Origin of the sequence: Desulfoluna spongiiphila, from assembly GCF_900101345.1 — a bacterium.
Classification (GTDB): domain Bacteria; phylum Desulfobacterota; class Desulfobacteria; order Desulfobacterales; family Desulfolunaceae; genus Desulfoluna; species Desulfoluna spongiiphila.
Genome location: NZ_FMUX01000001.1, coordinates 607,417 through 664,146, shown reverse-complemented (window position 1 = coordinate 664,146; position 56,730 = coordinate 607,417). Strand labels below are relative to the sequence as shown.

51 protein-coding genes (2 of these 51 cut by a window edge) are annotated in these 56,730 nt (G+C 59.5%); 16 read left to right on the top strand and 35 right to left on the bottom strand.

Going from position 1 to position 56,730, the window contains the following annotated elements; translation table 11 throughout:
- Positions 1-866: the 5' portion of an ACR3 family arsenite efflux transporter gene (gene arsB, locus BLQ12_RS02840; protein WP_092207993.1), read on the bottom strand. 319 nt of this gene lie to the left of the window's left edge; 866 of the gene's 1,185 nt are visible here — the first part of the coding sequence; the start codon lies at positions 864-866; its stop codon lies off the left edge, out of view.
- A 340-nt stretch (positions 867-1,206) separates the two neighbouring features.
- Positions 1,207-1,641 (bottom strand): arsenate reductase ArsC, encoded by a 435-nt coding sequence (locus BLQ12_RS02835; RefSeq protein ID WP_092207991.1) that lies wholly within the window; start codon positions 1,639-1,641, stop codon positions 1,207-1,209.
- A 470-nt stretch (positions 1,642-2,111) separates the two neighbouring features.
- On the opposite strand from BLQ12_RS02835, the gene BLQ12_RS02830 reads away from it, so the two are divergent.
- The 5 genes from BLQ12_RS02830 (at position 2,112) to BLQ12_RS02810 (ending at position 10,166) form a co-directional block, all read left to right on the top strand.
- Positions 2,112-4,118 carry a methyl-accepting chemotaxis protein gene (locus BLQ12_RS02830; protein ID WP_092207989.1) on the top strand — a complete coding sequence of 669 codons (2,007 nt, stop codon included), beginning with the start codon at positions 2,112-2,114 and terminating at the stop codon, positions 4,116-4,118.
- A gap of 237 nt (positions 4,119-4,355) precedes the next feature.
- Positions 4,356-5,201, top strand: coding sequence for a DMT family transporter (locus BLQ12_RS02825; protein WP_092207987.1), 846 nt, complete (start codon positions 4,356-4,358; stop codon positions 5,199-5,201).
- 338 nt (positions 5,202-5,539) lie between these two features.
- The gene (locus BLQ12_RS02820) at positions 5,540-7,600 is read left to right on the top strand and encodes a HAMP domain-containing methyl-accepting chemotaxis protein (RefSeq protein ID WP_092207985.1); all 2,061 of its coding nucleotides are present in this window, start codon (positions 5,540-5,542) and stop codon (positions 7,598-7,600) included.
- Positions 7,601-8,147: 547 nt separating this feature from the next.
- Positions 8,148-8,588, top strand: a complete 441-nt coding sequence (locus BLQ12_RS02815; RefSeq protein ID WP_092207983.1) for a hypothetical protein — start codon at positions 8,148-8,150, stop codon at positions 8,586-8,588.
- Positions 8,589-8,813: 225 nt separating this feature from the next.
- A complete protein-coding gene (locus tag BLQ12_RS02810) occupies positions 8,814-10,166 on the top strand; it encodes a M23 family metallopeptidase (RefSeq protein WP_092207981.1) in 1,353 nt (450 codons plus the stop codon).
- 136 nt (positions 10,167-10,302) lie between these two features.
- Here the strand turns inward: BLQ12_RS02810 and BLQ12_RS02805 are convergent, their stop codons facing one another.
- Both BLQ12_RS02805 and BLQ12_RS02800 read right to left on the bottom strand, forming a co-directional pair.
- Positions 10,303-10,935: a histidine phosphatase family protein gene (locus tag BLQ12_RS02805; RefSeq protein ID WP_175469456.1), complete on the bottom strand. Its 633-nt coding sequence runs from the start codon at positions 10,933-10,935 to the stop codon at positions 10,303-10,305.
- A 723-nt stretch (positions 10,936-11,658) separates the two neighbouring features.
- Positions 11,659-12,291, bottom strand: a complete 633-nt coding sequence (locus BLQ12_RS02800; protein WP_092207977.1) for a corrinoid protein — start codon at positions 12,289-12,291, stop codon at positions 11,659-11,661.
- Positions 12,292-12,808: 517 nt separating this feature from the next.
- Between BLQ12_RS02800 and BLQ12_RS02795 the strand changes: the two genes are divergently transcribed.
- Complete coding sequence (locus tag BLQ12_RS02795) at positions 12,809-13,516, top strand: IclR family transcriptional regulator (RefSeq protein WP_175469455.1); 708 nt, start codon at positions 12,809-12,811, stop codon at positions 13,514-13,516.
- Positions 13,517-13,661: 145 nt separating this feature from the next.
- Here BLQ12_RS02795 and BLQ12_RS02790 read toward each other — a convergent pair whose 3' ends face one another.
- The 8 genes from BLQ12_RS02790 to BLQ12_RS02755 form a co-directional block, all read right to left on the bottom strand.
- Positions 13,662-14,816 carry a uroporphyrinogen decarboxylase family protein gene (locus tag BLQ12_RS02790; RefSeq protein ID WP_175469454.1) on the bottom strand — a complete coding sequence of 385 codons (1,155 nt, stop codon included), beginning with the start codon at positions 14,814-14,816 and terminating at the stop codon, positions 13,662-13,664.
- Between the two features lie 282 nt (positions 14,817-15,098).
- A complete protein-coding gene (locus BLQ12_RS02785; RefSeq protein WP_092207971.1) occupies positions 15,099-16,097 on the bottom strand; it encodes a TRAP transporter substrate-binding protein in 999 nt (332 codons plus the stop codon).
- An 850-nt stretch (positions 16,098-16,947) separates the two neighbouring features.
- Positions 16,948-20,160 (bottom strand): efflux RND transporter permease subunit, encoded by a 3,213-nt coding sequence (locus tag BLQ12_RS02780; protein ID WP_092207969.1) that lies wholly within the window; start codon positions 20,158-20,160, stop codon positions 16,948-16,950.
- A gap of 194 nt (positions 20,161-20,354) precedes the next feature.
- Positions 20,355-21,464 (bottom strand): efflux RND transporter periplasmic adaptor subunit, encoded by a 1,110-nt coding sequence (locus BLQ12_RS02775; RefSeq protein WP_092207967.1) that lies wholly within the window; start codon positions 21,462-21,464, stop codon positions 20,355-20,357.
- Between the two features lie 6 nt (positions 21,465-21,470).
- Positions 21,471-22,865: a TolC family protein gene (locus BLQ12_RS02770; RefSeq protein WP_092207965.1), complete on the bottom strand. Its 1,395-nt coding sequence runs from the start codon at positions 22,863-22,865 to the stop codon at positions 21,471-21,473.
- A 238-nt stretch (positions 22,866-23,103) separates the two neighbouring features.
- A complete protein-coding gene (locus BLQ12_RS02765) occupies positions 23,104-23,301 on the bottom strand; it encodes a YgaP family membrane protein (RefSeq protein ID WP_092207963.1) in 198 nt (65 codons plus the stop codon).
- A gap of 11 nt (positions 23,302-23,312) precedes the next feature.
- Positions 23,313-23,522 (bottom strand): hypothetical protein, encoded by a 210-nt coding sequence (locus BLQ12_RS02760; RefSeq protein ID WP_226860024.1) that lies wholly within the window; start codon positions 23,520-23,522, stop codon positions 23,313-23,315.
- A 357-nt stretch (positions 23,523-23,879) separates the two neighbouring features.
- On the bottom strand, positions 23,880-25,598 hold the full coding sequence (locus tag BLQ12_RS02755; protein WP_092207959.1) for a Na+/H+ antiporter NhaC family protein: 1,719 nt from the start codon (positions 25,596-25,598) through the stop codon (positions 23,880-23,882).
- 525 nt (positions 25,599-26,123) lie between these two features.
- Here BLQ12_RS02755 and BLQ12_RS02750 point away from each other — a divergent pair.
- Together BLQ12_RS02750 and BLQ12_RS02745 are read left to right on the top strand one after the other, a co-directional pair.
- Positions 26,124-26,513 carry a hypothetical protein gene (locus BLQ12_RS02750; protein ID WP_092207957.1) on the top strand — a complete coding sequence of 130 codons (390 nt, stop codon included), beginning with the start codon at positions 26,124-26,126 and terminating at the stop codon, positions 26,511-26,513.
- Positions 26,514-26,730: 217 nt separating this feature from the next.
- Positions 26,731-28,344 carry a PilT/PilU family type 4a pilus ATPase gene (locus BLQ12_RS02745; RefSeq protein WP_092207955.1) on the top strand — a complete coding sequence of 538 codons (1,614 nt, stop codon included), beginning with the start codon at positions 26,731-26,733 and terminating at the stop codon, positions 28,342-28,344.
- 131 nt (positions 28,345-28,475) lie between these two features.
- On the opposite strand, the gene BLQ12_RS02740 is transcribed toward BLQ12_RS02745, so the two are convergent.
- Positions 28,476-29,615 carry an MFS transporter gene (locus BLQ12_RS02740; protein WP_254781955.1) on the bottom strand — a complete coding sequence of 380 codons (1,140 nt, stop codon included), beginning with the start codon at positions 29,613-29,615 and terminating at the stop codon, positions 28,476-28,478.
- A 156-nt stretch (positions 29,616-29,771) separates the two neighbouring features.
- On the opposite strand from BLQ12_RS02740, the gene BLQ12_RS02735 reads away from it, so the two are divergent.
- Positions 29,772-30,101 carry a hypothetical protein gene (locus BLQ12_RS02735; RefSeq protein WP_092207951.1) on the top strand — a complete coding sequence of 110 codons (330 nt, stop codon included), beginning with the start codon at positions 29,772-29,774 and terminating at the stop codon, positions 30,099-30,101.
- A gap of 52 nt (positions 30,102-30,153) precedes the next feature.
- Positions 30,154-30,429 (top strand): hypothetical protein, encoded by a 276-nt coding sequence (locus BLQ12_RS02730; RefSeq protein WP_092207949.1) that lies wholly within the window; start codon positions 30,154-30,156, stop codon positions 30,427-30,429.
- Positions 30,430-30,492: 63 nt separating this feature from the next.
- On the opposite strand, the gene BLQ12_RS02725 is transcribed toward BLQ12_RS02730, so the two are convergent.
- Both BLQ12_RS02725 and BLQ12_RS02720 read right to left on the bottom strand, forming a co-directional pair.
- Positions 30,493-33,552, bottom strand: coding sequence for a cache domain-containing protein (locus BLQ12_RS02725; RefSeq protein ID WP_092207947.1), 3,060 nt, complete (start codon positions 33,550-33,552; stop codon positions 30,493-30,495).
- 7 nt (positions 33,553-33,559) lie between these two features.
- Complete coding sequence (locus BLQ12_RS02720) at positions 33,560-34,672, bottom strand: sensor histidine kinase (RefSeq protein WP_092207945.1); 1,113 nt, start codon at positions 34,670-34,672, stop codon at positions 33,560-33,562.
- Between the two features lie 458 nt (positions 34,673-35,130).
- Between BLQ12_RS02720 and rlmN the strand changes: the two genes are divergently transcribed.
- A complete protein-coding gene (rlmN, locus tag BLQ12_RS02715; RefSeq protein ID WP_092207943.1) occupies positions 35,131-36,180 on the top strand; it encodes a 23S rRNA (adenine(2503)-C(2))-methyltransferase RlmN in 1,050 nt (349 codons plus the stop codon).
- Here the strand turns inward: rlmN and BLQ12_RS02710 are convergent.
- The 3 genes from BLQ12_RS02710 to rplM all read right to left on the bottom strand — a co-directional run bounded on the left by BLQ12_RS02710 (position 36,165) and on the right by rplM (position 38,441).
- Positions 36,165-37,409 (bottom strand): GGDEF domain-containing protein, encoded by a 1,245-nt coding sequence (locus BLQ12_RS02710; protein WP_092207941.1) that lies wholly within the window; start codon positions 37,407-37,409, stop codon positions 36,165-36,167. The genes rlmN and BLQ12_RS02710 overlap by 16 nt on opposite strands.
- Positions 37,410-37,571: 162 nt before the next feature.
- A complete protein-coding gene (gene rpsI, locus BLQ12_RS02705) occupies positions 37,572-37,967 on the bottom strand; it encodes a 30S ribosomal protein S9 (RefSeq protein ID WP_092207939.1) in 396 nt (131 codons plus the stop codon).
- 39 nt (positions 37,968-38,006) lie between these two features.
- Positions 38,007-38,441 carry a 50S ribosomal protein L13 gene (gene rplM / locus BLQ12_RS27640; protein ID WP_217640220.1) on the bottom strand — a complete coding sequence of 145 codons (435 nt, stop codon included), beginning with the start codon at positions 38,439-38,441 and terminating at the stop codon, positions 38,007-38,009.
- Positions 38,442-38,607: 166 nt separating this feature from the next.
- Between rplM and cyaB the strand changes: the two genes are divergently transcribed.
- Positions 38,608-39,219, top strand: a complete 612-nt coding sequence (cyaB, locus tag BLQ12_RS02695; RefSeq protein WP_139163805.1) for a class IV adenylate cyclase — start codon at positions 38,608-38,610, stop codon at positions 39,217-39,219.
- 22 nt (positions 39,220-39,241) lie between these two features.
- On the opposite strand, the gene BLQ12_RS02690 is transcribed toward cyaB, so the two are convergent.
- From BLQ12_RS02690 to BLQ12_RS02620, 15 genes are all read right to left on the bottom strand, one after another.
- Entirely contained in the window at positions 39,242-39,628 is a 387-nt protein-coding gene (locus tag BLQ12_RS02690) for a bactofilin family protein (protein ID WP_175469453.1), read from the bottom strand.
- A 40-nt stretch (positions 39,629-39,668) separates the two neighbouring features.
- Positions 39,669-40,457, bottom strand: coding sequence for a hypothetical protein (locus tag BLQ12_RS02685; RefSeq protein WP_092207933.1), 789 nt, complete (start codon positions 40,455-40,457; stop codon positions 39,669-39,671).
- 66 nt (positions 40,458-40,523) lie between these two features.
- Positions 40,524-41,579 (bottom strand): Holliday junction branch migration DNA helicase RuvB, encoded by a 1,056-nt coding sequence (gene ruvB, locus BLQ12_RS02680; protein ID WP_092207931.1) that lies wholly within the window; start codon positions 41,577-41,579, stop codon positions 40,524-40,526.
- Positions 41,580-41,760: 181 nt separating this feature from the next.
- Positions 41,761-42,378: a Holliday junction branch migration protein RuvA gene (ruvA, locus tag BLQ12_RS02675; protein WP_092207929.1), complete on the bottom strand. Its 618-nt coding sequence runs from the start codon at positions 42,376-42,378 to the stop codon at positions 41,761-41,763.
- Positions 42,379-42,395: 17 nt separating this feature from the next.
- A complete protein-coding gene (locus tag BLQ12_RS02670) occupies positions 42,396-42,884 on the bottom strand; it encodes a crossover junction endodeoxyribonuclease RuvC (RefSeq protein ID WP_092207927.1) in 489 nt (162 codons plus the stop codon).
- Between the two features lie 70 nt (positions 42,885-42,954).
- A complete protein-coding gene (gene ybgF / locus BLQ12_RS02665; protein WP_175469452.1) occupies positions 42,955-43,725 on the bottom strand; it encodes a tol-pal system protein YbgF in 771 nt (256 codons plus the stop codon).
- A 128-nt stretch (positions 43,726-43,853) separates the two neighbouring features.
- Positions 43,854-44,420: a peptidoglycan-associated lipoprotein Pal gene (gene pal, locus BLQ12_RS02660; RefSeq protein WP_092207923.1), complete on the bottom strand. Its 567-nt coding sequence runs from the start codon at positions 44,418-44,420 to the stop codon at positions 43,854-43,856.
- A 22-nt stretch (positions 44,421-44,442) separates the two neighbouring features.
- Complete coding sequence (gene tolB / locus BLQ12_RS02655) at positions 44,443-45,798, bottom strand: Tol-Pal system beta propeller repeat protein TolB (RefSeq protein ID WP_092207921.1); 1,356 nt, start codon at positions 45,796-45,798, stop codon at positions 44,443-44,445.
- Between the two features lie 6 nt (positions 45,799-45,804).
- Positions 45,805-46,644 carry a cell envelope integrity protein TolA gene (gene tolA, locus BLQ12_RS02650; protein WP_092207920.1) on the bottom strand — a complete coding sequence of 280 codons (840 nt, stop codon included), beginning with the start codon at positions 46,642-46,644 and terminating at the stop codon, positions 45,805-45,807.
- 34 nt (positions 46,645-46,678) lie between these two features.
- Complete coding sequence (gene tolR, locus BLQ12_RS02645) at positions 46,679-47,092, bottom strand: protein TolR (protein WP_092207918.1); 414 nt, start codon at positions 47,090-47,092, stop codon at positions 46,679-46,681.
- Entirely contained in the window at positions 47,089-47,799 is a 711-nt protein-coding gene (tolQ, locus tag BLQ12_RS02640; protein ID WP_092207916.1) for a protein TolQ, read from the bottom strand. The genes tolR and tolQ overlap by 4 nt, the downstream gene beginning before the upstream one ends.
- Before the next feature lie 250 nt (positions 47,800-48,049).
- Positions 48,050-49,702, bottom strand: coding sequence for a chaperonin GroEL (gene groL / locus BLQ12_RS02635; protein ID WP_092207914.1), 1,653 nt, complete (start codon positions 49,700-49,702; stop codon positions 48,050-48,052).
- An 89-nt stretch (positions 49,703-49,791) separates the two neighbouring features.
- The gene (gene groES, locus BLQ12_RS02630; protein WP_092207912.1) at positions 49,792-50,085 is read right to left on the bottom strand and encodes a co-chaperone GroES; all 294 of its coding nucleotides are present in this window, start codon (positions 50,083-50,085) and stop codon (positions 49,792-49,794) included.
- 267 nt (positions 50,086-50,352) lie between these two features.
- Positions 50,353-50,565 (bottom strand): FmdB family zinc ribbon protein, encoded by a 213-nt coding sequence (locus tag BLQ12_RS02625; protein WP_092207910.1) that lies wholly within the window; start codon positions 50,563-50,565, stop codon positions 50,353-50,355.
- A gap of 146 nt (positions 50,566-50,711) precedes the next feature.
- Positions 50,712-51,236, bottom strand: a complete 525-nt coding sequence (locus BLQ12_RS02620) for a hypothetical protein (protein WP_139163804.1) — start codon at positions 51,234-51,236, stop codon at positions 50,712-50,714.
- 264 nt (positions 51,237-51,500) lie between these two features.
- Between BLQ12_RS02620 and BLQ12_RS02615 the strand changes: the two genes are divergently transcribed.
- The gene (locus tag BLQ12_RS02615) at positions 51,501-51,599 is read left to right on the top strand and encodes a 30S ribosomal protein bS22 (RefSeq protein ID WP_073474648.1); all 99 of its coding nucleotides are present in this window, start codon (positions 51,501-51,503) and stop codon (positions 51,597-51,599) included.
- Positions 51,600-51,781: 182 nt separating this feature from the next.
- Here BLQ12_RS02615 and hflC read toward each other — a convergent pair whose 3' ends face one another.
- Entirely contained in the window at positions 51,782-52,723 is a 942-nt protein-coding gene (gene hflC / locus BLQ12_RS02610) for a protease modulator HflC (RefSeq protein ID WP_092207906.1), read from the bottom strand.
- Complete coding sequence (gene hflK, locus BLQ12_RS02605) at positions 52,720-53,778, bottom strand: FtsH protease activity modulator HflK (RefSeq protein WP_092207904.1); 1,059 nt, start codon at positions 53,776-53,778, stop codon at positions 52,720-52,722. The genes hflC and hflK overlap by 4 nt, the downstream gene beginning before the upstream one ends.
- Positions 53,779-53,959: 181 nt before the next feature.
- On the opposite strand from hflK, the gene BLQ12_RS02600 reads away from it, so the two are divergent.
- The 3 genes from BLQ12_RS02600 to BLQ12_RS02590 all read left to right on the top strand — a co-directional run.
- Positions 53,960-54,292, top strand: a complete 333-nt coding sequence (locus tag BLQ12_RS02600) for a DciA family protein (RefSeq protein WP_175469451.1) — start codon at positions 53,960-53,962, stop codon at positions 54,290-54,292.
- Complete coding sequence (locus BLQ12_RS02595) at positions 54,285-55,013, top strand: tRNA1(Val) (adenine(37)-N6)-methyltransferase (RefSeq protein WP_175469450.1); 729 nt, start codon at positions 54,285-54,287, stop codon at positions 55,011-55,013. The genes BLQ12_RS02600 and BLQ12_RS02595 overlap by 8 nt, the downstream gene beginning before the upstream one ends.
- A gap of 168 nt (positions 55,014-55,181) precedes the next feature.
- On the top strand, positions 55,182-56,730 hold the 5' portion of the coding sequence (locus BLQ12_RS02590; RefSeq protein ID WP_092207898.1) for a hypothetical protein. 2,510 nt of this gene lie beyond the right edge of the window; 1,549 of the gene's 4,059 nt are visible here — the first part of the coding sequence; its start codon is at positions 55,182-55,184; its stop codon lies beyond the right edge, outside the window.

The following is a 56,730-nucleotide window of genomic DNA, read 5'->3' as shown; positions in this document are numbered from 1 at the left end:
CTGAAGAGGAGCACCAGGGTGGTGAGCAACGCGGTGATGGTCACCGGGGTGAGCAGGTGAAGAAAGGTCTCCTCAAACCAGGCGCGCCCCTTTGCCTTGATCAGCCAGCGCCTGGAGAGGTAGCCCGCCACCAGGGGCAGGGCCACGTAGATGGCGATGGAGAGAAGAAGGGCCTGCCAGGGGACGGGCAGACGCCCGACGCCCAGGAGGAACCCTCCTAAGACACCGTAGAGCAGGAGCATGGTCAGGGAGTTGATGGCCACCATGACCAGGGTGAGCCCGTCATTGCCCCGGGCCAGGTATCCCCAGACCAGCACCATGGCCGTGCAGGGGGCGATGCCCAAAAGGATGCAGCCCGCCAGGTAGCTCCGCCACAAGGGAACCTCAAGCATCTTGATCCCGTCCTGGAGCACCACGGTACCGGCGCCGTGGGCGGCCCCTGCGGGCAGGTCGAGGCCAAAGGGCATCTTGACCAGGTCCACGGCCTCGGTGCCGATGAACCCCCGGAAGAGGATCCCCAGAAAGAGAAGGCCGATGCCGTACATGGTAAAGGGTTTGATGGCCCAGTTGAGCACCAGGGTCAGGGTCACCGGTTTTCCGCTTTTTCCAGCCCTGACCACTTCGGCGAAGTCGATCTTGACCATGATGGGGTACATCATGAAAAAGAGGCAGACGGCGATGGGAATGGAGACCACCGGAGCGCCGTTGACCCGGATGCTGATGCCGTCAAGGGTTTGGGCCAGCTCCGGGGCGATTTTTCCCAGAAGGATGCCCCCCGCGATGCAAAGTCCCACCCAGAGCGTCAGGTAGCGTTCAAAGGGGTTTTTCAGCGTGCGATTTTCGTTTGCCTGTGGTGCGTTGCGCATGTCGTCCTCCTGTAAGGGCTCGCGCTAAAAATGAAAGACACCGTTTCACAAACATGCCGCTGGGATTTGGCACGAGGAGCAAGGGGGCAACGCCCAGCGGTAACCCGCTTTCAAGGTAATTCTGGCGGCCCTGCCGGGGGCCAAACTTTTGCCTGATCTTATTGATGACGGGTTTAACAAACAGGTTTTAAAAATTGCTTCAGTTTAACCTGAATCAAAGGCGAATGTGATTTTCCCTGAGGAACGAAGGGGAAAGCGCATTCGCAACCTGCTTTCGAGGTGGCACACCTCGCCGCCGGAGGCCTCTTTTTCAGATTGACTTTTTCACCGGCCCTGCGGATTAGTCTGTGACAGATCCTGGCAGGGTCTCAACAAAGGCGCGGATCTCATCGCGCACCTTTCTGTAGCAGTCGAGTTTCTCCTCCTCGCTCTCCGCGTCAAGGGCCATTCTGGGGGGATCGTCAAAGCCCACATGCACCACCTTGGCCCCTCCGGGAAACAGGGGGCAGGTCTCGTGGGCATGATCGCAGACCGTGACCACCACATCGATGTCTGTCCCCATGAATTCGGAGATGTTCTGGGAACGCTGACCGGAGATGTCCACCCCGGCCTCGGCCATGACGGAGACGGCCCTGGGGTTTAACCCATGGGTCTCGATGCCTGCGGAGCAGACGGTGATGGCATCGCCCTTGAGGTGGCGGGTCCAGCCTTCGGCCATCTGGCTTCGGCAGGAGTTGCCGGTGCAGAGAAAAAGAAGGGTCAGTGTATCGGGCATGGCGTGTGTCTCCTGTGGTGCTGGTGTTTCATGGTAACTGCCGGGGAACGTTTCGACCGGCGGGGTGTACTGTACAGGAACCTCGGTGGCCCCTGGGGGGTGATGGCCCACAGTATGGCTGTTTTGTGAGGATTGTGTGAGGGGGCGTCGCCTTCGGATGAGTGAAAAAAACAAAGGCGCGCCTCAACCACAAATCCGATTGTACCGTATGGCTGTTTTTTACGGCAACTTATTTTCGTCCTCCGGTCCCTTCACCGTGGTGTGTGTGGGGAGGGCTTTCGGGCAATTTCAGTGTTCCGGCAAAAAAAGAGAGTAAAGGAAAAGCAATTCTACGCGAAGACAAGGGGTGTAATGGATGGCAGGGTTCTCTTTTCAAGAGAATGAGTCGGCTGCGATGCCCGGTCTTTGACGTGGCAGCCAGAAACGCAAGGTGCATTCCGGATGCTGCCTCAGTAGAAAGGCAATGAAAGATGACGTTTTCAATCAAGCAGAAACTGATGATCGCTTTTACCTGTGTCGCCGTTGTTCCCATCGCGATTATCATGGCGGTGGTGGCGGTTCAGTTGAAGCAGCTCTCCATCAGCGGCTTTGTGGGGGCCACGACCCGTGAGCTCGCCCAGGTGGACAATGCCATGAACCTGTTCATGGACGGGATCACCAGCCACGTGACCCAGCTGGCCTCAGATCCCCTGCTCAAAGGGGTCGGGGACCAGGTGACCTCCTATGTGGACACAACGGAAAAGACCCTGGTCACGCCCCTTGAGGACGGCGGGGTAAACGCGGAGCTCTTTCGCCTCTTTCGGAGGGTTCACGACTCCAGCCCATCCTATTGCGAGATTTACCTGGGCACCGAAGCCGGCGGCCTGCTCACCTCCCTGCCCGCGGAAAAAAAGGCGGGGTACGACCCTCGCAAGAGGAGCTGGTACCGAAAACCCGCCGATGCAGGGAAGCTGGTGATGACCCCTGCGTATCTCTCCGGCGGCAACGGGCTTACGGTTGTGGGCCTGGTGGCTCCGGTGACCGGACCCGACGGCAGGCGTACCGGTGTGGTGGGAATCGATGTCTCCCTGTCGCGCCTGACCGATATGATCCACGGCATCCGCATCGGTGAAAGCGGGTTTGCCATCCTGGTTCAGGGGGACGGGACCATTCTGGCCAACCCCCATGACCCTGCCACAAACTTCAAAAAGATGACGGAGCTGGACTCACCGGCCTATGCCACCCTGGACTCCATCGCCTCAGGGCATGTGGCGGTGGAGATGGATGGCGTGGACTGCTTTGCCGATGTCTACACCTCCCCCACCCTGGGCTGGAAACTCATCGGCGTCATCGAAAAACAGGAGGTGATGTCGGCAACCCGGCGGCTGACCCTGATGATCCTGGGGTTCGGTGGCGTGCTCTTTCTCCTGGCGGTGGGGGCAGCCCTCTGGCTGGCCCGCATTGTGACGCGCCCCATCATCAATACCTCGGAGATGCTGCGGGACATCGCAGAAGGGGAGGGCGATCTCACGCGGCGGCTTGAGGTCAAAACGGCCGATGAGCTGGGTACCCTTGCCACCTGGTTTAACGCTTTTATCGAGAAAGTCCATGGGGTGATCCAGGCCCTTGCGGAAAATGCCGAAGCGGTCAAAGACTCCGGGGGAGAACTCTCCCGGCTTGCGGTGACCATGTCCGACGGCGCCGCAGAGATGAACAACCGGGCGGGCACCGTGGCTGCTTCCGCCGAAGAGACCAACAGCGTGATGGCCGATGTGGCCGCCTCCACGGAGCAGGCCACGGCCAACGTGAATATGGTGGCCGCGGCCACCGAGGAGATGCGCGCCACCATCGCAGAGATCGCCGGGAACTCCGAAAGGGCCCGGGGCGTCACCACGGAGATGGTGCACCAGGCCCGAGAGGTGAGCGTGATCATGGATGCCCTCGGGGCCGCTGCAGGGGACATCGGCAAGGTCACCGAGGCCATCTCCGAGATCTCCGAGCAGACCAACCTTCTGGCCCTGAACGCCACCATCGAGGCCGCCCGGGCCGGGGAAGCGGGCAAGGGCTTTGCCGTGGTGGCCGGAGAGATCAAAGCCCTTGCCGGGCAGACCGCCGACGCCACCGGAGAGATCCGGCAGCGCATCGACGGTGTCCGGGACTCCTCTACCCGGTCCGTTGAGGGGATCGGCCGGATCTCCTCGGTCATCGATGAGGTCAGCGAACTCGTGGGGGCCATCGCCGCAGCCGTGGAGCAGCAATCCGGCTCCACCGGTGAAATTGCGGAAAACCTTGCCCAGGCTTCCCGCGGCCTTGAGGAGGTCAACAACCAGGTGGTGCAGTGCGCCGGGGGCTCCGGGGAGATCGCCGAAGAGATGGCCGGTGTCAACCGGTCTGCCACCCGCTTTTCCGAGAGCAGCACCACGGTCCACGGCCGGTCCGAAAAGCTTGCGGGCCTTGCCTCGGATTTGAACGAGGTGGTGGGGCAGTTTAAAATCTGACCTGGTAACTATTCAGCTCCAAAAAGCAGCCTCCGGCGGCAAGGTGTGCCACCTTGAAAGCAGGTTGCGAATGCGCTTTCCCCTTCGTTCCTCAGGGGACATCACATTCGCCATTTATTCAGATTGAATCGAAACTGTTTTTGATGTTTGTTTATCAAACTTTTCAGGGGGTTAGTTTTCGATAGGAACGTCGGAGGCCATTTTCCCCTAAACCCTATTTCTCAACAGGAGTTTCCCATGTCCCTTTCCGTGATGGCGGTGGTCCTGCTTGCAGCCCTGCTGCACGCCACCTGGAATTTTCTGGTGAAAAACACCCCGGACAAGCACGTGAGCATGACCGCCGTGGTGCTGGGGCACACGCCCTTTGCCCTTGGCGTGCTGCTGGTGGCGCCCCTGCCCTCCCTTGATTCCTGGCCCTACCTGGTGGCAGGGGCCGCGCTTCATGTGGGCTACCAGCTTTTTCTGCTGGCCTCGTATCGCATCGGGGACCTGAGCCAGGTCTACCCCCTGGCACGGGGGGTGGCCCCCATGATCGTGGCCGGTGTGTCGGTGCTCTTTCTGGGGGTTGAGCTCTCCTTCAGCGAGCTGGCCGCCATCGGGATCATCGGCAGCGGGATCATGAGCCTGACCCTGGTGCGCAAAAGCGACGGGCTCCGCAACGGCCAGGCCGCGCTGTTGTCCATTGTGACGGGGTGCTTTATCGCCTCCTATTCCCTTGTGGACGGCATGGGGGCCCGGGAGGCGGGGACGGCCCTCGGGTTTTACGGATGCCTTTCGGTGTTGAACGCCGCTGGGTTTGCAGTGATCATGCGGGTGGTCCGTCCGGGGATCCTCACCCGGGTGGTCTGCCGGGAGTGGCGGTTTGCCTTGAAAGGGGGCGGGGCCTCGTTTTCAGCCTACGCCATGGTGACCTGGTCCTTTACCCTGGCCCCCATCGCCATGGTGGCGGCGGTGCGTGAGACCAGCATTATCTTTGCCTTGCTCTTAGGGGTGGTGGTGCTCAAAGAACGGCTGGATCTCATGAAAGTGGTCGCTACCCTGATGACCCTGTTGGGTGTCGGGATCCTGAGGGCGAGTCGGTAGCAGATGGGAAAGTGACCACCGGCCATTTTTTCGCGAGCGGGATTCCCTGCACGGCGACATGGGAAACGCCCACGATTTTTTTCAAACCATTGTCTCCTGATTCGTGGGATTTATCTCTGGTGCAGCCGTGTTTCTCCGGTTCACAGAGAATAAATCAGTAAAGCCCGGGCTTTTGTATGCCGAATAAAATGGAGAGCTTGCAGGAATAGAATTGCGTTCCCTTACAGGTTGCGCGCCTCCTGTCATAATAGCTTGTTTATTTGTGAGAGAAAGCGAATGCCTGTTCGGTGCAGGTGGTGGACACGGGCTATCGAACGAAGCAAAGGAGGCGGTTCTGTATGTTGAAAATCAGTGATATTCCCTTGAAGAAAAAACTGGTGGGAAGTTTTCTTCTGGTCTCATTGGCCACGGTGGTGATCGGGCTTTTCGGCCGGTATGCCGCTACCACCATCGGGAGTTATCTCCACACGGCCACAGAAGAGAGCCTTCCGGCCATGGAGCGCATGGCCGAGATGCGTGACCTGGCAAACCGGTTTGTGCAGTCTCAGCAAGGGTTGCTGAGCGCTTACCTTGACCCGGAGACCCTCCAGACGGAGTACGACAGGCTGGAGGTCATTCGGTCGGAGTACGGCAAAAGCATGGCGGCGTTTCAATCCTTTCCCCGGTCACCGGAGGTGGACGCGGCATGGAGCGCCTACACCCAGGCCTTTGGGGAGTGGTCCACATTAAACGAGGCGTTTTTTGCCAAGCTCAAAGAGCTGGAGGCAACGGGCATACTCAACCCCCTGCAGGTGCACGCCGACACCCTGAAGGCCAAGGGCGCCTTTGACGCAGCCGTCAACCGCATGGCCGGGCGCATCTACACCCTGGCTGACAAGGACAACACGGACTGGGCCCTGCTTTCCGAATCCCTGTACAGCTGGGGCAGCACGTACCCCCTTTCCAACGGGGTGATCGAAGAAGAGCTCATGAACGTCGAACTGGAGGCCTCCTCCCTGGAGCGGCATTTCACTCAGATTGACTTGTTCGTTGATCAGGGGCTTCGGTCCCGGGCCGCGGGTATTTACCAGCAGGACATGCTGCCGATTCAGGCCAGTATCGCCGAGGCGTTTTCCAGGGTCGGCGCGGAAGTGGACAAGGCTGTTGCCATCAACATTGAGTTGAACGCCATGGCCAACGGGCCCTGCCAGGAGAAACAGACGGAGAGCCTGGCCCTTCTGGACAAGGCGGTGAAAGCCTTGAGCCAGGATGCGCAGCAGCTTACCATCGATGGTCGGGCCCTGTACAAAAAGATCCAGGCCGCCAACTTCATCATCATGGGGGTGGCCGTGGCCCTCTCCTTCTTCTTCGGGGTGGCCATCAGCGTGGCCATCACCTCGCCCCTTCAGGAGGGCGTGGACCTATCACGGGGCATGGCCGAAGGGGATCTCTCCCGGACCCTGACGGTGAACCGGGCCGATGAGATCGGTTCCCTCACCTCGTCGCTGAACACCGTGGTGGGGAGCCTGCACGCCATGATGGGGAGCATCAACGAGGGGGTGGACCACCTGGCCGGCTCCTCCAAGGAGCTCTCCGCCGTTTCCGCCCAGGTGAAATCCGGGGCAGCAGGGACCTCGCAACGTTCGGATACCGTTGCCGCAGCTGCTGAAGTGATGAACACCGGTATCGCCTTTGTGGCCTCCTCCGTGGAAGAGGCGGCCCAGAATATCTCCTCGGTGGCTTCAGCCGCCGGGCAGATGGCCTCCACCATCGAAGAGATCGGCAAGAACGCCAACACCGCCAAGGAGATCACCGATTCGGCGGTTTCCGGAACGAAGAACGCCACGGTCAAGGTGGGGGCCTTAGGGGACTCCGCCGAAGAGATCGGCACCATCTCCGAGACCATCTCGGGCATCTCCCAGCAGATCAACCTGCTGGCCCTGAATGCCACCATCGAGGCGGCCCGTGCCGGGGAAGCAGGGCGGGGTTTTGCCGTTGTGGCCGGTGAGATCAAGGATCTGGCCGGGGAGACCTCAGGGGCCACGGAAAAAATCCATGAGCAGGTGGCCGCCGTCCAGTCGCAGATCGAGTCCACCGTCTCGGAGATCTCCAAGGTCTCCAAGGTGGTGGGGCAAATGGAAGAGATCGTTGCCATCATCGCCTCGGCCATGGAAGAGCAGGCCATTGCCACCAATGAAATTGCCGGCAACATCGAGCTGGCCTCGGCCAAGGTGGAGGATGTCAACCGCCAGGTGGGGAAAAACTCCGCCACGGTGGCGTCCATTGCCCGGGATATTGCCGATGTGAACGTGTCGGCCCGGGAAATCACCGGCAGCACCGACGTCCTGACCCGTTGCGCCGAGGACATGAACCACCTGGCAGGGGAGCTCAAAGGGATGACGGGGCGTTTTACCCTGTAAAGGAATCTGAAAGTGCCCCCTGAACTCCAGTCGGGGGTGCGCGTTTGAACTGTTTGTGCGGGGTTAGTTGCCGCCACGACCCGTCCACAGCCCGTGAATCCATGGATTCACGGGCTGTTTTTTTTATTGCCCGGCTGGTGTATAGTCGTCTGCCGGAACAGTGGGCGGGCCGGTTTGTCAAACACGACATGGCGGCCGACACAATAACGAAAAAAACCGGTAACTATTCAGCTTATGCCTCCGGCGGCCCTGCCGGGGGCTAAACTTTTAAAAAGTTTAACAAACAGGTCTTAAAAAGGCTTCTTGAATGAATGTTACTTTAAAGGCGGATGTGATTTGCCCCGAGGAACGAGGGGCAAAACGCATTCGCAACCTGCTTTCAAGGTGGCACACCTTGCCGCCGGAGGCAGCTTTTTAGGATCTGAATAGTTGCAAAAACCGTAACGATTCAGCGTAAAAGAGCGAAAAACCCTCCGGCGGTCCTGCCGGGGTATCCCTAACACACCATGCGGTCCCGACGGGGCCTGGAAAGCAGAGAGGCAGCGCCATGCAGGCAAAGATCCATGATGTCCAGAAACAGGCGAAAAAGGTGTTGAAGTCCGATTGGACGAAGATTGCTCCCACCTATACCTTCGGGTGGGGAGGGCCCCTCTCATGGGCCGAGGAGATGTTTCCCCATATCTCGACCGTCATTGACGATGTGCGGGAAACGGTCTCCGATGACCTTCCCATTGTGGTGTACCAGACCCGCGAAAACCCACCGAATAGTACGGTGGCCGCCATTCCCTTTAAAACGGAAGACGGAAACCCCTACAACATCCGCATCGTCCCCAGCGAGACGATTTCGGAAAAGCAGATTACCCTTCTTTCCCACTTTGCCCAGGCCTTCTTGTTCCTCACCGCCAGCGGCGGCCTGCCTGAACCCTGGGAGCCCAAAGCCCTGTCAAAGGCCCTTGTGAAGCTCACCGGTAAAAAGCTTATCGGATAGGGGCTTTTGCGTGCGACACCACGGGCCTTCTCCGTACCGGCACGGGGGAGGCCTTGTGGGGTGTTTGACAGCGAATCATTGATCGTGGTACGTCCTGTTGACAAAGAATTCTTGCAGGACAGTGGCTTCTTCCCCTCCCATTTCTGCTGGCCCGGCGTTTTACCGCCAGGCATCGCCACGTCCGTTGCCCGATACAATGACCTCAATTTTAAGTGAATCTACTTGATGAAATATAAAAATATCCCCTTCCTTGTTGTCTTCCTGGCTGCCCTTTTGTTTACCTCCTGTGACGAGCACGATGGCGGAGCGAGCTCCGCGGTTATCGGTGCGGCCGATGCCCCGGCTTCAGAGCCGGTGGCCGAAGCCCCGGCCCTTCCCCCGGAGCCCGAAGAGACCGTGGTGAAGGGCAAGGTCTCCTCCGGAAATACCGCCGCCTCCATCTTGAAGAAGTGGCTCTCCCCATCGGAAGTCTATGCCTTTGCCGGGGCCTGCACACCGGTGTACGATCTCACCCGGATCCGGGTGGGCAACACCTGGCAGGTGGCCACCCTGGACGAAGAGTTTACGCGGTTTGAATACGCCATCGACTCGGACAGCTACCTTGAGGTGTCCCGGGACGGGGAAGACTACACGGCCATCGTAAAGCCCATCGCCTACGATGTCCGCATGGAGAGGGTGACAGGCTCGATCCGCACCTCCCTGTACGGGGCCATGACAGAAGCGGGGGAAAAACCCGAACTGGCAGTGCGGCTCGGCAACCTGATGGGCTGGGAGATCGATTTTATCCATGACCTGCGTGTGGGAGACACCTTCTCGGTGCTTGTGGAAAAGCGGTACTCAGGGAACGTCTTCAAGGGGTACGGCAGGATCCTGGCCGTGGCTTTTACCAACCAGGGGGAGCTCCACGAGGCCTTCAGGATGGAAGATGCGGATGGCTCCGGCGAATACTATGCCCCCGACGGCAGGAACCTGCGTCACGTGTTTCTCAAGACCCCGGTGGCCTTTACCCGGATCTCCTCGGGGTTTACCCTGAGGCGCTACCATCCCATCCAGAAACGGTACAAGCCCCACTACGGCGTCGATTACGCCGCCCCCACCGGAACCCCCATTTACGCCATCGGCAGCGGCACCCTCAAGCGGGTCGCCACCAACAACAGCTCGGGCAACCATATCCTGATTACCCACGGCAACGGCTATGAGAGCGGTTACCTGCACATGTCCCGATTTGCCAGGGGCATGCGCACCGGCAGAAAAGTCAAGCAGGGTGATCTCATCGGTTACGTCGGCTCCACCGGCCTTGCCACCGGGCCCCATCTCTGTTTTCGCATGAAGATCCACGGCAAACCCGTGGACCCCACCAAGATCGACACACCCCGTGCCGGTTCCATTGATGCCACCCAAAAAGAGGCCTTCTCCCGCATCATGGCCCAGTACCGTCCCCAGCTTCTGGTACCGGTTGCCAGGCCGGCCGCCAGTCCACGGAGACCAAGGGCTGATTCCTTTTCCCACGCCGCAGAGATACCTCCGGCGGCCCTGCCTGGGGCCAAACTTTTGCCTGATCCTATACCGACGGGTTGAATAAACAGGTTTTAACAACAGATTCAGTTTAATCTGAACCAGTGGCGAATGTGATTTTCCCTGAGGAAGGAAGGGGAAAGCGCATTCGCAGCCTGTTTTCGAGGTGGCACACCTCGCCACCGGAGGCATTGCCTTTTTATTTAACGGTTTCTGCTTTGATAATGCAGGCGTCGGGGTCCAGCAGGGCCAGGCGTCCGCCTGTTTCCCGCAGGGTGAGGATGCGTCCGTTTTCCGGCAGGCGGATATCGCCCAGGTCCCGGAGCTCCTTTTCAAGAAAGAAGGCCAGGGCCGTCTTGATGGCGATGGCGTGGGAGACAAGGAGAAGGGTCTGACCTGCATGGGAGCGGAAGAGCCCGTCAATGGTACCAAGGACACGCTCCTGCACCTGGCTGAACCGTTCGGCCCCGGGCAGGTCAAAGTCATGGGGGGCTTCCCAGAAATCGCGGCAGGCTTTGGGGTGCTGTTTCTCCGCCTCGGAAAGGGGCATGCCTTCCAGGGGGCCCAGGCCGATTTCCCGGAGCCCTTCGTGGCGGGTCAGGGTGATGTCGCGGCGTCCGATGATTCCTTCTGCGGTCTCCACGGCCCGGCCCGAGGGGCTGGTAAAGGCTGCGGCGATGGGGGTGTCCTTAAGGGTTTTCCCGGCGGCCCGGGCCTGCCTGCGACCGGTTTCCGTAAGGGGTGAGTTCAGGTGTCCCTGAAGGCGGCGTTCGACGTTCCAGGTGGTCTGTCCGTGACGCACGAGAAAGAAGGTGGTGGGGGTAGGTGTCATGCCGGTGTCCCGTTTGCTTGGATGGTTCTTGGTGAAATCGTGAATGAGCATATCGCGATGCCCGTAAATTGCAAGGGGCCTAACCCGGATATTTCACGAGTCGAGTCCACCCATATTCAAGGCATCAGAGCTGCAGATGTAGTGGTTTACCTCAAAGCTCTGATAATGCAGAAGAAGGGTGAGAAAAGCGACCAGAAAACGATGCATGACATTCTGCATTTTTAAATATCTGATTTTTTTAGATAATGACTTGTAATGACACCTTAATTGACTTGGCCTGGTTGTTTTCTCATGAAATATTCGGGGTAAGGGAACAGGGCGGTGACTATTGGGGGGAAGGGAAGGGCAAACGAAACATGCCTCCGGCGGCAAGGTGGGGGCACCTTGAAACCCTATGGCGAATGCATGGAGGCAGTCATTATGCGATCGTTTTCGGGGCATTCGCGTGATGTGTGGCATGTGGCAACTGTTTTTGCAGGAGAGGCCCATTTCATCCTTCTGGAAACACGATGAAGGCCGTTTGAGATTCCCTTGGCGTTAACCGGAATAACTCCGGCGGCCAGCCCCAGGTTACGACTGCATTCCCCCCCCTCGTTCCTCGGGGTGAATGCAGTCGTCTTTAAAAACGAATTCCCTTAAGAAAGGTTTTTAAAACCTGTTTGTCAAACTTTTCAAAAGTTTGGCCCCCGGCAGGGCCGCCGGAGGCATTTTTTTCCATATCCCTTACTGGAGAACCAGTTCCCGGGCCATTTTGCCTGCGGCACCGGCATCCGGGGCAAAGCCGTCGGCTCCGATGCGATCTGCGAAATCCTGGTTCAGGGGCGCGCCGCCCACAAGGATCTTGACGGAGTCCCGCAGGCCCGCTTCGTTGATGGCTTCAACGGTCTCTTCCACCACGCACATGGTGGTGGTCAGAAGGGTTGAGAGCCCGATGATGTCTGCTTTGTGCTCGATGGCCGCCTCGATGAACTTTTCTTTCAGCACGTCAACGCCCAAATCCACGACATTGAATCCGGCCCCTTCCAGCATGATGCAGACCAGGTTTTTGCCGATGTCGTGCAGGTCCCCGTGGACCGTCCCGATGACGATGGTCCCCACCTTTTTGACGTCTTCGCCGGTCAGGTAGGGCTTCAGGACTTCCACCCCGGATTTCATGGTGTGGGCGGACATGAGCATTTCGGGAACGAAGGTCTCCCCGGCGGAGAAACGTTCTCCCACCACATCCATGGCCCGGATGAGGCCCTGGTTGAGGATTTCATTGACGGCGGTCCCGGCAGCAATTTCTGCGTTGACATCTGCTACCACTTTGGCGGGATCAAGATCGATAACGGCCTGGAAGACACTTTCAACAGACATTTTACTTACTCCTTTGGTGAAGACGGACACTGTGCAACGTTTCTTCCGACCCCTGCCGGTGGTTGAGTCCTTGCGGGGCGGCGGGCGGTTACAGAGCCGTCAAGAAAACAGATCGGGTTGACTGGGCCGAACCTTTCCGGGGGTGTCGCCCGTGCAACGGGCCCCTTGAAAAAATAAGGGCATCAAGGGGTTCCGCTGGTGCGGCGCATGATGAAGAAGGCGGGATTTTTCTCGTGACAGTGGGTTCCCGGGTTCTTCACGGGCATCATGGCACAGGGGATGTATGGTGTCAATATAATATGGGAATATATATCTTATATCTCATAATATGGGATAAGTGCGATGCTGACCAGCCATGGATTCAGGGATTTTCCTTGCAATTTCTTTGACGTATGGGTATGTCATCGTTGTGAATTAATGATGGATTCAGGAGATTCTGCAGGCCACCCCGGCCGAACAAGGATGAAGGATCCGAAAACACCACAGGTTGGATTCCATGATTCAAGGCGCACAAAGTGTGTATCGTACTCTTAATATATTGAAGATGATCATTCAGCGGGGGGAGTCCCCCACCACCCTCAAAGAGGTGAGCGAGGCCATGGAGATTACTACCTCCACGGCTCACAGGCTCCTGTCGGTGCTTACTGACTGTGGGTTCCTCTCCTTTGATCAGAAACACAAGACCTACATTATCGGGTCGGACAGCGTCATCTATTCCGGCCTCTCCATGGAGCACTATGTCCGGACGAGTTTCGGGGCCCTGGCCGGAAACGTGGCCCGGCTGTTCGGCTACACCACCTCCCTGTTTATCCGGGACGGGGACGACTGCAAATGCGTGGGGATTTTCCAGGGGACCAACGTGATCCAGCTGGCGGCCTGTCGCCCCGGAGAGAGGGCTCCTTTGGGGTTCGGCTCCCCGTCCATGGGCATGCTGGCGTTTCTGGACGACGAGAAGATAACGGCCATCCTGGACCGGAATAAAGAGCGGCTGCGCGATGTGCTGCTTGTGGACCGGGAGACCCTGATGGAATATGTGGCCTTGTCCCGAAAGCTGGGATACGGGTACGCGGAATCCTTCCTTGTCCAGGGCGGCCTCGGGGTCTCCTACCCTTTGAAGTTCGAGGGGAAGCTGGTGGGCGCCATGGCCGTGGATGCCCTGGTGGGGCGTGAGTGGGAGTCCAAGCGGGAGGAGCTTGTGGGGTATTTGAAGCAGAATATCGGCTAACCCGGACATCTATGGCCCTGTGTCCCTGGCGGATCGCTTTGATTGAGAAGCGCCGCCTTTTTTTTTGAGTAAGGGGCCGCATCCGCAAAAAAGCCCCCCTTCCAGTGTGAAGGGGGGCTTTTTTATTACCGGAAGCTGAAGGGGATCAGCAGGCGATGGGATACTGTCCGAATTCGATGGCGGCTTCCAGCATGGCCACGACATTTTCAGGGGAGATGTCGGACTGCATGTTGTGGACGGAGCCCAGGATGTATCCGCCGCCGGGGGCGAGGTCCCGGATGCGCGTGGCCACTTCTTTGCGAACGTCGTCGACGCTGCCGTTGGGCAGGACATGGAAGGTGTCGATGGCGCCCCAGAAGGAGAGCTTGTCGCCGAAGCGTTTATTCAGCTGATCGGTCTCCATGCCCGTAGCAGACACCTGGACGGGGTTCAAGATGTCCACGCCGATCTCCACGAGGTCGTCCAGCAGGCCGGTGACGGCGCCGCAGCTGTGGTAGTAGAGTTTTGCCTTGGTCATGCTCTTGATGTAGCTGAAGAGTTCCGCCTGGTAGGGCTTGATGAACTCCCGGTACATGGGCATGGACATGAAGGGAGCGTTCTGCATGGCCAGGTCGTCGGCACACTGAATCACATCAATGTACTCGCCGGCCTCTTCGAGGAAGAGGCGCGCGTTCTCTTTTCTGTGGTCGCAGACCTTGCGAAGCAGGGCGTGGGCGAAATCCTTCCTGGCCATCATGTCCATGAAGAACTCGGGCATGCCGCGCATGCACCAGCACTGCTCAAAGAGGTTGCCGGGGCTTCCCATGCATCCCACCACCGCATACTCGCCTTCGTCGTGGAGCTTTTTTGCTTCTGCCCCGACATTGCTGAAATCAAAGTCCGTTGCCGCATGGGGCCAGGGGTGGTTCTCAATGGCCTCCAGTGTGGGCTCTTTCATGTTGTATTCGTGGATGGTGGCGTATTCGCCGTCCACTTTACGTTTGACGCCCCACTGGTCGGTGAAGATCTCGCAGCCGTCCTCGGTGAACTCCTGCTTGGCGTCTTCGCCCAGGACCACGATGTTCTTGGGCCGGACATGGCGGAAGTCCGCGTTGTATTGTTTGAGGAAGTGCTCGTCGATGAAGGCGGTCTGCCAGACCTTGGACATGATCTCCGTGGGGAGGTCCTCTTTTCCGTGTTTTTTCTTGAAGGCCTCATATCCGTTGAGCATGAGGGTGGTGTTGCGACCTCCCAGGTCAATGGGAACCCGGTCCGGCTCTTCGTGGTTCAAGGCGGTGAGTGCGCGTTCTTTATGGTTCATGGATGACTCCTTCATCCCGGAAAGGGATCTCGTGTATGTGGGTTCACGTGGTCTGTGATGGGGCCGGACAGGTCTTGCGGTCGCGGTGCCGCAAGGTGCCGGGGAACCCTTCTGTTTTGTTTTTTGTCTGTTCAGCTACACACGGCCGGGGCCACTCCGGGGCAGGGCTCTGGCTGGCCCGGGTCGTGTCTGTCCGAATTACCCCCCGGCGCCGTCGCCGGGGGGCAGGGACCGTCTCCGGTCAGGGTGGCTAACCGGAGATGGTGACGTGATGCAAAGGGGTTATTCTGCTGCCAGGGTGGCCTCGACTCTGTCGATGATCTCTTTGCCGCCGATGAAGTCGTAGAAATTGGGCCAGACTTTTTCTTTGGCCAGTCGGATCCACTCCTCTTCATCGGTGAGGTTGCTCATCTGGACGCCTGCGGCGGCCATGGCCTCTTTGGCCTTGGAGGCTTCCTTGACCTGGAAGAGGAGGTTGTACTGCTGGGCTTCGATGCCTGCGCGGGTCAGGATATCGCGGGTCCTCTGGTCGTATTTCTTCCAGCTGCGCTCACCCACAGAGAGGAACTGCAGGGCGTACATGTGGTGAACTTCCGTGCAGTACTTCTGAACCTCCTGGAACTTGGAGGTGTACATGACGATGTAGGGGTTGTCCTGGCCGTCCACAACGCCCTGCTGAAGGGCGGTGAAGGTCTCAGGCCATGAGATGGGCACGGGGTTGGCGCCCCAGGCACGGTAGGTGGCCATGTGGATCTTATTCTGGGGGATACGGATCTTGAGGCCCTTGACGTCCTTGAGGGAGGTAACGGGTCGCTCGTTGTTGGTGAGGTGACGGAAGTTGGAGTAGACCCAGCCGAGGATGCGGAAGCCACCCTTTTTGACGCAGGTTTCGTTCCAAAAGGCGCCGAGTTCGCCGGTGGTCACTTTCACCGCGTCGTACTCGTTTTTGATGAGGTAGGGCATGGTGAGGGTGCCCAGCTCCTTGACGAAGGGAACGGCGTTGCCGCTGAAGACCAGGGACATGTCAAGGGTCCCTTTTCGTGTGGTCTGAAGCATTTCGGTCTCGGTGCCCAGGGCACCGCCGGAGAAGAGCTCAACCTTGATATCCCCTTCGGAGAGCTGCTCCACAACTTCTTTGAAACGCCGTGCGTAAACACCCTGATCGGACTCTGGGGGATCACCGTAGCCGAGCTTGATGGTCTGTGCGGCCTGGGCGCCCGTGAGACCGACCACGGCCAGGGTAAGAAATGAAAGGGCAACAACAAAAGACTTACGTAACATACTACCTCCTCCTATACGCATTGTTGATTGGGGCATATACGGTTGGGGCGGGTTGGGGCCCCAGGCTACCATACAGGGATATATGCCTTGATTGTTGCCTGCAGGGGCAACAAATTGTGTACGCGTTCGCATTTTTTCCAGCCGCTTGTCAGCGGCTGGAAAGGGGCACCTGATAAGGATGTCGGGCAGGACAACAAAGGCACCCAGCGGTATGTATCTGGAGGCGGACCGGTGAAGGCACCGCTTCGTATCTTTTGTGACACGCCCTGGAAACGTTTTTCGACACAAACTGGTCGAAGAAAGGACACTCAGGTCGCGCCTCCGGTGAACCGTCAAAGGAGATGTTGACGGAGGGCAGAGGCATAAACGTTTCACAGGGGATGGTTCCCTGGTCTGTGATGGGGTTCCCTTTCCGGGGAGGATCCGTGAACCCTCTCAACCCAACACAATGTTTGATAACTTGACACACCCCTTTCGATACTGTCAACACAATATGATAAAATAAAAAATATGTTCCACATTATGGGATTATGGATACGCTGAGTAAGGGGCGTTGGGGCCTTTTGAAACCGGGGTGATGTGTCTATATCCTGCAATATAAGTGGCTTGTGTGTCCTGGTGTGGCTTCTGGGAGATACCTGTCCTCAGGGGGACGTGTACCCGTGGGGTGGACGGGGGATGGGATGGTGACACACGTTTTGTACCTTTTCTCGGTAAAAGGGTCCCGGTCGGTGGATTTTCTTATGGCGGGGAGAGGGGCTGAGATATTTGTGACTGCCCCATAGGGGGACTAAGGGGCAGGAGGAGGCATCGCCATGTGGGAAAAAGGCCCCTGCCCGCCTGGGCCACCCTATTCGTGGAGGGCATAGTAGGTGACGGGAATGATTACCAGGGTAAAGAGGGTGGAGGCCAACAGGCCGAAGATGAGGGCCCAGGCAAGACCGGAGAAGACGGGGTCGAAGGTGATGGGCACGGCACCGATGGCGGTGGTCAGCGCGGTGAGGACAATGGGGCGAAGGCGCTTGGACCCGCTTTGAAGAACCGCTTCAGCCAAAGGCATGCCCGCCTTTGTGGCATCCTGGATGAACTCGATGAGGACCAGGGCGTTGCGGATGACGATGCCCCCCAGGGCGATCATGCCGATCATGCTGGTGGCGGTGAAAAAGACGGGGTTGTGATAGCCCCCCACCTGCTCGGCCGTCACAAGGTTCAGGAGGAAAAATCCGGGCATGATACCCAGGATGGTCAGGGGGATGGCCATCATGATGAGCACGGGCATGGAGAAGGATCCGGATTGGATGACCAGGAGGATGTAGATGCCAAGAAGGGCTGCGGCAAAGGCGATGCCCATATCCCGGAAGACGCGCAGGGTAATCTTCCACTCCCCTTCGCCGCTCCAGTTGATGCGGATGCCTGTGCCGGTGAAGGCGTGTTTTACCTTTTTTTTCAGGGAGAGGACGGCTTCGGCGGGGGCCCGTCCCGCCATTTCGGCGGTGACAAAGACCACCCGTTCCAGATTTTTATGGAGGATGGGCTGCTCTTCCAGCACGGTGTGGATGGTGGTGATTTCCGCCAGGGGGACCATGCTTCCGTCAGAGGTTTTCACCGGGATGTTGCCGATGGCGGCCATGCCCGAGCGGCTGGCCAGGGGAAGGGTGACCCGGATGTTCAAGGGGGTGCGTTCCCTGGGGGCATGGACCTGGGCGGGCACGGCCCCCCCGGAAGCAGCGGCCAGGGTGCGGATGATGGCCCGGGTGTCCACGCCGTGAAGGGCTGCTTTCTCGCGGTCCACGGTCACCTCAACGCGGGTGTGGGGAGCTACGGCCGTGGTGTCGACGTCGGTGACGAAGGCTTCTTCTCCCATGGTTCCGGCCACCTCGTCGGCGGCATCGATGAGGGCGCTGTAGGGTGTCTCGGGGCTGCCGTAGAGTTCGGCCACGAGGGTGGCCAGAACCGGTGGCCCCGGAGGCACCTCAACGATGTTTAAGGTTGCGCCGGTCTCCCGGGCCAGGGCCTCCAGGTCCGCGCGGAGGCGCAGGACAATGGCGTGGCTTTGCATGCTCCTCCTGCTTTTGTCCGTGAGGTTTACCCGGAGGTCGGCCAGGTGGCTCCCCTGGCGCAGGTAGTAGTGGCGGACCATGCCGTTAAAGTCCATGGGGGAGGAGGTGCCGGTGTAGGTGGCGATGCTGGTCACCTCGGGCACCTTTTCCAGGTAGGCTTCAAACCGTCGGACCACCGCATCGGTGGACTCCAGGGTGGTTCCCTCGGGCATGTCGAGGACGATCTGAAATTCGTTTTTGTTGTCAAAGGGCAGGAGTTTTAAGGGGACAAGCCCCACGGCGGCCAGCAGGGCCGAGGCGATGAAGAGAAGACCCACTGCGGCAGCCAGGACTTTTCGTCTTTTTTGGGAGACGAGGAAAAAGCCCACGGCCCGTCTGTAGAGCCGGACAACCCGAGAGGCCTGTGCGGTGCCGGGGACGTGGGCCTCTTTTTTCAGGGCCGTCCCTGAGCCTTTGAGCAGGAGATAGGTCATCCAGGGCACGATGGTGAGGGCGCAGAGGGTGGAGAAGGTGACGGTCAAGGGGACGTTGATGGCCATGGGGGCCATGTAGGGGCCCATCATCCCGGTGATGAAGAACAGCGGGGTAAAGCAGACGATGATGGAGATGGTGCTCATGATGACCGGGGAGAGCACCTCGCCGATGGCGTAGAGGGTGGCATCCATGGCGTTTTTTGTCCCCTCGGCCATGTGGCGCTGGATGTTCTCCACGTTGGTGATGGGGTCGTCCACCACAAGGCCCAGGGAGAGGATAAGGGCAAAAAGGGTCACCCTGTTGATGGTGTAGCCGAAGAGATGGTTGACGAAAAGGGCCAGGGAGAAGCTGATGGGAACGGCCACGGCAACCACCAGGGCTTCTCGCCATCCCAGGGCGATCATGAGCAGGACCACCACGGAAAGGACCGCAAAGGCAAGGGAGCCCAGGAGCCCGTTGACCTTATCCTGGGCGGTCTGCCCGTTGTTGCGGATCACCTCGGTCTCCATGCCGGCAGGGACCATGGTGGCTTTGAGTTCCTGGAGTTTTTCCAGCACATCCCGGGAGACGGTGACGGCGTTGGTCCCCTTTTTCTTGGCGATGGCAAGGGTGACTGCGGGCATGGACGCCTCTTTTCCTTGAAGCCCGCGTGTTTTGATGGCCTGGTGGGAGAACCCTAAGCGGCTGTAAGAACGAGGCTCTTCCGGTCCGTCCATGACCTCGGCCACATCCCGGAGGTAGACCGGGCGATCGCTTGCCACCCCCACCACAAGGCGTTTGACCTCACCTGTGGTTTTCAAAAAAGAGGAGCTGGTCACCGTGTACTCCGTGTTTACCCGGCTGAAATGCCCGGCCGTGATCGAGGCGTCGCTGCCGGAGAGGGCGCGGTTCACCTCCAGAAGGGAGACGCCCAGGCCCTTCATGCGCTCGGGCTGCAACGCCACCCGGACCTCCCGCTTGCGACCGCCCACGATCTGAGTCCCCGAGACGTTTTTTACCTCCGCGAGCCGGGCCAGCAGCTCCTCGCCCACGCGCCGAAGCTGATGGTCGTCGTGTGCTTCGGAGTAGAGGGTGACAGCCACGATGGGCACGTCATCGATCTCCACGGGTTTCACCACCCAGCCCCGGATCAGGGGGGCCACCTTGTCGATGTTCATGTTGATTTTGTTGTAGAGCTTGACCAGGGAGTGTTCCCGGCTCTCCCCCACAAAGAACCGCACCGTGACAACGGCCATGTCCCGCCTGGCCATGGAGTAGACATACTCCACCCCGTCAATCTGCCAGAGCAGCTGCTCCAGGGGCGTGGCCACCAGGTGTTCCACCTCCTCGGCCGTTGCCCCCGGAGCCTGGACGTAGATATCGGCCATGGGCACCACGATCTGGGGCTCCTCCTCCCGGGGCGTTATCAAAATGGCCGCCATGCCCAGGAGCAGGGCCGCCATGACCATGATCACCGACAGCTTCGAGGTGAGAAACCGCTTCACCATACCCATCACCACACCGGTGTCCATCGTGTTCCTGTCACTCATCAGTCAGGTGCCTTCCATGGTCAATGTTCATGAAAAAAAGCCTCCGGCGGCAAGGGGATGATCCCCTGGACCCCAGGATACGAATCACCTCCCCCCCTCGTTTCTCGGTGTAAAATGGTTCGCGAAGGCTTCCGCAAAAACCTGTTTGTCAAACTTTTCAAAAGTTTGGCCCCGGCAGGGCCGCCGGAGGCATTTTAATACCCCACGGTTTCGCCGGGCTTGAGGCCGGAGAGGATCTCCACGTCGCCTCCCATGGGGTTGCCGGTGCGGATGTAGCGGCGTTGCCAGCCGTCGGGTGTCTTGACCCGGACGAGTTCCAGCTGGCCCACTTTCTGAATGGCTTTTTCAGGGAGGGTGATGACCTCCACGGTGGACAGGGGCACCTGGAGCTTGCCGTACATGCCGGGGTAGAGGCCCTCGATCATGGGCAGGGTGGCCCTGACCAGGAAGGTGCGGGTTTTGGGGTCGGCGTAGGGGACGATCTCCTTAACCTCGGCCCGGACGGTTCGGTCCAGGGTTTTCAGCTTGACGGAGAGGGTGTCTCCGGGGTTGACCGTGCCGATGAGGCCTTCGCGCACGTGGGCCTCCAGGATGAGGCGACGGCTCGTGCGCAGGACCAGAAGGGGTTTGCCGGGCAGGGCGAGGTCACCGGGTTCGGCCATTTTTTTGAGGACTTCTCCGGTCTCCGGGGCCTTGAGTTCTGAGTACCCCAGGGCGATTTCGGCCTCTCGGACCACCTCATCGGCATGGCGGATGCCGCTTTCGGCTGCGACCAGGGATTGCTCGGCGCGGCTGACCCCCGCTTCGGCGGTGAGGTAGCGAGCCCTTGCCTCCTCCAGCTGCTGGTCGGTGGCGGCTTCTTCCCTGTGGTAGGTCTGGGTGCGCTCAAAGGCGGCGCGGGCCTGATCGAAATCGGCCTTGGCCGCCACCAAAGCCTGGCGGGCCTCCTTTTTGGCGGCCACGGCGGAGGTTCTGGTCTCCAGGGCCTGGTGGAAGCGAGAGGAGAGCTGGCGACTGTCCAGGCGTATGAGAAGATCCCCTTTGGTGACGGACGTACCCGGGGTGACGGTGATCTCGCGGATCTGGGCCGTGACCTGGGCTCCGATGACGGTTTCGGTTTCGGGCCGGATGGTTCCCACCGCATTGTAGGTCTGGGTGACGGGGGTCAGGACGGCCCGGACCTGGTGGGTGGGGGGTGGGGTGGAACCAGGGGGCGTTTCAGGGGCTTCTCCCCTGCCGCACCCGGTGAGAAGGAGCAGGGCAAGGGGCCAGATGGTCAGGAGAGGGCAGCGGTATTTTTCCATGGCGGATCAGGCCTCCGGGGTGGTGGGTTGGGGGCGGGGATCGGAAAAGAGGGTACCGGGCCCTTGTTCCGATGTGGCCGTGGCCCGGGCGATGGCGGCCAGGGCTTTCTTCTTGTCGTAGTAGGCGGCGGTCTGGCGGATGCGGGCCCTGTTCCTTGCCAGTTCGGCTTCGAGGTAGCGGGTGATGGTGGCAGAGCCCCCTTCGTACTGTTTCCGTACAAGGGAGAGAGTCTCTTCCCCCATGATCACGGCTTTCCGGGCCACCTGTAACCGCTTGACGGCTTCTTCGTAACGCAGGTAGGCGTTTTTAACGTCCAGGCGGACCGTGAGCACCGCCTTTTGTCGGATGGTCCGGGCCTGGCGCTCCCGGGCCCGGGCGGAGCGGGTGTCGGCTTCCACGGAAAAACCCGAGAAGAGGGGAAGGTCCATGCGCAGGGCAATGGACCAGTTGGCGCGGTCCGCCGAGTGGTCGAAGCCGTCGTCGTTGGCGTAGAGGCGGCCCGCCAGGTTCACCACGGGGCGGTGTCCGCTCTGGGCGGCGGTGGTCCCGGCCTGGGCCTGGTCCTCAAGGGCCAGGGCCCCTTGGATTTCGCAGCGTCGTTCAAGGGCCTGCTCAAGGCCCCGGGCATAGGGAGGGGGCTCCCAGTTGCCGAAGGGAGGCTCCTGGCTGAGATCGTCCGGGGCGTCGGGCTCCTGGCCCAGGAGGATGAAGAGGGCTGCCCGGGTCAGCTCAAGGCGGTTTCGGGAGGCCAGAAGGTGCTCTTCGGCTTCGGCCAGCCTGACCCTCAGGGAGAGAAGGTCTGATTTGAGGGCACTGCCCCCTTTGTAGCGGACAGTCATCACCTCAAGCTGGGCTGTGACTGTTTTCACCGACTCTTGGGCGATGAGGATGAACTGCCGGGAGGAGAGGATGTCGTACCAGGTATCGATCACCTCGGCGGTGAGCTGCTGTCGCGTGCTGGTCTGGCGGGCCAGGGTGGCGTCGAGTCCCGAGCGTGCCGAGGCCATGGCCAGATGATTGCGTCCCCCGTTGTACAGGGGCATCTGCACCTCAAGCCCCCCTTCGATGTTGGTGAGGATGCCCGGATCATTGAAGTCGGTGCCGGGTTCGTAGAGGCGTTGATCGATGGTTTTGAACAGGTAGGCCGACGGGGCGTCGGCCCTCATGGCTTCGGCATAAAGCCCCAGGGTCGGCCAGAAGGCAGCCCTGGCCTTTTCGATCCGGCTGCGGGCCAGGGAGACGGTTTCATCGGCCGATTGCAGGTCGGGGTTGTTGACAAGGGCGGTGGCAACGGCCCCGGGCAGGGTCAGGGAGACCGCAACGGCGGGGGCAGAGACCAGCAGGAGGGCTGTGGTGAGGATCCCGAAGAGAGTGGGGCGGATTCGATGGCCTTGGTTCATGTGCACCCGTGCTCCTTAAGCGGTGTCGGTGGATCTGCGGGGTGTATGGTCAGGTGGTGCCGGCGGACTTTGCGTGCCGTGCGTTGCATGGAAAGCAACCGGGGTCACGGCGGGTGGTGCGGGGTATTGTGTCTTTTTATGTTTTCTACACGCTTACACGAAACGACGTCTTAATGCAAACGCATCGGGTCGATATGCCATGATTAAGGAAGGTTGTCTGGAAAAGGGGCTGGGGCGGTCAGGCAGATTCCCGCTTGACCCCGAGCCGCTCCAGAAGGCGCTCCATGGGGCAGACGCCGGTGAGGGCGGATTGAAGGAGGTTGGCGCCCACAAAGGCGGTGAACAGGTGCCACCAGGGGGTTGCAAGGTACCCCAGGGCAAGGCTCAGCAACACGAAGGTCCCGGCGATGGCTCTCATGCTTTTTTCGATGGGCATCGGTGGTCTCCTTACGGGTGTTCTTCCCACCACCCTTTTCGAATGTGGGCTTCCCGTTCCATCTCCGCCACCTGCTTGATCTTGTAAGCGGCGTCGCGAAGGATGCCGTAAAGGATACCGCATCCGCTGTCTTCACGGTCGCTGTCCCCCCTTTCCGCCAGCTGGATCATGGCTTCAACCAGCTCAAGGGTGGTCTTTATGTTGTGGTCACATGCTTTCACTTTTTTTCTCCCGCATCGGTTCGTTGCAACAGGGCCTGTACGCATCACGCGCCTCCCTGACATGAGAACCATTCAAGATACATGCCAGTGGTGAGGGATAAAGGCATGAACCTGCCGGTGCGGCAGGGTGAGGCTGTGCCATGCGAACGGGATCTGGTGTGGCATCGGGGGGATCGGTGCCCTCGGGGTGTGGAGACGGGGTGGTGCCTCGAAGGGAAAGGCGGAACCGGAAAGGTGCCGGGCCGGTGCGGGCTGTGTCTCACAAAGAGGAAATGAAACAGAGATGTCTTATCAATACAGGGGAGACAGCCCCCGCCGCAGGGGCGGGGGCGTCAAAGGTCACCTTGCGGGGACGGATCAGGCCTCTTCGACGGGTTTGCCGAAGAAGAAGAGCACGCCTATGAGGGCGGCCGCGGCCACGGGCAGGATGATGTACACGGGAACGCCCAGACCGGCTGGGATGTAACCGAAGACCACGGTGACCAGGGCCACGGTGACGGCATAGACCAGCTGGGTCCGGGTGTGGTCGATGTGGTCACAGGCCGCGCCCATGGAGGACAGGATGGTGGTGTCTGAAATGGGGGAGCAGTGATCCCCGAAGATGGCGCCGGTGAGAACCGCGCCGATGTTCATGAGCATGTACCCGCTCTCCGGGTTGATGGCATGGGCCAGGGGAATGGCCAGGGGCATGAGAATCCCCATGGTGCCGTAGGAGGTCCCCGTGGCAAAGGAGATGAACGACCCCAGCACAAAGATGATGGCCGGCAGGGTAAAGGGCGGAATGGAATCCGAGAGGACCGACACCAGGTACATGGCCGTGCCCAGCTGCTTGATCACGGAGCTCAGGGACCAGGCCAGAAGGAGAATGACCCCGGTGATGACGAGGGATTTCACACCCTGGACCCAGGTGTCCACGGCCACCTCGATGGTGTAGATCCGCTGGGAAACACCCAGGACGATGGCCACGATGCCGGCAAAAAGGGCCGCTTCAAAGAGCACGATGGAGGCATCGGACGCGCCGAAGGCTTCCCGGATGGCGGTGAAGGAAGCGGGGCTGTCGGTGAGGAGCTGGATGAGGGCTGCGTCGTCCCCGCCCATGATGGCGCCCCGGCCGTTAAAGTAGAAGCCGACAAAGGCCCCTATGATCAGGGTCATGATGGGGATGATGGCGTTCCAGATGTTCAGGGAGACAGACTCGTCGGGCTCAAGGCCTGTGGATTCGGCGGCGGCCATGGGCTTTGCGCCGTCGGCCAGGACTTTACCCGTTGTGCGGGCTCGCCTCTCGGCGGTGAGCATGGGGCCGAATTCCCGGAGCATGACGGCGGTGGCCACGATGAAGATGAGGATCAGGATGTTGTAAAAGCGAAAGGGAATGGTCCCCACAAAGATGCCGTAGGCATTGGCTTCGATGCCGAGGCCTGCGTAGCCGTCTTTGATGAGGCCGATCTCATAGGCCACCCAGGTGGAGATGAGGGCAATGCCCGCAATGGGGGCGGCGGTGCCGTCGATGATGAAGGCAAGCTTTTCACGGGAGATCTTCATGCGGTCGGTGACCGGTCGCATGATGGGGCCCACGGTCAGGGAGTTGGCGTAATCGTCGAAGAAGATCAACAGCCCCATGAACCAGGCGTACATCTGGGCACTGGTGGCACCGGTGGCTTTTTTGGCCAGGGCCTCGGCGATGGCTTTGGCGCCGCCCATTTTGGACACCAGGGCGATGAGGCCGCCGATGGCAAGGCACTGCAGGACGATCCCTGCGTTCCAGGGGTCGGCAAGGGCCCCGAGGACCTCATGGTTCAGCTTGATGAAGCCGCCCTTAAAGGCGGAGACCACCCCCTCGTTGAGGGAGAGCATGAAGGTGCCGGAAAAGATACCGGCAAAAAGGGAGAGGACCACGTTGCGGGTGACAAAGGCCAGGACGATGGCCACCACCGGCGGGATCAGCGTGAGTATCTTGAAATGATCCGCATTGGCCTTGGCCACCACAGGGTCGGCGGCCAGGAGCAATGCAGGGACTGCAAGGGTGATTAGAAACGAAACGGCCGTAAAAAAGGCCATTTTGCGTGAGCGAGCCATGGGTATCCTCCTTAAACTGTGACGCACTTGTTGCAGGGTAACCCGGCGGACAGGTCCCACCGGGTGGAGACGTATTGCAGGCTGTGTGGCTGCCGTGCAGTGGGGCGTGCCACACGTGTGATGCCGTCGGGGGGTGTTTCAGAACGCGGCATTCCAATTTTTATGAAAGGTTGTCAGTACTTTTCATGAGATTGCCGTCATTGAGAAAAAGCAGGAATGAGGTAGGAAAGCAAGGGAAAAATGAGGGCCTGGAAGGGATGGACCCTAACGTGTTTGGTAAAAATCAGGGAATAACAGCGTGTTGATGGGGCGCGAAGTCCCTTGCACAGGACGGACGCTTCGGCCCGGGCACCGCGTTTTATGCGGGCGATTCAGCGGCCCGGGGCGTGGTGTGCCTTGAAAGGAGGGGGCCGATGGGGTATAATTGCACCCATCAAAAATTTCCTCAATTTGTTATGTTTCCGTATGGTTTTCCCAGAGTCCTTCTCCAGCAGCCCGGACAGGGCCACACGGAGGTGTTGAGCTATGGATGGCGCACCGGCACAGCAGGCACGTATCACCCAGGCGATCAGGACCCTTCCCCCGGAGATGTCCGGTTTTTTCATCTCCATGGACCGGAAGAAACATTACCCGGGGAATCCCGACAGCGGGATCCCGGCCATGACCTATTTTACCCATCGAAAACGGGTCCCCAGGGGCATGCTGAAGGCCATCTCCACGTGGTTTTCCGGCAACGACGCCATGAAAGAGAGTCGCCCGGAGTGGGGGGAATACTACGCCACGGTGCCGGGAATCAGCGGGGGGGAGATGTGCGTCTCCATGCGCGTCCGGGACGCCGAAGGGTGCGGGAACGTTGAGGTGGCCGTGGAGGTCGAGATCACCCACAGCATAGATGATGAGAATCCCGTCGCCTGAACCGGCCAGATGTAAGAAAAACCGGGATGGCTCGGACTGGTAAATGTCGTTGCAGTTTCATGTCTTATCAACAGATGTAATTCCTTAAAACGTTGCGAAAGTCAGCTTATAACCCTTGAGGCAATGTGCGAACACATGCGGGGTTTATCTCGCTTTGGTCTGTGGCACCATCAGGACCCGGACACCGGGCGCTGCCCAAGCAGAAGGAGACATCACCATGGCAAAAGAGAGCAGTGGCGCAAAGAGCATTCCGGGACGGAAGCATCGTCTGGGAGAATTGATGATGGAGTACGGCTACATCAGCGAAGAGCAGCTGGAGACGGCCTTGAAACGCCAGATGCACGACGGAGGGCAGCTGGGCTCCATCCTCATCGACATGGGGTATATCGGCGTGGATGACCTGCTGAAGTTCCTGGGCAAGCATTTTGAGGTAAAGCCGGTGAACCTGTTCAGCATCAACATCTCCCAGCATGTGCTCGACATGATCCCCCAGGAGAAGATGCGCACCTTGCGGGTCCTTCCGGTGCGCCTGGAAGGCCATGAACTCGTCCTTGCCATGGTGGCACCCCAGGATTTCATGACCATCAATGACCTGGGGTTTTCCCTGGGGATGAAGATCAGGCCCGTGGTGACCCCGAGTTTCATGATGGAGGCGGCCCTTCAATCCCTTGCCGGGGGGTACGGTGACGGCATCTCCGGCGAGGTGATCCGGCGTACGGCAGAGGCCTTGAGCCTGCGCATCGAAAAGGCGCCGAAGCTGAAGAGCCTTTTGGAGGAGATGGTCAAGCAGGGGGCCAGCGATATGTTTATCTCGGCGGGGGCGCCCCCGTCCCTTAAGATAAGCAATCAGCTAAAACGCATGCCCATGGGGGTGCTGTCCCCTGCGGATTGCGAAAAGTATGCCCGGGAGCTGCTCAGCGATGAGCAGTGGCGCCTGTTTCAAACCGAGAACGACTTTGAAATGGCCCTGAACGTCAAGGAGGTGGGGCGGTTCCGCATCGCCTTGTACAAGCAGCGCAACACGGTTTCCATCGCGTTTCGGTCCCTGCCCGAGGTGCTGCCCAGCATGGAAGCCCTCTGCCTTCCGGACTGGATCCATGATTTTGCGTTGAAGCCCCAGGGGCTGATCATGGTGTGCGGTCCGGCCGGTCACGGGAAATCCACCACCCTGGCCAAGATGGTGGATATCATCAACGACAACCGCCGCTGTAACATCATCAGCCTGGAAGATCCGGTGGAGTATCTCCACAAGCACAAGAAGAGCAACGTCAACCAGCGGGAGGTGGGGCGGGACTGCGACACCTTCCACGACGGGCTGAGAAGCATCTTCCGGCAGTCCCCGGATGTGATCGTGGTGGGCGAGATGCGGGACAAGGAGAGTTTTGAGATAGCCCTTCGGGCCGCCCATACCGGTCACCTGGTGATCAGCACGGTCCACGCCGACAACTCCACCGGGATCATCGAGCGGGTGATCAACATGTTTCCCGCCCATCAGCAGAACCTGATCCGCAGCCTGCTGGCGGCCTCCCTTCTCTGCACGATCTCCCAGCGCCTGATCCCCAGGCGCGACGGCAAGGGGCTTGTGCTGGCCGTGGAGAAGTTCATCAACAGCTACCGCATGAAAAATCTGATCCGCGAAGAGAAGACCCACATGATCCGCACCCAGATGCAGACGGCCACCGACGAGTTCGTCCCCTTGGATTTTTCCCTGGCGGACCTGTACTCCAGGGGAGCCGTGACCTTTGAAGACGCCGCCCGCTATATGGAAAATATCGGGACGCTGCAGAATGCCTCCATCCAGAACGGGTACCTTGCGGCAAGGGAAGGGTAAGGGCGCGCGCGACACACGTGGCAAGAGCCGATGGCATCGGCTTGCCACAGCCATCGGCGGTCACGCCTTGAGGGCGTGACCGCCAGTTTCCCTGCCTTTTGCTCTTTGCCTGTGACGCAACTTTTCCCTGTTTACTCCGCTGCGCTGCCGGGCTCGCACCGTCTCAACTCCGCGGGGATTTGCTGGACGGCCAGAAGCGACACACCGGCCATGACGGCACCCCCTAAGAACGGAATGCGATAGTCCACCACCCAGAGCAGGCCCCCGATGAAGGGCAGCACCACCGCTGCGATATGATTGATGGTAAAACCCGCCGCCATGCTCGGGGCGATATCCCGGGGGGCCGCCATTTTCTGGAAGAAGGTTTTTATGGCCATGGCAAAGTTAAAAAAGATGTGGTCGAGGATGTACAACACGGCCACCAGGACCCGGGAGTCTGCAAAGGCGTAAGCGATGAAGATGAAGATGAGGCTCAGGTACTCCAGGGAGAGGAGGCGCTGCTCCCCGAAGCGGACGATGGCCCGTCCGATGAGGGGGCTGATGAGATAGTTCACCAGGTTGTTGAAGAGAAAAAGGACAGCGATCTCCTGCACGGAGAAGTGAAAGCGCTGGACCATGAGAAAGACGGAGAAGGCCACGAAGATCTGCCGCCGCGCCCCGGCCATGAAGGTGAGGAAATAGAAGAGCCAGTAGCGTTTTCGAAAGATCGCCTTTTTGTGCTGGGGGACGGCGGAGCCGCTGGTGGGGTCCCCCAGGAGGCTGTAGATGCCCACGGCGCAGATGGCGATGCCGCTGATGGCGTACATGCCCTGAAAGCTCAGGAAAGGGGCGGCGCAGAAGAAGAGGACGCTGGCGAAAATGGCGGTGGCGGCCCCGAAACTCCGCAGCTTGCCCAGCACAATGGGGGCTGTGGCACGGTCAAAGTACTGAAGGGTAAGGGACTGGTTGACGGTTTCAAAGTAGTGAAACCCGAAACTCATGGCCAGGGTGGTGAGGGCCAGGCCCCAGAAACTGGGAAACCATCCTGTGGCGCACACACCGATGCCCAGGAACACAACGGAAAGGGATGCGATGCGGTGTTCTTTCAGGATGAGGGTGACATACACCACCAGCAGGGCCAGGAACCCCGGGATTTCGCGGATGGACTGGATGGCGCCGACATGGCTGCCGTCAAGGCCGATGACCTGCACGGAGAAGTTGTCAAAGAGGATACGCCAGGATTGCAGCCCGAAGGTGGCACCGAGGGTCAGTAGCAGAAGGAATCGGTACATGGGCCGATTCCACGATGGGAGAGTGAGTTTGGTCATGGCTTTATATCAGTTACTGTCTATGGGTAAAGTGGTAAGTATGTCACAGGGTAGCTGCCCGGGCAAGATCAACCTTTTCTCGTCGGACCGGACGGTTGACGGACCCTCCACGGAGGAGAGATGAGACGATTGCTGCCGTTTAAGCCCCAGGAAATTGCCCAGGTGGAAGCCCTGGGGGAGTTTCTTCTCAAGGAGGACATGGAGGATTTCAACCGGGACTACTCGGTGTGGTCGCGGCTTCCCGACTCCGTTTTGAAGATTGCCCTTAAAAAACGGCTGGCACTGGAACGCCAGGTCCTTGAAAAAAAAGGGGCCTCGTCCAATGAAAAGATCCATGACGTGGTGGCTGCGGGGATGCGGCTGATGGCCCTGGCGCGGTTTTACTATCAGGGTTCCGAGGCCTATCGGGAGCTGATCCATGAACTCTACCCGGTTCAGTTGCCGTGGTAGGCCTTTTCCGGGCATGGCAGGACACTGGCCCGTGAACTGAAAGGAGAATACGATGAATCGCTGGTTTCTGTTTGGAAGTATTTCAATGATGGCCGGTCTCTTTTTGCTGGTGATGAAAGCCCTGGCCGGGCTGATGCCGGGGGATCCGAATCGGTTTGATTACAGCCTGAAGAGCCTTCTGGCCCCGGAACGGCTGGCGTGGATCGACGGCCTCTCCAGCTCCGGGGTGCAATCCGCCGCCCAGTGGATGCAAGGGGCCCCGTTGTACATCTACTGCTTCGGCCTGGGGCTTCTTTTTATCCTTGCAAGCGGCCTGGCAAAAGAATAACGCGGCGGTGTCCCTCGGCGCCTGCGAAGGGGAAGGCCAGCGCATAGAAAGCCGTGGGTTGCATTAGTGGCAGGAGGCGATGATCTTATCCAGGGTGGCAAGGGCCGAGTAGTAGTTGAAGTTTTCGATGCTGTAGGTGAGCTCTTCCAGGAACTCCTTGGCCTCGGTCGGGAGAAGGTCTTTGAGCAGGTCCGTTTCCTGGTCCGTATCGAATTTGTTGCGGGACAGTTTGTCACGCAGGCCCATGAGGGTGAGCGAGAGCGTGGTGGGGGAGGCCGAAGGGGGCGTCTCAAGGCCGCCTTGCAAGGGCGAAACGGAGGGCTCCAGAAGGGAAAGGGTCCCCTGGACCTCGAAGAGCCGACGCGTCAGGTGGCTTGGCTTCAACGGCTTTTTGAGGATGGAGAGCCGGTGGCAGCCTTTAAACAGTTCGGCTGCGGCGTCGAAAAGGGCCCCGGAGCAGATGACAAAGGTGTGGGTGAGCCCCCGTGGCCAGGCCGGGATATGGGGGACCCCGGAGGCGGGCAGCTCTGCTTTGGAGAGGAGCCAGAAGGAGAGCGCCCACCGGTTTTCGGAGGAGAGAGGTTCCTCCCCTGAAGGGATGCGTTCCACCTGAAATCCCCACCATTGAAGGGCTCGGCAGAGCCCTACCTCATCGGCACAGGGCGGCCCCACAAGCACCGCACGTTCGGAATGGGTGAGGCACGGACGATGCGGGGGGGCTTTCCAGGGAAGGGTGAGCTGAAAGGCGAAGAGGCTGCCGCGGCCCGGTTTGCTCTGCACGGTGAGGTCACCCCCCAAAAGGGCGATGATTTTCTGGCAGATGGCCAGCCCGAGGCCGGTGCCTCCGTACTCCCGCGTGGTGGAGCAGTCCGCCTGGCTGAAGGGCTCAAAGAGGATGCGGGCGTCTCCGTGGGGCAGTTTTTTGAAGTCGATGCCGATGCCTGTGTCCCGGACGCCGGTGGTCAGGGTGATGAGCCCGGCCTCTTTGCGGATCACCCGGCAGGAGAGGGTGACGCTCCCGGACGGGGTGAACTTGACGGCATTGGCCATGAGGTTGACAAGGATCTGGCGGATACGCAGCGGGTCCCCCGTGACGGTGGGGGGCAGGTCCGGGTCCAGGTCGATGACGAGGTCCAGCCCTTTTTTTTCCGCCTGGGGGGTGAAGGTGTCGGTGATCTCCTCCAGCAGCTCCATGTAATTGAAGTCGATGGCTTCCGCCGTGATCTTTCCCGACTCCGCCCGTGACAAATCCAAAATGTCGTCGATGAGGGTCATGAGGGCATGGGAGGAGCGCGTCATGATGCCGATGTAGTCCTTTTGCCTTTCGGTGAGCCCTTCGGCTTCCAACAGTTCAGCAACCCCCATGATGGCATTCATGGGGGTTTTTATTTCGTGGCTGATGTTGGCAAGGAACCGGCTTTTGGCCTCCAGGGCGGTCTCCGCCAGGTTTTTGGCTTCGGTGAGTTCCCGGGTCTTTTCCGCCACCTTCTCTTCCAGGCGCTCGCGGTAGTCGGTGAGCTCGATCTCCGAGGCCTTTCTCTGGGTGATGTCCGAAAAGGTGCAGAGGGCGGCGGACCGCCCCAGGTACCGGAGGTGGCTGACGGTGATCTCTATCCAGACGGTGGCCCCGTTGCCGTGGCGAATACGGTATGCCCAGGTGCTGGGGGGACTGTCCGGGTTTCGAAGGGCCGCGTCGAAATAGTCCCAGACAGGGTCGATGTCTTCCGGGTGGGTCCACCCCCAGAGGACCTCGGCGGTGGCTTCGATGAGCTCATCGGGTGAACGGCCGGTGAGGGTGCTGCAGGCCGCGTTGGTAAAGACAATGCGCTGGTCCTGTAAAATCATCACGCCCTGCAGGGTGTTGTCCACCAGGGTGCGGTATTTCTCTTCGTTTTCCCGCAGGGCGGTCTCGGCGAGCCTGCGCTTGAGGATCATGCGGTTGGCGGCATCGGCCAGGTGCTTGAACTCGGAAAAGAAGAGTTTGTCCGGGTCAATGGTGGTAAAATCCCGGGACGCTTTTTTGAAAAACGTGCTGAAAAAGGCAAAGGAGCGGGCCAGGTGCCTGGCGAAGATACCGGAGACCGATGCGGTGACGGCGATGGCAGCACAGAGGATGACCAGGACATAAAGGAGCTGCTCGCGAATGCGATGCACCAGCGCCTCCTGCTTCTGCCGGATAGCAAGGTCCATGGCGTTGGTGTCCGCCGACGCCCCGATGACCCATCCCCACTTGGAAAAAGGGCGAAGGTAGCCCAGGTACGCGGTGCCTTCTTCCGGGGAGGCGTAGCGGATGAACCGCCCGTTTTTGTCCATGGGGCGGATGGTTAAGGCAGCGGCATTCTGCGCCGCGCAGGCGTGGCCGGCAAGGGGGACCCCTGTGTCTGAAAAGATAAAGATGCGATCGGCGGTTGGGGGCTCGGGCTTGTAGAGCTCCCGGATGAGCTGTTTTTGAAGGGTGTGGTGAAACTCGTCATGGTAGTAGCCGGTGCCCACGATCCAGCCCAGGGGCTTGATGAGCCGGATGTAGGTGGTCTTGAGAAAGAGCGGGCCGTCGGCGTGCCCGGGTTTGGGGTAACGGTAGGTGAGGTACCCCTCCCCTTCGGAGAGGGCGATCTCCACGGCCTTTCGGGCGATGGGGAACTCCTGCTGGCCTGAAAGGTGGGCAAAGGGGGTCCCGTCAAGCTCCGGCCGGATGGCGTTGAACATGAGGGCGCCGTCTTCGTTCAGGGCGAAGAAGAACCGCTGGTTTTTCTGGGAGCGGGCGTTGCGCAGGGCGTTTCGCATGAGGGCGTGGCGGGTCTCAAGGGGCAGGCCCACAGGGTTCTCTGAGTGGATGGCCAGAAGGATCGAAGAGGTTTCAAGGACCCGCTCTTTGAGCTGCTGCCGGCACATGCCCTCGGCCATGGCGATGTCCCGGTCCAGGGTGGCCTCAAGGCGGTTTGTCAGCTCAACGAGGGTTTTTTTCCGGGTCTCCATGAAGTGGGCCCGGACCTGGTCGGATTCCCTCCGGATCCGGTTGTTCTCCACGGTAACCCAGAGCCCGCCCAGGCCTGCCAGGGCGCAGGTCATCAGGATCATCATAAAGGAGAAGTAGGTTTCCGAGATGGTCCAGCGCGTCTTCATGGAACGCTTATTTCAGGGGCAGGGTAAAGGTGAACTCGGAGCCCGAGGCATCGCTTCGCGTCAGGTGGATTTCCCGTCCGTGCCGGGAGAGGATGTGCCGGGTGATAAAAAGGCCCAGGCCCGTCCCTTTGTCGTCGGCTTTTTCCGTGAAAAAGGGTTCGAAGATGGTGTCGATTTTATCCGTGGGGATGCCGGGGCCGTTGTCCGATAGGGTGACCCAGGCGGATTCCTCTGTTTTTCCGGCCCGGATGACGATCACCCCGGTGCCGTCGGTGAGGACCTCGGTGGAGTTGTTGATGAGGTTGACAAAGACCTGGGATATCTGGTGGGGGTCACAGAAGACGGTGAGCTCTTTGTCCACCCCTGCGGTTCTGATCTCAACCCCGCATTTCAGAAGGCGGTAGCGCAGCATCTCCAGGGCGTCGTCGATGATGTCTCGTAAGGGGGTCTCGATATTGGACTTGCCCCGCTTTTTGGAGTACCCCTTGAGCCGGTCGGTGAGGGCGTTGATGCGCTGGGCCCCTTTGACGATGTTGACGGCCCGTTGCTGGATGGAGACCATGTTTCCGCCCAGGATGTCGTCCATGATCATTTCGGCGTTGCCCACCACGTAGTGCAGGGGGTTTTTGACCTCATGGGCGATGGCCGCGGACAAGGTGCCCAGGGTGGCGAGGCGATCCGAGTGAATCAGCTGGCGGGTGCGGTCGTGGACGAGGCTGTTGAGGCGGTCCCGGTGCATCTTGAGCTCCATGTGGGTGCGTACCCGGGCCTTGACCACTGCGGGTCGGAAGGGTTTGGTGATGTAGTCCACGGCGCCCAGCTCCAGGCCGAAGGTTTCGTCCTTTTCGTCGTCCCGGGCAGAGATGAAGATGACGGGGATGTGGGCGTGGTCCGGGCTTTTCTTGATGCGCCTGAGGACTTCGTATCCGTCGATGCCGGGCATCATGATGTCCAGAAGGATGAGGTCGGGACAATGGTCGTCGACCATTTCAAGGGCTTTGGAGCCGCTCCGGGCAAAGCTGATGTCATACTCTTTTCTGAGGGTTTCACCGAGAATTTTGATGTTGGTGGGCATGTCGTCCACAATCAGAACGTTCATTCGGTAGGGCGTGGGGCTCATCGTATCTCCTTGCTGCCCGGTTATGACTTGGCCGGTATTTAAGGGGCATGGACATGACCCATGGCTCACGTTGACCTCGGCTGTGTTTTTACATACACCAAGGTCGTTGAGCGGTGCCACATATCATCGCCAAAGCGGCCGAAACGTGGGATGGTATGGGGTGTGGGTTTCCGAGTCCCTCAGGTACCGGAATATCCTTCGGTGGTCTCTTCCCTGTCAAGCTGAATGACTTTCTGTGCCATTTCCTTAGTGATGTTGATATGGGGCGACAAGGAAGTAAAAAGTGTATCAATATACCGTGTCAAATGCAACTAGGATAAGTCTTTTCATTCTTGCGTTACCGTATGGGTAACATGGGGTAAGAGTAAACATTCAGAGCCTGAAAAAGATAGTCATCCCAGGGGCGAAAGCCCTTTTTTGTGGATGACTGAAATATATCATGGGACGGAGAGAGCAAAATGGAGATATTGGAGACCCCGTATGACGAGTGGGTGGGGTACCTGAAAACGCATCACGGAAAGGGCGCTTTTCATGCCTCGGCCCTGGTCCGGGAGGTGATGGTGCATGGCAATCCGTGCTTTGGCGACTCAAAGGCCTTCCGGGAGGCCCCGGCCCTTGCTGCGGCCCTGGCCGGCGAGGTGCGCTTTACGCCTCCGGTGGTGGAGGAAACGGTCTGTGAGGATGGGGTGGTGAAGGTCCTGCATCGGCTCGCAGACGGCCTGGCCGTGGAGTCCGTTGTGATCCCCATGAAGGGGTATGCCACCTTGTGCCTTTCCACCCAGGTGGGATGCCGGATGGGCTGCCGGTTCTGCCGGACAGGCCGCATGGGCCTGCGCCGGAATCTGACGGTGGCTGAGATGACGGGGCAGCTCTGGAATGCCCGGTTTGTGTTAAAGGCCCCCATCCGGAACCTGGTGTTCATGGGGATGGGAGAGCCCCTGGACAATTTGGAAAACGTGGTGCGGGCCGTGGGGGTGATGACGGACATCCGGGGGTTTTCCATCGGCCCCAAACGCATCACCGTCTCCACGGTGGGGCTGGCCGACCAGATGACGCGCCTTGCCGATGCAAACCTGGGCGTGCGCCTGGCCCTGTCCCTCAACGCCTCGGACGATGCCGTGCGTTCCACACTCATGCCGGTGAACAGGCGCTACCCCCTTGCCGTTCTCAAGGAGACCCTGGGCGCACTGGCCGGGCACAAGGGCTTGAGGGATGGCGTGCTCCTGGAGTACGTGCTGATCCGGGGCGTCAATGACCGGCCCGAGGACGCAAAAAGGCTTGCGGGCTTTGTTTCAGGGCTCACCGCCACCTTGAACCTCATCCCCTTCAACCCGTCAAAGGGGGAGACGGAGCTTACAGCCCCTTGCGATGCCGACGTCAACGCCTTCCATGACCAGCTGGTTGCCCGGGGGCTCCATGTGCGGCGGCGCTGGTCCCAGGGCGAGGGGCTTCTGGCAGCCTGCGGTCAGCTGGGGGAAGAGGCCTGCCGAGTCTACAGGCTGCCGTGAAGGACGATGGCGCCGGCCTTTTCATCGGCCAGGGGCACGATGCGGTTTCGGCCTGAGTCCTTGGCACGATACAGGGCGGTGTCCGCGCATTTGAGAAGCTGTTCGGGGCGCCGGTTGTCCCGGGGCGTCATGCAGGAAGCGCCGATGCTCAAGGTGAGCAAGGCGTGGGTGGGGGATGCGTCGTGGGCAATGGCCAGTTTTTTCGTGCCGCGGGCAATGCGGTCGGCAACGATGAGGGCCTTGTCCAGGGGGGTGTGGGGGAGAAGGACCACAAACTCTTCTCCGCCGTACCGCGCCGCCAGGTCGTGGGCCCGGTTGACACAGGAGTCGATGACCCCGGCCACGCGCTCCAGGCACTGGTCCCCGGCCTGATGGCCGTAGTGGTCGTTGAACAGCTTGAAGTGATCGATGTCGATGAAGAGAAGAGAGATGGGGGCACCGACGCGGGCGGCGCTGCGCCACTGGGCATCGTAGATGGCGTCGAAATGCCTCCGGTTGAAAAGGCCCGTGAGGCCGTCGGTGATGGAGATGACGGCGAGCTTTCGGTTGGTCTCGGCAAGCTTTCGGGCGTTGATGCGCTGGAGCATGCCGTGAAGGAACTCCCGCCTGGCCTCGCTTTCGAGCTGGTAGCAGCCGAAGAGGCTGATGACCAGAGACGCCAGAAGCACCAGGGCACTGTTGATTCCGGCCTCACGCCCCATGGCGGGCATGTTGTCCAGGCTGATGACGTAGGCAAAGAGAATGGTCGCTGAGGTGACCAGGCCGGTTTTAAACCGGATGCCGGCCACGATGTTGCCGAAGATGGCGATGAGGATGATGCCGGTGTAGTAGTGGGCCACGTTGGGGTGGTGGCTCCGGGTGAGCAGGTAGATGATGCTGAAGGAGGTCAGGAGCATCAGCACCATGGTGAAGAGCTCTGTGTGGCGCTGGAACCGCCGTATGGTCACCAGGCCCATGACCAGAGCCATGGCCGGTGTCACCACATAGAACCGGACACGCCAGGCCGTGGCGGCAATGTCGGGGACCATGATGCGGTCGCTGATGAAAAAGAGGTTGTAGATGACGATGGCGATGAGGCAGGCCGGGAGGTAATGGCGGTTTCGTTTGTCGTTTCGCTGATGGAGAAAATCGGTTCCCAGGGGGGCGGGAAAGGCGGAGAATCCGACACGGCGGGTAAGGCAACGCCGGATGGCCTCTTCGTGGGAGAGCAGGCTGTGCAACGTTTCCATGGGCACCTCAAGGTCATTACGTCCGTGAGCATGTCATCGCACCCGGGTGGGGAAGGCCTTGCTGGAGAGGGCAGGGTGCCGGGGCAACCTGAAACGAAAAGCATACAAAAAAAGGAGGCAGGGACCTGCCTCCTTTTCCTGTAAAAAAAAATCGTACGGAGATTAGCGCTTGGAGAACTGGAAGCGTGCTCGAGCGCCTTTCTGACCGTATTTTTTACGCTCTTTGACCCTGGAGTCACGGGTAATGAACCCGGCGCGCTTCAGCACATCGCGAAGCTCGGGGTCGGCAAGGAGAAGGGCCTTGGTGATGCCGTGACGGATGGCACCTGCCTGTCCCATGATGCCGCCGCCTTTAACCTTGACGTTGACGTCATAGGCTTCCTGGGCCTCAACGAGGGCCAGGGGAGAGGCGAGAACAAGGCGTGCCATGGGGTTGGGGAACGCCTCTTCAACAGGTTTTGAGTTGACAGTGATTTTGCCGCTGCCCGGGGTGAGCCAGGTACGGGCAATGCCGTTTTTCCGTTTGCCGGTGGCGTAGAATACGTTTTCTTTTTCCATGAATATCCTCAGTATCTCTTGATTCGCTGTGATGGTTGCTTAGACTTCGAGGGCCTCAGGCTTCTGGGCCGCATGAGGATGTTCTTCCCCTGCGTACACGAAAAGCTTCTTATTCAGCTCACGACCCAGTCGGTTTTTGGGCAGCATGCCCTTAACGGCGAAACGGAGCAGATCTTCGGGGCGCTTCTCAAGAAGTTTGCCGGCAGTGATGGATGTGATACCCCCCACGTAGCCGCTGTGGCGGTAATAAGTCTTATTTTTAAGCTTGTTACCGGTGAGTTTGATCTTATCGGCGTTGATGATAATGATCCAGTCTCCGGTATCTGCGTGCGGTGTGTACATGGGGTTATGCTTACCACGAATGTGTGCCGCGACAACGGAAGCGAGTCGGCCAAGCACCTGATCCTTGGCATCGACGACGAACCATTTCTGTGGATTGTCCGATTTCTTTGCGCTATAGGTATATTTTTTCAATGTTGTATACTCCCGGTCGGTTTTCGTACAAATAACTGAAATTAAATAATTGAATTCACCACTTTTGTCAAGTGGCTTCTTAAATTTTGGGCACACGTGGTAAAGGCTTGCCGGAGACGTGATACCATAGATCAGTTTGGAAAATAAAGAGGAGATTTCAAAAAAGATGAAAAATATCGAAGTGGAAGTAAAATACCGCCTTGCCGATACCGACGCTGTGAGGCATCGCCTGGTTGTGGCCGGAGCCATAAGCTCGGGGAGGGTGTTCGAGGCCAACATCAGGTATGATACTGCAGATGGCGGCATCAGGCAAGCGGGTTGTCTGCTTCGCTTGAGAAAAGATGGAAAAACCCGGCTCACCCACAAAACACCCCACGCCGATACCGGGGCAGAGGGCTTTAAAATCCACCGCGAGCTGGAGGTGGAGGTGAGTGATTTCGACACCATGGACGGCATCCTGCGGGCCCTGGGCTTCGGGGCGGTGCAGACCTATGAAAAGTGGCGGGAGACCTTGCACCTGAAGGGCTGTGAGATCTGCCTCGATACCCTCCCCTACGGTGAGTTCATGGAGATAGAAGGGGAGAAGGGCCGCATCGAGGAGGTGGCGCAGCTGCTCGGCCTCACCCGGAAAGGACGCATCGCCACCAATTACCTGGCCCTGTTCGAGGCCCTGAAAACTGAGTTCGGGCTTCCCTTTTCCGACCTGACCTTTGAGAACTTCTCTGGACGCACCGACGATTTCGGCAGCGTCCTGTCGCGGTTCGAGGCCGCCGGCTGAAGGGCAACCGGCGGGCAGGTGGCTATTTGACCAACTTGACCGGTTCGGCGGACGGGGCCGGCTGCCCTTTGCCCTTTCCGCCCTCTTTTTTTGTGCAGGTCACTGCGGCATTGACCACCCCGCCGGCTTCCACGATGAGGTCTCCGCAGGTCACGGTGCCGGAGCAGCATCCCCCTTTAAGCACAATGAGTTCTTTCTCCGCCTTCAGGGTCCCCTCATAGGTACCGCCCACGGTGATGGAGCTGACGGTGACGTCGCACTGGGCTGTCCCCTCTTCGGCGATGATGAGGCTGTCCGCCTGGATGGTGCCGTTGACCACCCCTTTGATCACGAGCTGGCCCTTGCCGGAAATGTTCCCGGTAAAGGTGAGACTTTTGTCGATAACGGAAAGATGTTTCGATGGGTTCATGGTGTGAATGTTTCCATATCGTACCCGACGGGCCGGGTGGTTAGAGTGTGAATTTTTTCTTATAGCGAAGGGCACCGCCCTGGTCAAAACCGTAGAGAATAACCTCCTTGAAGGGCAGCTTGCCGGCATCGGTGCGGAGCCTGAAGATGTGGTTTGTAAAATTGCGCATCTGGAACCCTTCCCCGCGGGAGGGGTCCGACGGGATGCCCTCTTTCAGGAGCACCGGCGGGAGGCAGCGCCGGTTTTTTTCCGTGCCGGTCACCAGAAAGAGGGTGCCTTTGATGCGTTTTCTTCCCGGGGTGTCGTTGGCGATCTTGAAGTCGATGTTGAGGAACGAGCCGTCTTCGGTTCTCTGGGCGTCCATGGCGTCCACGCGGATGAAAGGCGGCTTTGGGGGAGGCGCGGGTTTGCTGGCTTTGGCTGTTGCCTTGGGTTTTGCAGGTGCGGTGACCTTTTTGGGGGTGTTTTTCTCTGCCAGGGCCAAACGGGCCATGAGCAGCTCCTGGTCGGCGGCCTGGCTGGCCAGGGTTGTGCTGAGGCCCTGCTCTCGCAGGATGCTTTCGGCCAGGCTGCTTCGGGTGTGGAGCCAGAGGCCGGTGGCGACAGCAAGGGCCACCATGAGAAGGCCCATGAAGATCAGGAAGGTGGTGACCACTCGCCGGTAGTTGCCGGAATGCACCACGCGTCCGTCACTGCTTATAAAAAGGAGGCGCCACTGACGCGTGTGGCGGTAGGGGTTGGGAAGGGCGTATCGGGCCACTTCCGCTTGCAGGTCTTTGGTGTAGTCGTCCGAGGGCAAAAGATCCTCCTTGAAAACCAGGCCGGGCAAGGGGCGGTCTCCCCTCCCGGGCGTTACAGGGTCGCGGGGCCGGTGGCCATGCGCGTGAGTCTCCGGTCAAAACAGGCGGCCTTGAACCGCATACCCCAGGTGCCTGCTGGCGTCCTGGGAGACCTTTCGCCCGGAGGAGGTGCGGGCGAGAAATCCGATTTTCAGGAGATACGGTTCCACCACGTCCACAAGGGTGTCCGTCTCTTCCTGAAGGGTGGCGGCAATGGCCTCGATGCCCACGGGCCCGCCGCGATAGTAATCGATGATGGTCTTTAAAAAGGCGCGGTCGAGGTTGGTGAGGCCCAGGCAGTCCACCCCTTCAAGGGCCAGGGCTTTTTCCACCACCTCGTCGGTAAGAACGCCGTCTGCCCTTACATCGGCATAATCCCGAACTCTCTTTAGCAGGCGATTGAGAATACGGGGGGTGCCCCGGGACCTTAAGGCCAGGGCGCGGGCGCCTTCGGGGGTTAAGGGGGTGTTGAGCAGGGCGGCCGATCGCCTGGCAATGCGGATGAGGTCCTCGGTGTCGTAGAAGTCCAGGGTGCGGAACATGCCGAACCGGTCCCTCAAAGGGGCAGACAGAAGCCCGATGCGGGTGGTGGCACCGATGAGGATAAAGCGGTTGAGGCGGAACCGGTGGCTCCGGGCGTGGACCCCTTTGTCAAAGACGATGTCGATGGAAAAATCTTCCATGGCCGGGTAGAGGAACTCTTCCACGGCTTTGGGGATGCGGTGGATCTCATCGATGAAGAGGATGTCCCCCTGCTGGAGGTTGGTGAGAAGGCCCACGAGGTCCCCCCCCTTTTCAAGGGCCGGGCCCGAGGTGATGGTGAGCTCTCCCCCCATCTCGTTGGCGATGATATGGGCCAGGGTGGTCTTTCCGAGGCCCGGAGGCCCGTGGAAGAGCACGTGCTCGATGGGTTCTTCGCGTTTTTTTGCCGCTTCGATGGCGATCTGAAGGGTCTCGACGGTTTCCCGCTGCCCCACGTAGTCGGAAAAAGAGCCAGGCCTCAGGGAGAAGACGCTCTCTTCCTCCTCGGGGGCCATGGGCTTGCCGGAGACAAGGGGGGTGGTGCTTGAAGACGGACTTGAAGACGAAAAGGAGAAGAGGTCATCGCTCATCGCGTGGGGGAAACTCCTCATTGAGATGACCGCGGCATGGCGCAAAGGCCCCATGCCGGCACATCTTCGGGTAAAGGGAAACAATCATGATACAGCCGACACACGCGATGATACATTTTTCCGGGTGTGGAATCAACCGGGAAGCGTGGCGCCTCCGGTGGTGAGCCGAAGTCCGGGGAGCCTACCCCTTGGGGGCCCGGTAGACTTCGTCCAGGAGGGCTTCGGGGCTGTCCACGGCGGCGTTTCTGGCCATGGCATCGGCCACCAGGGCCCGGGCATCGCTGCTCTTGTGGCCCAGCTGGTGGGTGAGGACATCGATGACCTGGTCCACGAAGGCGGCCTGGGGGGGCGCAGGGGTCCCGGTTGGGGAGACAGCCTCCAGGGCGAATCGGGCGGTTTTGCCCTCCAGGGTGGCGATGATCTTCTGGGCCGTACGCTTGCCGATGCCGGGGAGCTTCATGAGGCTCTTCAGGTCGCTGCCTTCAATGGCTGCGGAGATCTCCTCGATGGGAAGGCCCATGGCCTTCACCGCCTTCATGGGGCCGATGTCCTCCACGGAGATGAAGAGCTGGAAGAACTCTTTCTCCTCTTCGGTGTGGAACCCGATGAGGGTGGGTTTGGGCTGGCGCTCGGTCTGGTGGTAATAGATGGAAAAGGAGAGCTCGTCTCCGGGCTCGCTGGCGGTGATGGAGGCCATCACCGAGGCGGGAAGGAGGATGTTGTAACCGACGCCTCCCACGAGAAGGAGGATCTTTTCGTCCTCTTTTTTCAGGAGTCGTCCTTGCAGGTAGCCGATCATAGACAGTTGTTACCTCATCAGGCGCGGAGCCGGTTGTGTCGGAAAAGGCCGATCATGGCCAGGGCCAGGGCATCGGATGCGTGGTCGGGGCGGATCGTTTCCGGGTGTTTCAAAAAGTCCCGGACGGATCGCTCCAGCTGGGCTTTGCTGGCGTTGCCGTTGCCGGAAAGGATTTTTTTTGCCTCTCGCACCGGGACCTCGGTCACCGGAATGCCCGCAGTGCAGGCGGCAAGGAGGACCACCCCCACCACCTTGCCTAAAAGGATGCCGGACTTGGGGTAACGCTCTAAGGAGAAGACGTCTTCCACCACCATGACATCAGGTTTTTTTATGGCGATGGCTTCGCTGATCCGGCCGTGGATCAGGTGAAGCCGCGCTGCGGTGCTCATGTCCTTTGTGGTGCGGATGTGGCCGAAGGAGTAGTCGGAGACGGTAAGGGCTGCGCCGCTGACCACGCCGATGCCCGTTTCAGCCAGGCCGGGGTCGATCCCCATGACAGTGACCATGCTTTAGATGCCTTGTGACGATGCCCCGCCTTCGGGGCGGGGCGGGAAAAAGAGCGGGAAGTGCCCCAGCCTATTGCTCCAGCTTTTTTCGGGCAATGGAGGCTTCTGCGGTGTCGGGGTACTTTCGAAGGAGCTCGCCCAGGATCAGGTGGGCGTTTTCGGTCTCCCCCAATGCTTCAAAGGCCAGGCCCTGCTTTAAGAAAGCCGCCGGGACCTTGTTGCCGTCGGGGTAATTTTCAATCACCTTCTGGTACTCGAGGATGGCCTTCTGGAACCATTTCTCCCTGTAATAGATTTCACCGATCCAGAACTGGGCGTTGTCCGCGCTGTCGGAGGTCTTGTGGGTCTCCACCACGGTGGCAAACCCTTTTTTGGCGGTGTCCATGTCCCCTGCGTCAAAGGCCTTTTTTGCCTCAAGGTACGTGTTCTCGGCCGTGGCGCCTTCGGTCTGCTGCCGGGGCTTGTCGCTGGAGGGTTCGTAGCCGGTGAAGGTTTCGAGGCGTGCGATTTTGGCTGCCAGGGCATCGATGCCCGCCTGCATGGCGGCCAGGGCGGCTTCTGAGTCGGCACTCTGGGTGGAGACCTGGCTGCTGTGGTGGAGGGCCGCTTCCATGTCGCCGCGGATGACGCGCAGCTCCTCGTCAAGTTTTTCGAGTTTGTTCGCCAGTCGTACGTTTTTGCTGGTTACCGACTCTTCCATGCCCTTGGAGACGGATTGGCTCTGGCGCAGCTCCTCTTCGAGCAGGGTGATGCGCCCGTTCATGGCAACGTAATCCTTCTGGAGGGCACAGCCGGAGAGAGAGAGACCCGCCAGCAGGCAGGCGACGACCTTGAGCTTCATAGCAGGGGTACTCCTGATGCAGTCGTGGTTGGGCTTTAAAACACAAAAGACCGAAGGGCGTCCGTAGACGCCCTTCGGTGACATGTTTATCCATGGTGCCGCCCGGCTTTTAAGGGCGCGGGCAGGCCTTAGCGGATAACGAACTCAGCACGCCTGTTCTTGGCCCAGGCGCTTTCGTTGGCCGCCGGGTCTGCGGGGCGTTCTTCGCCGTAGCTGACGGTGACCATGCGGTCTGCGTCCACGCCGAGGCTTTCAAGGAAAGCTTTGACGCGTGCGGCACGGCGGTCGCCCAGGGCGAGGTTGTAATCGGTGGTTCCGCGGTCGTCGCAGTGTCCTTCGATGGTGATGCGGACACCGGGGTTCTCTTTGAGCCACTCGGCCTTGGCTTCAAGGGCTGCGATCTCGGAGTCCTGAACGGCAGAGCTGTCATAGTTGAAAAAGATATTGGTGTTCTCAAAGGCACTGCGCGCCTCGGCCCTTGCGGCCGCCTCTTTTTTCATGAGCTCTTCTTCAGCGATCATGGCGGCGTCATCAGCAGCGGCTGTGGCGTCGGCGGCCTCGTCGGTCATGGCCTCCTGGGCAGCGGCGTCAGTGGTGGGGTCGGTTTCTACGGGTTTTTGGGAGCACGATACTGCCACCAGCATGGTGAGCAGCACGGTAATGAGCGCTAAGCTTCCTCTCCAGTTTTTTCCCATCATTCCTCCTCGTCAACAAGTTTCATTGGGTTAAATTGGGAGACCACACCGGGGCGGTCTGTTCACCGGGCAGTGATACGAGTTGCCGTTGATCTGTGCCGTATGCGTTCATGACATAAATGGATGATCTGCCTCTCCTGTTCGAGGAGAAAACAATCAGGCTGCCATCGGGCGACCAGGACGGGGTCTCGTTGTCCCCGGAGTCAAAGGTGAGCTGCATGGGGCGTCCACCGCGGACATTGATGACAAACACATCAAAATGACCGTTTCTGGATCCGGCATATGCAATCTGGTCCCCTGCAGGTGACCAGGCTGGGCTCGTGTTGTATTTTCCGTCAAAAGTGAGGCGTTCGATGCGGCCGGTGGCCAGGTGTTTGATATAAATCTGGGGTGAGCCCGATCTCTTGGATACAAAGGCCATCCTGTCGCCTGACGGGGAAAATACCGGAGACACGTCAATTCCCCATTTGCTCCACTTTCTTGTTAACCTTTTACGTATTTTACCCTTTTGGGTCAACAGATAAATCGCTTGATCCCCGTCAATTGTCAACGACGCCGCCATGGTTTTTCCCCCGGGAAGCCACGTCGGCGTGATGTTTGTTGTGCCCTTAGCCGTCACAAGATCACGCCGGGCCCCGGGCCAGGATCCCTGGATGAAAATATCGGGTTTTTCGTGAACATAGGAGGTGTAGGCCAGGGTCGACCCGTCCGGAGACCAGCTTGGGGTCAGGGTGATGGCGTTGTTTCGGGAGATCTGGACGGGGGCGTGACCGTCAAAGGCACTGGCCCAGATCTCCTTGATGCCCGTGGTCCCCGTGGAGACAAAGGCGATGCGGCTGTTGAAGAAGCCGTGTTTGCCCGAGTAGGTGACCATGATTTTGTCGGCGAGCTTCAGGATCAGGGGGCGCAGGGTCTCTTCCGGGGTGCCGGCACCTCGGAAACGGACCCCGAAGAGGCTCTTCTGGCGGAAGATGTCGTAGAGATAGAAATCGCCGATGATGGCCTGGGAACTGACGGTGAGGCTGCCGGTGACAAGGAGCTCGGCACCGGAGGAACGCCACCTGTCAAAGTGGATGTCCTGTTCGGTGATGCCGGTTTTTGAGGGCTCCTCCAGAAAGGCGTCGGAGCTCACCATGCGAAAATACCCGGTAAAGGCAAGGGTCTTCTGGAGAAGGGCCACGGCCTCTTCGGCCAGTGCCGCCTCACGGTCCGATGCCCCCGTGGCCCGGAAGGCCGGGACGGCAACAGGGGTTTTGTTTTCAAAGGGGTTGGTGACCCTCAGGCGAACCCGCTCCTCGGCCTGGGCCGGGGCGGCGGCCAGAAGAAGGACGATGAAAAGAAGAAGGGGGCGTGCAAGGGTTTTAAATAATGTCTGCATGGCTACCTACAAAAGTTCGCTGATGTCAAAGTCGACGACAAAGGGAAGCTTTCGATCGTTGATCCCGGCCGGATAAGGCGGCAGGGGGGTGGATTTGTGAACGGCGCTCAAGGCGGAGCGGTCGAAGCTGGCATTGCCGGATCGCTGGGAGACCCAGACGTCGCGCACCGAGCCGTCGGGCATCACGGTGAAGAAAACCTGGGTTTTGAGCGTGGCGCTTGTGCCGGCCATCTGGACGGGGTAGGCCCAGTTTTTCCGGATGATGACCTCAATGGTTCGGTAGTAACGCTCTTTGATGGAGATCTGGGTGGTGGTGGGCTCACCCGTGGCGGTGCCCTCGGCGGATGCAGCCGGGGGAGCCTTGGTGTCGGCCACCTCTTTTTTCAGGCGGTTCAAGCGCTCGGACAGGGGCTCCGGTTTGGATGTCTCCCGGGCCATTTTTTGAAGGGCGTTTTTCACCAGGTCGTCCGGGGTGATCACCTTTCGCTTGCGTTTGACCGACTTTTTGCCGGAGATCGTTTTGGTGGTGGGGGCCTGTACTTTTTTGGCGCTCTTTTTGCGGGTGGCTTTTTTGGCCGGTGCGGTGGCCTGCTCCGGTTTGGCGCTGGCGGGCTGCGACTGCTTCCGGGCGTCCGGTGCCTTGGTCGTCTTCTTTTTGGGCAGCTCGGTCTGCACCAGGTCCACGTCGATGGAGCGCGGTGTTTTGTGGGGCTTGTACCCGCTGGTGGTAAAGACGTGGGAGAGGGTGAACAGCAGGACGTGTCCGGTGAGTGAGATGATCACGGCAAGGGTGAGCAGGCGGTTTTCATCGCCGCCGGTCTGGTGATGTCTGGGCGCAGGGGTCATGTGAGGCGTCTTCGTTTCGGACCTGGGCTGATCATTACTTGGTTTCAAGGGGCTCCGTTACCATGCCTAATTTTTCCACGCCGGCGCCCTTGATTTCGGCCATGGTCCGAACCACCGTGCCGTAACTGATGGACTTGTCGGCCCGCAGGAAGACTCGGGTTCCGGGCCGCTCCTTGAGCAGGGCGGTGAGCTTGGGCCGGAGCCTGTCCGAGTCCACGGGAAAATCGTTGATGAAGATCTCGCCGCCGCCTTTGATGGTGACGTAAAAGGGCTCGTCGTCATCCCGGGCAAGGGAGCCTGCCGCTGCCTCGGGCAGGGACACATCCACCCCCTGGGTCATCATGGGGGCTGCCACCATAAAGATGATGAGAAGCACCAGCATCACGTCCACAAAGGGGGTGACGTTGATCTCGCTCATCAGCTCGTTGTCGTTGCCGCCAGAGATCATTTTCCGTTTCCTTTGCGCAGGATGTCCCGTTCGACGATGTTTAAAAAGTCGGAGGAGAAGTTGTTGAGCTCCACCTCGATGATGCGGATGCGCTGGGCAAAATAGTTGTAGGCGATGACCGACGGAATGGCCACCATGAGGCCCACGGCGGTGGCGATGAGGGCTTCCGCGATGCCCGGTGCCACAACGGCCAGGTTGGCGGAGCCCTTGTAGGCGATGCCCTGAAAGGAGTTCATGATGCCCCAGACCGTTCCGAAGAGGCCGATGAAGGGGGCCGTGCTGCCGGCCGTGGCAAGAAACGGGGTGAGCTGCATGAGGCGGGTGACCTCCTGGGAGGTTGCACGGCGCAGGGTACGCCGGACGTTGTCGATGCCGTTGCCCCCCATGACGATGCCGACCTCGCTTGAAGCGCCGATGCCTGCGCTGGAGAGTTTTTTCAGCTCGCTGTAAGCGGTGCGGAAGACCTTGCCGATGGAGCTGTAGCTGAGCTCCTTGGCCAGGGAGTAGGCGTCGGAGAGGTTTTTGCTTTTCCAGAAGGTCTCCACAAAGATCAGGGACTCTTTGTGGGCGCGCCGGATGGTTCTGAATTTCAGGATGATGATGGTCCAGGATGTCACAGAAAAGAAGAGGAGTGTTAAGAGGACCAGTTTGACCATGGGGCCGGCCCCGCTGATCATCTGAAAAATACCTAAAGACTCGTTGGCCATGTGTGCCGTCTCCGTGTTGGGCAAAAAAAAGGAGGTGTCAAGAACGTGCGAAACGACCGCTGGGCCGCTGTTTCACGTTAATCTATACAAGCCGGGGCAGGGTGTCAAGGCTGGAGATGAGGGGCTGCGCGGAGGGCAAAGTCGGGCAACCTATTGAAAGCATATAAAAAATCCCCTTTGCCCCGAAGGGCAAAGGGGAGGAACTCAAGGGCTCGGGAAGGCACCTGACGGCGCCTTCACCGAAGCGGTCTTACATCATGCCGCCCATGCCGCCCATGCCACCCATACCGCCCATGCCGGGGGCGCCGGCGGGCATGGCAGGCTCATCCTTGGCAGGAAGGTCTGCGATCATGGCTTCGGTGGTGATCATGACGGAGGCAACAGACGCTGCATTCTGAAGGGCGAGACGAACCACCTTGGTGGGGTCGATGACGCCGGCTTCAAGCAGGTCTTCGTAGACGTCTGCGGCTGCGTTGTAGCCGAAGGAGCCTTCGCTGTTCTTCACTTTTTCAAGGACAACAGAGCCTTCGACACCGGCATTGTTGGCGATCATGCGAAGGGGCTCTTCCATGGCGCGCATAATGACCTTTACGCCCATTTTCTCTTCGGCCTTCACTTTCAGCTTGGCCAGGGCTTCGATGCAGCGAACCAGAGCCACGCCGCCGCCGGGGACGATGCCCTCTTCAACAGCAGCACGGGTGGCGTTAAGTGCATCTTCCACGCGGGCTTTCTTCTCTTTCATCTCGGTCTCGGTGGCTGCACCGACGCTGATAACAGCTACGCCGCCGATGAGCTTGGCCAGACGCTCCTGGAGCTTCTCACGGTCGTACTCGCTGGTGGACTCGTCAGCCTGGGCGCGGATCATCTTGACGCGGGCTTCCAGGGCGGTACGGGAACCGGCACCGTCCACGATGGTGGAGTTGTCCTTGTCGATGACAACGCTCTTGGCTTTGCCGAGGTCTTCGAGGGTGATGCTGTCGAGCTTCACGCCGAGGTCTTCGGAGATCACCTGGCCGCCGGTGAGGACAGCGATGTCTTCGAGCATGGCCTTGCGACGGTCGCCGAAGCCGGGGGCTTTGACGGCGGAGACATTGAGGGTACCGCGGAGCTTGTTGACCACGAGGGTGGCCAGGGCTTCGCCGTCAACGTCTTCGGCAATGATGAGAAGGGGCTTGCCGGTTTTGGCAACCTGCTCAAGGATGGGGAGAAGGTCTTTCATGCTGGACACCTTCTTCTCGCAGAGGAGGATGAAGGGGTCGTTGAGGGAGCAGACCATTTTCTCGGTTTCGGTGACGAAGTAGGGGGAGAGGTAGCCGCGGTCAAACTGCATGCCCTCAACCACGTCCAGAGTGGTGTCCATGGACTTGGCTTCCTCAACGGTGATGACCCCTTCTTTACCAACCTTGCTCATGGCTTCGGCGATGATGTTGCCGATGGTGGTGTCGCTGTTGGCGGAGATGGTACCGACCTGGGCGATTTCGTTCTGGTCTTTGGTGGGCTTGGAGACCTTGACGAGCTCTTTAACTACGGTTTCGATGGCTTTATCGATGCCGCGCTTGATGCTCATGGGGTTGTTGCCGGCAACCACGAGGCGCTGGCCTTCTTCATAGATGGCACGGGCAAGAACGGTAGCGGTGGTGGTGCCGTCGCCTGCGGTGTCGCTGGTCTTGGAAGAGACTTCCTTGACCATCTGGGCACCCATGTTTTCGAATTTGTCTTCGAGCTCGATCTCTTTGGCGACGGTGACGCCGTCCTTGGTGACTGTGGGGGAGCCCCAGGATTTGTCGATGACAACGTTGCGGCCTTTGGGACCTAAGGTAACGACGACTGCGTCAGCAAGGGTTTTAACGCCGGTCAGCATTTTTTCGCGTGCTTTTGCATCGTAAATAATCTGTTTAGCCATGGTTCACCGAACCTCCGTGTATGTTGAAAATGTTGAGTTCAGGTCGTTAGAATATCATTTACAGACAGGTCGTGGATTGCAAACGGGTCTTAGGCTTCGTCGACAACGCAGAGGATGTCGTCCTGACCCATGATGAGGAAGTCGTTGCCGTCGAATTTTACTTCGCTTCCGGCGTACTTGCTGAAGAGGACACGGTCGCCGACTTTCAATTCCATGGGAATGAGGCTGCCGTCTTCTTTGGTTTTACCCTGGCCTGCGGCCACGATGCGCCCTTCTGCGGGCTTCTCTTTGGCGGTGTCGGGGATGATGATGCCACCTTTGGTGGTGGTTTGCTCTTCCAGACGTTCTACCAATACTCGGTCCTGTAACGGTCTGATTTTCATAATTCCTGTTCTCCTTTGCACTGTATCCACGTAAATGGTGTAAGATGTTTATTTGAAGAAGAAAATGTCTGGTTAATTAAAAAACAACGTTATATGCCACGGCTTCGAAAGAGATCCCGAAAAACATCTGCAGTATGACCCGTGGGGCCGGGTGCTGTCCCATGCGTCGGTGCAGGGTGTTTTTACGGTGTGACGTCTTGCGAGTGCATCATGGTTGCGTCAGGGCCTGGAATTCAGGCGTGGCGCCTTGGTTGAAGCCCGGCCGGCCTAAGAGCCGCCGGATGTCTTGGAACCGCTCCCCGGACTGCTGTAGGCATCGGAATACCACCCCCCACCCTTTAAGTGGAAGGAGCTGTGGGAGATCAGTTTGCGGAGTGGTCCGGAGCATTTTTTGCACCGGGTAAGGGGCGGGTCGGTCATTTTCTGGACCGCCTCTTCCACTTCACCGCATTCGGTGCATTCATACTCATAAATCGGCATGATGGTTACCTCCTGGTCGCTTCTAAGAATCAGATCTCAAAGGCATTGACGCCTGGGATCTGTGCGTTTGAACGTCTGAAATATAATCAGGATAAAACGCTTGTCAAGAAACCCGTTTAAAAAAAATCAAACGGCCATGGCCCCTCTTATTTGCTGCAGTGGCGGATGGCCCAGCGCTGGGAAATAATCTTCTCCACGCCGGGAAGGCGCGTGCCGGAGAGGATTTCCCGGGTTCGGTCATGGACGAGTTTCTCCTCGGGCTCCCGTTGGGTGTCCGGTATGGTAAAGCTCTGGAGGAAGCGTCCGAAACGGATGATGTGGACCAGCTCATGGACAAAGATGTAGCAGAGGAAGGGGTAGATGGACACATCGGCGTTGGTCTGAACCTCTTTTAAAATGGCGTGGTCCTGAAGGCAGATCATGTACAGGTCGAATTCCCTCGGGGCTCCGGCGTTGGGGGAGGGGATGCCCCGGTAGCGGATGACCTGGGCGAAGACGTCGTGGTTGACGCGCTCCAAGGGGGTCAGGTCCCTGCCGGTCTTGACGTCGAACCGGTTTCTAAGCCACTGGCTTTCCGAAATTTTGTAGTGATCGCTCACCAGCTCTTCGGAGACGGAAACGGCCTGGTTCACCAGGGTGAGTTCATCGCTGTTGAAAAGGTGTCGTTGCATGGGCTCCTGGAAAAACATGTGGACAAAATGGGGGTAAAGGTGGTAATTTCTTGTTTTGTGTAACGCCGTAGAATGGTGAAAAGGTAAAGAAGTTGCATGCTTTCCCGGGGTTAGCCCCAGGGTGAACGCATTGTAGAAGAGACGCTCTTTTCGTGTACCTGACCGAGTGGTTGTCTATTTCGGTTTGTTTCGCCGGTGGTTACCGAAAACACATTCAATGTGATTATGATTGCATAAAATATCTCTATGAACGGAGGTGGTCTGTTGGGTAGCGTAATTAAAAAAAGGCGCAAGAAAATGCGCAAGCACAAGCATAGAAAACTGTTGGCCCGAACTCGTCATCAGCGACGCAAGGGTAAATAGGGTTTCTATCCCGATTTTGATGAAACAGAAAAAGCACCGGCGCTTGCGCTCAGGTGCTTTTTTTGTTTCCGCCAACCGGGCAGGTCCGGTCTGGTAAGCGCGAGTGGGGGCACGGCCCTTTTTCAGGCCGCGCCCCGGACCTGCTGTCGGTATAGGGCGCCGTGTTTCGGCGCCCTTTATCGTTAGCGTCTCTCTTTCAGGTACTTGAGAAACTCGGAGTCGGTGGAGAGCACCAGGGTGCTCTCCTTGTTCAGGGCGGTGCCGTACACCTCCAGGGACTTGGTGAAGGAGTAGAACTCCGGGTCCCGTCCGTAGGCGTCGGCGTAGATGCGGGTAAGCTCCGCATCGGCCTTACCTTTGAGCTCCTGGGCGGTTCGATAGGCCTCGGACTGGATCTTCTTGAGTTCCTTTTCCATCTCACCCTTGATCTTCTGGGCTTCGCCGCGGCCTTCCGATCGGAATTTCTCCACAATCTGGGTACGCTCGGCGATCATGCGGTCGTAGACGGAGCTTCGGACATCGTCCCGGTAGTTGAGGCGCTTGAGCTTGACGTCCACCAACTTGATGCCGAAACTCTTGAGCTTCTCACCGGCGTTGTCCATGATCTGCCGCGTGATGACCGTGCGGCCTGCCTTGATGGTCTGATTCTCCTTGGCCGCGTCTCCGGTGACCCCGAAGATGGGGTCGTCAACGTTGACGAGGCGGTCGGAGTTCCGGACCGATTCAATGAGGTCGTAGGAGGCGATGGCGTTTTTCACCGCCGGGTCGATGATGTCACCAATGCGGATGAGGGCCCCGCGCATATCCCGGCAGGTCTGGAAAAACAGGACCGGGTCCACCACGTGCCAGCGGGCAAAGGTGTCCACCAGGATGTAGGTTTTGTTGAGGGTGGGGATCTCTCCGCTTTCGCCGTCCCACTCCTGAAGGTTTTTGGGGAAGGGGTTCACCTGGTCCACCATGGGAACCTTGAAATGAAGCCCGGCGTCTTTAACCGGCTCGCCGATGACCTTGCCGAAACGGGTGATGACCACCTGCTCGGTTTCGTCCACGGTGTACGCTGACATGACCAGTACGGCAACGGCCGCAAAGACAAGAATCAGGGTTGAAAGTGCGGTTGTTTTCATTTGGCGATCGCCTCCTTGCCCGGTCCCAGGTTCAGCAGGGGAAGCATATTCTGCTGTTTTTCGTCCACAATGTACTTCCGGCCGAGCTTGGGCAGGATTTCAGCCATTCTTTCTAAGTAGATGCGGCGGCTGGTGATCTCCTTGGCCTTGGCGTACTCTTCGTAAAGGGAGAGGAACCGGGAGGCGTCACCCTTGGCACGGTTGATGCGGTCCAGGGCGTAGCCCTCGGCTGCACGGATGGTGCGTTCGGCTTCGCCGCGCGCGGCGGGGATGGCCGTGTTGTAGGCTTCCCGTGCTTTGTAGATCATGGTCTCCTTCTCCTGCTGGGCCCTGTTCACTTCGTTGAAGGAGGGCTGCACGGGGCCGGGGACGTTGGTCTTTTTCATTTCAATGGTGGAAACCTTGATACCGGTTTGGGCCTCGTTGAGCTCCTTCTGGAGGATCTCCTTGGCGGCCATGGCGATCTCGTCACGCTTGATGATCACCTCGTTGATGGTGCGGTCCCCCACAACCAGGCGCATGGAGGCCTCGGCCATATCGCGCAACAGGTTTTCAGGGGATTCCACCTCAAAGAGGTACTTCACCGGGTCTTCGATGCGGTATTGCACCAGCCAGGGCACCAGACCGACGTTGAGGTCCCCTGTGAGCATCAGGGAGACGTCATCCCTGGGGGCCTGGGTGGTCCGAGCGGAATACTGGTTCTCGGTGATGCCGAACTCCTCCTTGCGGATGATGTCCACGTTGACTTTGGTGAGTTTTTCGATGCCGATGGGCAACTTGAAGTGGAGACCCGGCAGGGTCTGGCGGGAGTACTTGCCAAACTGCTGGATGATGCCCACTTCACCTACACCGACGGTGTAGATCATGGATTTGCCGAAAAAAAGTAGAAAAAGAACGATGAGGATCAGTCCGCCGGGGAGCCTGAAGTTCTTAAACTGATTCATCAGGTCGTCCAACTGCGGGGGGGTGGGGCCGTCGCCGCCCGATCCTCCGCCGCCTCCGAAGGGTTTTTTCTGTCCCTGTTGTTCTCTGAGTTTGTCCCAGTCCCAATTCATAGTGGTTCCTGTGGTTTGTGATTGCAGATTCGTGATGGGTCCCGTACCTATGGCACACTGTTAAAAATCTAATAAAATACGGGAAAAGTTTCAAGGATCAAAGTGGAAACTCGCATAAAGTTGCGACAGGGGCCACGCTAGAGGTTGACAGGTCATGGCAGGTGTGGTGAATCTTCGGGCTATGAAGAGACGTGAAAAAAAAGACGGAGCCACCCATGTCGGTGATATCCTGTCAAAACATATGGGTACCCTTGCAGGGCGTGCGGACCTTGAGCTGCTCTCCCTTTGGAAGACCTGGACCGAGGCCGTGGGCGAGGAGGTGGCTCGCCACACCCGCCCCAAAGCGTTTAAAGGGGCCCTGCTCCTCGTGACCGTGGACAGTTCCGTCTGGATCCACCACCTCTCCATGATGAAAGACGAGATCATGGCGCGGATCAACACCCAGCTCGGAGAGGATACCCTCCGTGAGATCCGGTTTTCCATCGGCCATGTGGAGGAGGACGGGCGTGGTTGAGCCCGAGCTCACCGCAGACACCCTCTTTGACGGCGACCTTGTCCTGATGCAGGAGAAGAAAGGGTACCGGTTTTCCGTAGACTCGGTGCTTCTTGCCCATTTTGTGGAGGCCGAAGGCGCTGATTCGCTTCTGGACCTGGGGTGCGGCTGCGGGGTCATGCCCCTGGTGCTGGCCCGTCGCCATCCCGGCCTGACAACGCTGGTGGGGGTGGAGCTTCAGGTCCCTTTGGCGCGCCTTGCCGAGAGAAACGTCATGGAAAACGGCGCCTCTGACAGGGCCACCATCCAGCGCGCGGACATGCGCCAGTGCCGGGAACCCTATCCCGGCGGGCCCTTTGACCTGGTGATCAGCAACCCTCCCTACACCCCCCTGGGCCGGGGCCGACTCAACCCCTTGGACCAGAAGGCCATCGCCCGCCATGAGGTGAGTCTCTCCCTTTCTCAGCTCCTGGATGCCGCCGCCCTCAACCTGTCCCCCACCGGGACCTTCCACCTGGTCTATCCGGCGGATCGATGCGAGGAGGTGCTGGCGGCTGCACAGCAAAAAAAACTCTACCCCCGGCGCCTTCGCATGGTCTGCTCCCATGCCGGTGCTCCCCCCAAACGCCTGCTCCTTTCCTTTGGCAGGACCCCCGCACCCCTTCTCACCCTGCCTCCCCTGACGGTCCATGAGAACGATGGATCGATGACGGATGAGGTTGATAAAATGTTTAAAAAATAGGATGGTTGATGGCGATGGATTTTCGCTTTGAACCTCTGGCCCTGCCGGGGCCATGCTGTTACCTGATTGACAAAAGGGCGTGATCAACAGGGCTCGGACTCCGTACCCACGCAAGGCGGTTGTGGGCGGGACAGCGGGCACGTGCACTCAGCTCTCAAGGAGATGGGGATGAAACGGTTTCTGACGGTTTTTTTCGTTTTACTGGCGAGCGCGACAGGCTGGGCTTCGGATGAGGTGACGGTCCCGGAACCCCTGACGGCCTGGCAGGGGTGGGTCATGCACGGCCATGAGATGGTGGCCTGTCCCAGCCTGAACGGGGACCACAGCCGGTTCCAGTGCCTCTGGCCGGGGACCCTCCACCTGGTGGCGGAGCAGGACTCGGGGCGATTTCGCCAGGAGGTGACCCTTTTTGCCGACGGGTTCGTGGCGCTCCCCGGGGACGCAAGCTTAAGGCCCCATACGGTGACGGCAGGCGGTGCCCCGGTTGCCGTCGCCCTTTCGGGCGGCAGGCCCCGCATCTACCTTGAGGCCGGGACCCACGCCCTTGCCGGTCGGTTTTCCTGGGCGCGTCGTCCCCACGCCATCTCTGTGCCTTCCACCACGGCCTCCCTTGCCCTTTCCGTGGACGGGGCCGTGGTGAAGGCCCCATACATTGACGGCGATGACCGTCTCTGGATGAGTCGTCCCCGGCAGGCACCCCGGGAGAACGACCAGACCTCCGTGGAAGTCGCGCGGCTTTTTACCGACGCCCTGCCCGCCACCGTCACCACGCGTCTCACCCTCTCCGTCTCCGGGGGCAAGCGGCGGGAGACCCTGGACGGGATTCTCCTGGTCGGTACCTCTCCCGTGTCCCTTTCAAGCGATCTTCCGGCCCGCATGGGAGAGGACGGAAGCCTGGAGGTGGACGTGAAACCGGGAAAGTGGACGGTGACCGTCACGGCAGTGTACGAGGGCATTCTCTCGACCCTGGCCCCCTTTGGGGCGCCCTTCGGTCAGGAGGTCTGGGCCTTCAGGCGATCGTCGTCCATGCGGCTGGTCTCCCTAGAGGGCTTGAGGCAGGTGGACCCCGAGATGACCCGTCTGCCCGAGGCCTGGAAGCGGTTTCCTGCGTACCTGGCAACAAAAGGGGATGTCCTTGGTGTCACCGAGGTGCGGCGGGGTCAGGGGAAGAGCGCCTCACGCCTGACCCTGGACCGGGAGGTGTGGCTCGATTTTGACGGCGGAGGGGCCACGGTGAGGGACCGGATCTCAGGGGAGCTGAATGCCCGGCGTTTTGTCTCCCTGCCCGACGGGCCCTTTGAACCCGGCCGGATCCGCCTGGACGGGCGGGACCGCATGGTGGCCGACTCCGGCCAGGGCCGGTTCGGCGTGGAGGTGCAGAAAGGGCGTGTGGCCATGGATGCCGTCTCCCGCATGGGCAGGGACACCTCCTCCTTGGCCCTGCCCGTGGGCTGGAACCTTGCCTTTGATCGGACCTCCATGGTGGTTCACCTGCCCGTGGGCTGGGGGATCCTGGCCGTTGCCGGGGCCGCCGTGGAGTCTGGGCGCGTTTTTCTGGATGCCTGGTCCCTCCTTGATTTTTTCCTGATCCTTGTGGTGGGGGTGGCTGCCTTTAAGCTCTGGGGGCCGATCTGGGGGATTCTTTTCGTCCCCGGCCTTGTCCTTTTGTGGCAGGAGCCCTTTTCACCGGCCCTTCTCTGGCCCGCGGTGCTGGCCA

What these genes read in the sequence shown, in the direction of transcription:
- tolB (WP_092207921.1), bottom strand. Translation starts at nt 45,798, where the DNA reads ATGCAGACATTATTTAAAACCCTTGCACGCCCCCTTCTTCTTTTCATC.
- tolR (WP_092207918.1), bottom strand. Translation starts at nt 47,092, where the DNA reads ATGATCTCTGGCGGCAACGACAACGAGCTGATGAGCGAGATCAACGTC.
- BLQ12_RS02600 (WP_175469451.1), top strand. Translation starts at nt 53,960, where the DNA reads ATGAAGAGACGTGAAAAAAAAGACGGAGCCACCCATGTCGGTGATATC.
- tolQ (WP_092207916.1), bottom strand. Translation starts at nt 47,799, where the DNA reads ATGGCCAACGAGTCTTTAGGTATTTTTCAGATGATCAGCGGGGCCGGC.
- hflK (WP_092207904.1), bottom strand. Translation starts at nt 53,778, where the DNA reads ATGAATTGGGACTGGGACAAACTCAGAGAACAACAGGGACAGAAAAAA.
- BLQ12_RS02670 (WP_092207927.1), bottom strand. Translation starts at nt 42,884, where the DNA reads ATGGTCACTGTCATGGGGATCGACCCCGGCCTGGCTGAAACGGGCATC.
- BLQ12_RS02745 (WP_092207955.1), top strand. Translation starts at nt 26,731, where the DNA reads ATGGCAAAAGAGAGCAGTGGCGCAAAGAGCATTCCGGGACGGAAGCAT.
- hflC (WP_092207906.1), bottom strand. Translation starts at nt 52,723, where the DNA reads ATGAAAACAACCGCACTTTCAACCCTGATTCTTGTCTTTGCGGCCGTT.
- groL (WP_092207914.1), bottom strand. Translation starts at nt 49,702, where the DNA reads ATGGCTAAACAGATTATTTACGATGCAAAAGCACGCGAAAAAATGCTG.
- pal (WP_092207923.1), bottom strand. Translation starts at nt 44,420, where the DNA reads ATGGGAAAAAACTGGAGAGGAAGCTTAGCGCTCATTACCGTGCTGCTC.
- groES (WP_092207912.1), bottom strand. Translation starts at nt 50,085, where the DNA reads ATGAAAATCAGACCGTTACAGGACCGAGTATTGGTAGAACGTCTGGAA.
- rlmN (WP_092207943.1), top strand. Translation starts at nt 35,131, where the DNA reads ATGGAGATATTGGAGACCCCGTATGACGAGTGGGTGGGGTACCTGAAA.
- BLQ12_RS02835 (WP_092207991.1), bottom strand. Translation starts at nt 1,641, where the DNA reads ATGCCCGATACACTGACCCTTCTTTTTCTCTGCACCGGCAACTCCTGC.
- BLQ12_RS02785 (WP_092207971.1), bottom strand. Translation starts at nt 16,097, where the DNA reads ATGTTACGTAAGTCTTTTGTTGTTGCCCTTTCATTTCTTACCCTGGCC.
- BLQ12_RS02800 (WP_092207977.1), bottom strand. Translation starts at nt 12,291, where the DNA reads ATGTCTGTTGAAAGTGTCTTCCAGGCCGTTATCGATCTTGATCCCGCC.
- ruvA (WP_092207929.1), bottom strand. Translation starts at nt 42,378, where the DNA reads ATGATCGGCTACCTGCAAGGACGACTCCTGAAAAAAGAGGACGAAAAG.
- BLQ12_RS02830 (WP_092207989.1), top strand. Translation starts at nt 2,112, where the DNA reads ATGACGTTTTCAATCAAGCAGAAACTGATGATCGCTTTTACCTGTGTC.
- BLQ12_RS02765 (WP_092207963.1), bottom strand. Translation starts at nt 23,301, where the DNA reads ATGCCCATCGAAAAAAGCATGAGAGCCATCGCCGGGACCTTCGTGTTG.
- BLQ12_RS02810 (WP_092207981.1), top strand. Translation starts at nt 8,814, where the DNA reads ATGAAATATAAAAATATCCCCTTCCTTGTTGTCTTCCTGGCTGCCCTT.
- BLQ12_RS02720 (WP_092207945.1), bottom strand. Translation starts at nt 34,672, where the DNA reads ATGAGCCCCACGCCCTACCGAATGAACGTTCTGATTGTGGACGACATG.
- BLQ12_RS02735 (WP_092207951.1), top strand. Translation starts at nt 29,772, where the DNA reads ATGAGACGATTGCTGCCGTTTAAGCCCCAGGAAATTGCCCAGGTGGAA.
- BLQ12_RS02805 (WP_175469456.1), bottom strand. Translation starts at nt 10,935, where the DNA reads ATGACACCTACCCCCACCACCTTCTTTCTCGTGCGTCACGGACAGACC.
- BLQ12_RS02775 (WP_092207967.1), bottom strand. Translation starts at nt 21,464, where the DNA reads ATGGAAAAATACCGCTGCCCTCTCCTGACCATCTGGCCCCTTGCCCTG.
- BLQ12_RS02755 (WP_092207959.1), bottom strand. Translation starts at nt 25,598, where the DNA reads ATGGCTCGCTCACGCAAAATGGCCTTTTTTACGGCCGTTTCGTTTCTA.
- BLQ12_RS02725 (WP_092207947.1), bottom strand. Translation starts at nt 33,552, where the DNA reads ATGAAGACGCGCTGGACCATCTCGGAAACCTACTTCTCCTTTATGATG.
- BLQ12_RS02740 (WP_254781955.1), bottom strand. Translation starts at nt 29,615, where the DNA reads ATGTACCGATTCCTTCTGCTACTGACCCTCGGTGCCACCTTCGGGCTG.
- BLQ12_RS02825 (WP_092207987.1), top strand. Translation starts at nt 4,356, where the DNA reads ATGTCCCTTTCCGTGATGGCGGTGGTCCTGCTTGCAGCCCTGCTGCAC.
- BLQ12_RS02750 (WP_092207957.1), top strand. Translation starts at nt 26,124, where the DNA reads ATGGATGGCGCACCGGCACAGCAGGCACGTATCACCCAGGCGATCAGG.
- BLQ12_RS02625 (WP_092207910.1), bottom strand. Translation starts at nt 50,565, where the DNA reads ATGCCGATTTATGAGTATGAATGCACCGAATGCGGTGAAGTGGAAGAG.
- cyaB (WP_139163805.1), top strand. Translation starts at nt 38,608, where the DNA reads ATGAAAAATATCGAAGTGGAAGTAAAATACCGCCTTGCCGATACCGAC.
- BLQ12_RS02690 (WP_175469453.1), bottom strand. Translation starts at nt 39,628, where the DNA reads ATGAACCCATCGAAACATCTTTCCGTTATCGACAAAAGTCTCACCTTT.
- BLQ12_RS02770 (WP_092207965.1), bottom strand. Translation starts at nt 22,865, where the DNA reads ATGAACCAAGGCCATCGAATCCGCCCCACTCTCTTCGGGATCCTCACC.
- BLQ12_RS02790 (WP_175469454.1), bottom strand. Translation starts at nt 14,816, where the DNA reads ATGAACCATAAAGAACGCGCACTCACCGCCTTGAACCACGAAGAGCCG.
- rpsI (WP_092207939.1), bottom strand. Translation starts at nt 37,967, where the DNA reads ATGGAAAAAGAAAACGTATTCTACGCCACCGGCAAACGGAAAAACGGC.
- BLQ12_RS02780 (WP_092207969.1), bottom strand. Translation starts at nt 20,160, where the DNA reads ATGAGTGACAGGAACACGATGGACACCGGTGTGGTGATGGGTATGGTG.
- tolA (WP_092207920.1), bottom strand. Translation starts at nt 46,644, where the DNA reads ATGACCCCTGCGCCCAGACATCACCAGACCGGCGGCGATGAAAACCGC.
- BLQ12_RS02815 (WP_092207983.1), top strand. Translation starts at nt 8,148, where the DNA reads ATGCAGGCAAAGATCCATGATGTCCAGAAACAGGCGAAAAAGGTGTTG.
- ruvB (WP_092207931.1), bottom strand. Translation starts at nt 41,579, where the DNA reads ATGAGCGATGACCTCTTCTCCTTTTCGTCTTCAAGTCCGTCTTCAAGC.
- BLQ12_RS02820 (WP_092207985.1), top strand. Translation starts at nt 5,540, where the DNA reads ATGTTGAAAATCAGTGATATTCCCTTGAAGAAAAAACTGGTGGGAAGT.
- ybgF (WP_175469452.1), bottom strand. Translation starts at nt 43,725, where the DNA reads ATGAAGCTCAAGGTCGTCGCCTGCCTGCTGGCGGGTCTCTCTCTCTCC.
- BLQ12_RS02730 (WP_092207949.1), top strand. Translation starts at nt 30,154, where the DNA reads ATGAATCGCTGGTTTCTGTTTGGAAGTATTTCAATGATGGCCGGTCTC.
- BLQ12_RS02710 (WP_092207941.1), bottom strand. Translation starts at nt 37,409, where the DNA reads ATGGAAACGTTGCACAGCCTGCTCTCCCACGAAGAGGCCATCCGGCGT.
- BLQ12_RS02620 (WP_139163804.1), bottom strand. Translation starts at nt 51,236, where the DNA reads ATGCAACGACACCTTTTCAACAGCGATGAACTCACCCTGGTGAACCAG.